53 protein-coding genes and 2 tRNA genes (2 of these 55 running past the window's edge) are annotated in these 57,114 nt (G+C 50.2%); 28 read left to right on the top strand and 27 right to left on the bottom strand.

The window, feature by feature from the left end; translation table 11 throughout:
• Positions 1-1,221: the 3' portion of a tRNA (N6-isopentenyl adenosine(37)-C2)-methylthiotransferase MiaB gene (gene miaB, locus ACHZA1_RS11220; protein WP_321426964.1), read on the top strand. The gene continues 177 nt to the left of window position 1, outside the view; the window shows 1,221 of its 1,398 coding nt (coding positions 178-1,398); its start codon lies off the left edge, out of view; its stop codon occupies positions 1,219-1,221.
• A gap of 30 nt (positions 1,222-1,251) precedes the next feature.
• Here miaB and ACHZA1_RS11215 read toward each other — a convergent pair whose 3' ends face one another.
• The 3 genes from ACHZA1_RS11215 to ACHZA1_RS11205 all read right to left on the bottom strand — a co-directional run bounded on the left by ACHZA1_RS11215 (position 1,252) and on the right by ACHZA1_RS11205 (position 3,811).
• Entirely contained in the window at positions 1,252-1,635 is a 384-nt protein-coding gene (locus ACHZA1_RS11215) for a hypothetical protein (protein WP_320051975.1), read from the bottom strand.
• 235 nt (positions 1,636-1,870) lie between these two features.
• Positions 1,871-2,755, bottom strand: a complete 885-nt coding sequence (locus tag ACHZA1_RS11210) for an ROK family protein (RefSeq protein ID WP_320051974.1) — start codon at positions 2,753-2,755, stop codon at positions 1,871-1,873.
• 33 nt (positions 2,756-2,788) lie between these two features.
• Positions 2,789-3,811 (bottom strand): LacI family DNA-binding transcriptional regulator, encoded by a 1,023-nt coding sequence (locus ACHZA1_RS11205; RefSeq protein WP_320051973.1) that lies wholly within the window; start codon positions 3,809-3,811, stop codon positions 2,789-2,791.
• A gap of 195 nt (positions 3,812-4,006) precedes the next feature.
• Between ACHZA1_RS11205 and ACHZA1_RS11200 the strand changes: the two genes are divergently transcribed.
• From ACHZA1_RS11200 to ACHZA1_RS11185, 4 genes are all read left to right on the top strand, one after another.
• Complete coding sequence (locus tag ACHZA1_RS11200; protein ID WP_320051972.1) at positions 4,007-4,495, top strand: hypothetical protein; 489 nt, start codon at positions 4,007-4,009, stop codon at positions 4,493-4,495.
• A 110-nt stretch (positions 4,496-4,605) separates the two neighbouring features.
• On the top strand, positions 4,606-5,082 hold the full coding sequence (locus ACHZA1_RS11195; protein WP_320051970.1) for an SPOR domain-containing protein: 477 nt from the start codon (positions 4,606-4,608) through the stop codon (positions 5,080-5,082).
• A gap of 60 nt (positions 5,083-5,142) precedes the next feature.
• Positions 5,143-7,035 (top strand): amidophosphoribosyltransferase, encoded by a 1,893-nt coding sequence (locus ACHZA1_RS11190; RefSeq protein WP_320051969.1) that lies wholly within the window; start codon positions 5,143-5,145, stop codon positions 7,033-7,035.
• 176 nt (positions 7,036-7,211) lie between these two features.
• Positions 7,212-7,607 carry a hypothetical protein gene (locus ACHZA1_RS11185; RefSeq protein ID WP_320051968.1) on the top strand — a complete coding sequence of 132 codons (396 nt, stop codon included), beginning with the start codon at positions 7,212-7,214 and terminating at the stop codon, positions 7,605-7,607.
• A gap of 63 nt (positions 7,608-7,670) precedes the next feature.
• Here the strand turns inward: ACHZA1_RS11185 and ACHZA1_RS11180 are convergent, their stop codons facing one another.
• The 6 genes from ACHZA1_RS11180 to ACHZA1_RS11155 all read right to left on the bottom strand — a co-directional run bounded on the left by ACHZA1_RS11180 (position 7,671) and on the right by ACHZA1_RS11155 (position 12,403).
• The gene (locus ACHZA1_RS11180) at positions 7,671-9,308 is read right to left on the bottom strand and encodes an ABC-F family ATP-binding cassette domain-containing protein (protein ID WP_320051967.1); all 1,638 of its coding nucleotides are present in this window, start codon (positions 9,306-9,308) and stop codon (positions 7,671-7,673) included.
• A 276-nt stretch (positions 9,309-9,584) separates the two neighbouring features.
• A complete protein-coding gene (locus ACHZA1_RS11175; RefSeq protein WP_320051966.1) occupies positions 9,585-9,965 on the bottom strand; it encodes a DUF5329 family protein in 381 nt (126 codons plus the stop codon).
• 24 nt (positions 9,966-9,989) lie between these two features.
• Positions 9,990-11,147 (bottom strand): glutathionylspermidine synthase family protein, encoded by a 1,158-nt coding sequence (locus tag ACHZA1_RS11170; RefSeq protein WP_320051965.1) that lies wholly within the window; start codon positions 11,145-11,147, stop codon positions 9,990-9,992.
• Between the two features lie 2 nt (positions 11,148-11,149).
• Positions 11,150-11,506, bottom strand: coding sequence for a hypothetical protein (locus tag ACHZA1_RS11165; protein WP_320051964.1), 357 nt, complete (start codon positions 11,504-11,506; stop codon positions 11,150-11,152).
• 6 nt (positions 11,507-11,512) lie between these two features.
• Positions 11,513-11,854, bottom strand: coding sequence for a hypothetical protein (locus tag ACHZA1_RS11160; RefSeq protein ID WP_320051963.1), 342 nt, complete (start codon positions 11,852-11,854; stop codon positions 11,513-11,515).
• 321 nt (positions 11,855-12,175) lie between these two features.
• Positions 12,176-12,403, bottom strand: a complete 228-nt coding sequence (locus ACHZA1_RS11155) for a hypothetical protein (RefSeq protein ID WP_320051962.1) — start codon at positions 12,401-12,403, stop codon at positions 12,176-12,178.
• A 543-nt stretch (positions 12,404-12,946) separates the two neighbouring features.
• On the opposite strand from ACHZA1_RS11155, the gene ACHZA1_RS11150 reads away from it, so the two are divergent.
• From ACHZA1_RS11150 to ACHZA1_RS11135, 4 genes are all read left to right on the top strand, one after another.
• Positions 12,947-13,300 (top strand): helix-turn-helix domain-containing protein, encoded by a 354-nt coding sequence (locus tag ACHZA1_RS11150; RefSeq protein ID WP_320051961.1) that lies wholly within the window; start codon positions 12,947-12,949, stop codon positions 13,298-13,300.
• Between the two features lie 102 nt (positions 13,301-13,402).
• The gene (locus ACHZA1_RS11145) at positions 13,403-13,810 is read left to right on the top strand and encodes a HEPN domain-containing protein (RefSeq protein WP_320051960.1); all 408 of its coding nucleotides are present in this window, start codon (positions 13,403-13,405) and stop codon (positions 13,808-13,810) included.
• Entirely contained in the window at positions 13,810-14,193 is a 384-nt protein-coding gene (locus ACHZA1_RS11140) for a hypothetical protein (protein ID WP_320051959.1), read from the top strand. The genes ACHZA1_RS11145 and ACHZA1_RS11140 overlap by 1 nt, the downstream gene beginning before the upstream one ends.
• An 11-nt stretch (positions 14,194-14,204) precedes the next feature.
• Positions 14,205-14,627: a protein-export chaperone SecB gene (locus ACHZA1_RS11135; RefSeq protein WP_320051958.1), complete on the top strand. Its 423-nt coding sequence runs from the start codon at positions 14,205-14,207 to the stop codon at positions 14,625-14,627.
• 112 nt (positions 14,628-14,739) lie between these two features.
• On the opposite strand, the gene ACHZA1_RS11130 is transcribed toward ACHZA1_RS11135, so the two are convergent.
• Together ACHZA1_RS11130 and ACHZA1_RS11125 are read right to left on the bottom strand one after the other, a co-directional pair.
• On the bottom strand, positions 14,740-15,243 hold the full coding sequence (locus ACHZA1_RS11130; protein ID WP_320051957.1) for a GNAT family N-acetyltransferase: 504 nt from the start codon (positions 15,241-15,243) through the stop codon (positions 14,740-14,742).
• 27 nt (positions 15,244-15,270) lie between these two features.
• The gene (locus ACHZA1_RS11125) at positions 15,271-17,361 is read right to left on the bottom strand and encodes a hypothetical protein (RefSeq protein WP_320051956.1); all 2,091 of its coding nucleotides are present in this window, start codon (positions 17,359-17,361) and stop codon (positions 15,271-15,273) included.
• A 195-nt stretch (positions 17,362-17,556) separates the two neighbouring features.
• Between ACHZA1_RS11125 and ACHZA1_RS11120 the strand changes: the two genes are divergently transcribed.
• On the top strand, positions 17,557-18,456 hold the full coding sequence (locus tag ACHZA1_RS11120; RefSeq protein WP_320051955.1) for a class I SAM-dependent methyltransferase: 900 nt from the start codon (positions 17,557-17,559) through the stop codon (positions 18,454-18,456).
• A 99-nt stretch (positions 18,457-18,555) separates the two neighbouring features.
• Here the strand turns inward: ACHZA1_RS11120 and ACHZA1_RS11115 are convergent, their stop codons facing one another.
• Positions 18,556-19,680: an RsmB/NOP family class I SAM-dependent RNA methyltransferase gene (locus ACHZA1_RS11115; RefSeq protein WP_320051954.1), complete on the bottom strand. Its 1,125-nt coding sequence runs from the start codon at positions 19,678-19,680 to the stop codon at positions 18,556-18,558.
• A 275-nt stretch (positions 19,681-19,955) separates the two neighbouring features.
• On the opposite strand from ACHZA1_RS11115, the gene ACHZA1_RS11110 reads away from it, so the two are divergent.
• Positions 19,956-21,230, top strand: coding sequence for a magnesium transporter MgtE N-terminal domain-containing protein (locus ACHZA1_RS11110; protein ID WP_320051953.1), 1,275 nt, complete (start codon positions 19,956-19,958; stop codon positions 21,228-21,230).
• Between the two features lie 21 nt (positions 21,231-21,251).
• Entirely contained in the window at positions 21,252-22,499 is a 1,248-nt protein-coding gene (locus ACHZA1_RS11105) for an Nramp family divalent metal transporter (protein ID WP_320051952.1), read from the top strand.
• 490 nt (positions 22,500-22,989) lie between these two features.
• On the opposite strand, the gene ACHZA1_RS11100 is transcribed toward ACHZA1_RS11105, so the two are convergent.
• On the bottom strand, positions 22,990-23,970 hold the full coding sequence (locus ACHZA1_RS11100) for a Gfo/Idh/MocA family oxidoreductase (protein ID WP_320051951.1): 981 nt from the start codon (positions 23,968-23,970) through the stop codon (positions 22,990-22,992).
• Positions 23,971-24,102: 132 nt separating this feature from the next.
• On the opposite strand from ACHZA1_RS11100, the gene ACHZA1_RS11095 reads away from it, so the two are divergent.
• The 4 genes from ACHZA1_RS11095 (at position 24,103) to ACHZA1_RS11080 (ending at position 31,801) form a co-directional block, all read left to right on the top strand.
• A complete protein-coding gene (locus tag ACHZA1_RS11095; protein WP_320051950.1) occupies positions 24,103-24,558 on the top strand; it encodes a hypothetical protein in 456 nt (151 codons plus the stop codon).
• Between the two features lie 129 nt (positions 24,559-24,687).
• Positions 24,688-25,032: a carboxymuconolactone decarboxylase family protein gene (locus ACHZA1_RS11090; RefSeq protein WP_320051949.1), complete on the top strand. Its 345-nt coding sequence runs from the start codon at positions 24,688-24,690 to the stop codon at positions 25,030-25,032.
• 141 nt (positions 25,033-25,173) lie between these two features.
• The gene (locus ACHZA1_RS11085) at positions 25,174-28,422 is read left to right on the top strand and encodes a S41 family peptidase (RefSeq protein ID WP_320051948.1); all 3,249 of its coding nucleotides are present in this window, start codon (positions 25,174-25,176) and stop codon (positions 28,420-28,422) included.
• Between the two features lie 70 nt (positions 28,423-28,492).
• Positions 28,493-31,801, top strand: a complete 3,309-nt coding sequence (locus ACHZA1_RS11080) for a S41 family peptidase (protein WP_320051947.1) — start codon at positions 28,493-28,495, stop codon at positions 31,799-31,801.
• Positions 31,802-32,249: 448 nt separating this feature from the next.
• On the opposite strand, the gene ACHZA1_RS11075 is transcribed toward ACHZA1_RS11080, so the two are convergent.
• From ACHZA1_RS11075 to ACHZA1_RS11045, 7 genes are all read right to left on the bottom strand, one after another.
• A tRNA-Ser gene (locus tag ACHZA1_RS11075) sits at positions 32,250-32,337 on the bottom strand.
• Between the two features lie 43 nt (positions 32,338-32,380).
• Positions 32,381-33,412 carry an asparaginase gene (locus ACHZA1_RS11070; protein WP_320051946.1) on the bottom strand — a complete coding sequence of 344 codons (1,032 nt, stop codon included), beginning with the start codon at positions 33,410-33,412 and terminating at the stop codon, positions 32,381-32,383.
• A 3-nt stretch (positions 33,413-33,415) separates the two neighbouring features.
• Entirely contained in the window at positions 33,416-34,183 is a 768-nt protein-coding gene (locus ACHZA1_RS11065; RefSeq protein WP_320051945.1) for a TatD family hydrolase, read from the bottom strand.
• 696 nt (positions 34,184-34,879) lie between these two features.
• Positions 34,880-36,007 carry a DNA-processing protein DprA gene (dprA, locus tag ACHZA1_RS11060; protein WP_320051944.1) on the bottom strand — a complete coding sequence of 376 codons (1,128 nt, stop codon included), beginning with the start codon at positions 36,005-36,007 and terminating at the stop codon, positions 34,880-34,882.
• 12 nt (positions 36,008-36,019) lie between these two features.
• On the bottom strand, positions 36,020-36,505 hold the full coding sequence (locus ACHZA1_RS11055) for a hypothetical protein (RefSeq protein WP_320051943.1): 486 nt from the start codon (positions 36,503-36,505) through the stop codon (positions 36,020-36,022).
• A complete protein-coding gene (locus ACHZA1_RS11050) occupies positions 36,499-37,674 on the bottom strand; it encodes a proline dehydrogenase family protein (protein ID WP_320051942.1) in 1,176 nt (391 codons plus the stop codon). The genes ACHZA1_RS11055 and ACHZA1_RS11050 overlap by 7 nt, the downstream gene beginning before the upstream one ends.
• 184 nt (positions 37,675-37,858) lie before the next feature.
• Positions 37,859-37,932: transfer RNA gene (locus tag ACHZA1_RS11045), tRNA-Arg, on the bottom strand.
• Positions 37,933-38,100: 168 nt separating this feature from the next.
• Between ACHZA1_RS11045 and ACHZA1_RS11040 the strand changes: the two genes are divergently transcribed.
• The 6 genes from ACHZA1_RS11040 to leuB all read left to right on the top strand — a co-directional run bounded on the left by ACHZA1_RS11040 (position 38,101) and on the right by leuB (position 43,707).
• A complete protein-coding gene (locus tag ACHZA1_RS11040; protein ID WP_320051941.1) occupies positions 38,101-38,529 on the top strand; it encodes a hypothetical protein in 429 nt (142 codons plus the stop codon).
• Positions 38,530-38,771: 242 nt separating this feature from the next.
• A complete protein-coding gene (locus tag ACHZA1_RS11035; RefSeq protein WP_320051940.1) occupies positions 38,772-38,900 on the top strand; it encodes a hypothetical protein in 129 nt (42 codons plus the stop codon).
• Between the two features lie 76 nt (positions 38,901-38,976).
• Positions 38,977-40,473, top strand: a complete 1,497-nt coding sequence (locus ACHZA1_RS11030) for a 2-isopropylmalate synthase (RefSeq protein WP_320051939.1) — start codon at positions 38,977-38,979, stop codon at positions 40,471-40,473.
• A gap of 17 nt (positions 40,474-40,490) precedes the next feature.
• The gene (gene leuC, locus ACHZA1_RS11025; protein ID WP_320051938.1) at positions 40,491-41,903 is read left to right on the top strand and encodes a 3-isopropylmalate dehydratase large subunit; all 1,413 of its coding nucleotides are present in this window, start codon (positions 40,491-40,493) and stop codon (positions 41,901-41,903) included.
• Between the two features lie 158 nt (positions 41,904-42,061).
• Entirely contained in the window at positions 42,062-42,649 is a 588-nt protein-coding gene (gene leuD, locus ACHZA1_RS11020; RefSeq protein WP_320051937.1) for a 3-isopropylmalate dehydratase small subunit, read from the top strand.
• Complete coding sequence (leuB, locus tag ACHZA1_RS11015) at positions 42,649-43,707, top strand: 3-isopropylmalate dehydrogenase (protein WP_320051936.1); 1,059 nt, start codon at positions 42,649-42,651, stop codon at positions 43,705-43,707. The genes leuD and leuB overlap by 1 nt, the downstream gene beginning before the upstream one ends.
• A gap of 212 nt (positions 43,708-43,919) precedes the next feature.
• Here leuB and ACHZA1_RS11010 read toward each other — a convergent pair whose 3' ends face one another.
• Positions 43,920-44,564 carry a hypothetical protein gene (locus ACHZA1_RS11010; protein ID WP_320051935.1) on the bottom strand — a complete coding sequence of 215 codons (645 nt, stop codon included), beginning with the start codon at positions 44,562-44,564 and terminating at the stop codon, positions 43,920-43,922.
• Between the two features lie 486 nt (positions 44,565-45,050).
• Here ACHZA1_RS11010 and tnpA (ACHZA1_RS11005) point away from each other — a divergent pair, with 486 nt between their 5' ends.
• Together tnpA (ACHZA1_RS11005) and tnpA (ACHZA1_RS11000) are read left to right on the top strand one after the other, a co-directional pair.
• On the top strand, positions 45,051-45,497 hold the full coding sequence (gene tnpA, locus ACHZA1_RS11005; RefSeq protein ID WP_320051934.1) for an IS200/IS605 family transposase: 447 nt from the start codon (positions 45,051-45,053) through the stop codon (positions 45,495-45,497).
• Positions 45,498-45,844: 347 nt separating this feature from the next.
• Positions 45,845-46,300 carry an IS200/IS605 family transposase gene (gene tnpA, locus ACHZA1_RS11000; protein ID WP_320051933.1) on the top strand — a complete coding sequence of 152 codons (456 nt, stop codon included), beginning with the start codon at positions 45,845-45,847 and terminating at the stop codon, positions 46,298-46,300.
• A gap of 432 nt (positions 46,301-46,732) precedes the next feature.
• On the opposite strand, the gene ACHZA1_RS10995 is transcribed toward tnpA (ACHZA1_RS11000), so the two are convergent.
• The 4 genes from ACHZA1_RS10995 to ACHZA1_RS10980 all read right to left on the bottom strand — a co-directional run bounded on the left by ACHZA1_RS10995 (position 46,733) and on the right by ACHZA1_RS10980 (position 49,657).
• Entirely contained in the window at positions 46,733-47,434 is a 702-nt protein-coding gene (locus ACHZA1_RS10995) for a DUF4919 domain-containing protein (RefSeq protein ID WP_320051932.1), read from the bottom strand.
• Between the two features lie 105 nt (positions 47,435-47,539).
• On the bottom strand, positions 47,540-48,226 hold the full coding sequence (locus ACHZA1_RS10990; RefSeq protein WP_320051931.1) for a DUF1349 domain-containing protein: 687 nt from the start codon (positions 48,224-48,226) through the stop codon (positions 47,540-47,542).
• Between the two features lie 437 nt (positions 48,227-48,663).
• Complete coding sequence (locus ACHZA1_RS10985) at positions 48,664-48,918, bottom strand: hypothetical protein (protein ID WP_320051930.1); 255 nt, start codon at positions 48,916-48,918, stop codon at positions 48,664-48,666.
• A gap of 7 nt (positions 48,919-48,925) precedes the next feature.
• Positions 48,926-49,657 (bottom strand): hypothetical protein, encoded by a 732-nt coding sequence (locus ACHZA1_RS10980; RefSeq protein WP_320051929.1) that lies wholly within the window; start codon positions 49,655-49,657, stop codon positions 48,926-48,928.
• A gap of 410 nt (positions 49,658-50,067) precedes the next feature.
• On the opposite strand from ACHZA1_RS10980, the gene ACHZA1_RS10975 reads away from it, so the two are divergent.
• Together ACHZA1_RS10975 and ACHZA1_RS10970 are read left to right on the top strand one after the other, a co-directional pair.
• On the top strand, positions 50,068-50,838 hold the full coding sequence (locus ACHZA1_RS10975) for a hypothetical protein (RefSeq protein ID WP_320051928.1): 771 nt from the start codon (positions 50,068-50,070) through the stop codon (positions 50,836-50,838).
• A gap of 998 nt (positions 50,839-51,836) precedes the next feature.
• A complete protein-coding gene (locus tag ACHZA1_RS10970) occupies positions 51,837-53,630 on the top strand; it encodes a hypothetical protein (protein ID WP_320051927.1) in 1,794 nt (597 codons plus the stop codon).
• Between the two features lie 342 nt (positions 53,631-53,972).
• Here ACHZA1_RS10970 and ACHZA1_RS10965 read toward each other — a convergent pair whose 3' ends face one another.
• Positions 53,973-55,124 carry a carbohydrate porin gene (locus tag ACHZA1_RS10965; protein ID WP_320051926.1) on the bottom strand — a complete coding sequence of 384 codons (1,152 nt, stop codon included), beginning with the start codon at positions 55,122-55,124 and terminating at the stop codon, positions 53,973-53,975.
• A gap of 84 nt (positions 55,125-55,208) precedes the next feature.
• The gene (locus ACHZA1_RS10960) at positions 55,209-56,150 is read right to left on the bottom strand and encodes a hydrogen peroxide-inducible genes activator (protein ID WP_320051925.1); all 942 of its coding nucleotides are present in this window, start codon (positions 56,148-56,150) and stop codon (positions 55,209-55,211) included.
• Between the two features lie 237 nt (positions 56,151-56,387).
• Here ACHZA1_RS10960 and ACHZA1_RS10955 point away from each other — a divergent pair, with 237 nt between their 5' ends.
• On the top strand, positions 56,388-56,867 hold the full coding sequence (locus ACHZA1_RS10955; RefSeq protein WP_320051924.1) for a Dps family protein: 480 nt from the start codon (positions 56,388-56,390) through the stop codon (positions 56,865-56,867).
• Between the two features lie 52 nt (positions 56,868-56,919).
• On the top strand, positions 56,920-57,114 hold the 5' portion of the coding sequence (locus tag ACHZA1_RS10950; protein WP_394701080.1) for a peroxiredoxin. 348 nt of this gene lie beyond the right edge of the window; 195 of the gene's 543 nt are visible here — the first part of the coding sequence; its start codon is at positions 56,920-56,922; its stop codon lies beyond the right edge, outside the window.

The following is a 57,114-nucleotide window of genomic DNA, read 5'->3' as shown; positions in this document are numbered from 1 at the left end:
GCGAAGGCCGACCTCATCCTGATCAACACCTGCTCGATTCGCGACAACGCCGAGCAGCGCGTTTGGGGACGCCTAGATGTATTCAAGCAGCAGAAGAAGAAGCGCCCCGTACTGGTAGGGGTAATCGGCTGCATGGCCGAGCGCCTAAAGACGAAGCTCCTCGAAGAGGATAAAGTCGTTGATATTGTTGTGGGGCCCGATGCCTACCGCGACCTTCCCAATCTAGTAGTTGGTGCCGATGGTGGCCAAAAGGGAATCAACGTGCTGCTATCGCGCGAGGAGACCTACGCCGATCTTAGCCCCGTTCGCCTCGACCAGAATGGCGTTACCGCCTTTGTTTCCATCATGCGCGGATGCAACAACATGTGCACCTACTGCGTGGTGCCCTACACCCGTGGGGCCGAGCGCAGCCGCAACCCCTACACTATCCTGCGCGAGGTGCAGGAGCTGGCCGACAACGGCTACAAGGAGGTTACCCTGCTCGGGCAGAACGTCAACTCCTACCGATGGACAACCACCGAGGGGGATGCCGAGGAGGTAAGCTTCGCCAACCTGCTCGACATGGTGGCCAGGCAGAATCCCCGCATGCGCATCCGCTACTCCACCTCGCATCCCCGCGATATGAAGGACGAGGTGCTGGAGGTAATGGCCGCCCACGACAACATCTGCAAGTACATCCACCTGCCAGCCCAATCGGGCAACACCCGCATGCTACAGGTGATGAACCGCTGCTACACCCGCGAGTGGTACCTCGACCGCATTGCGGCCATCCGCCGGTACATGCCCGACTGCGCAATTTCTACCGACATCATTGCCGGATTTTGCACCGAAACCGAGGAGGAGCATCAGGATACGCTCTCGCTCATGGACGAGGTGGGGTACGAGTTCGCCTACATGTTTAAGTACAGCGAGCGCCCCAACACCAAGGCGCAGCGCACCCTCACCGACGATGTGCCCGACGAGGTAAAGACCCGCCGCCTCAACGAAATTATCGACTTGCAAAACAAGCTATCGCTTAGGAGCAACCAGAAGGATATCGGTAAGGAGTTTGAGGTGCTCGTGGAGGGAACGTCGAAGCGCTCACAGGAGGAGCTCTTTGGCCGCAACTCGCAAAATAAGGTGATCGTATTCGCCCGAAAGGACTATAAGGTTGGCGATTTTGTGAAGGTAAGGGTAACCCAAGCCTCATCGGCCACGCTTAAGGGCGAGCCTGTAGAGTAGCGCCCAACGACCCAACATCATAAAAGCCCATCAGCCCTGCTGGTGGGCTCTTTTTTTCGCTACTGCCGATAGCCGATCAAGGGTAACCGCTGGTGCTGCGTGGATAGCTGTTCCGGTCGTGAGGATAACTCTTATCCTTGCATGGATAACTGTTTCCGACGCGAGGATAACTCTTATCCTTCCGTGGATAACTGTTTCCGACGCGAGGATAACTCTTATCCTTCCGTGGATAACTGTTTCCGACACGTGGATAACTCTTATCCTTCCGTAGATAACTGTTTCCGACACGAAGATAACTCTTATCCTTCCGTGGATAACTGTTTCCGACACGAAGATAACTCTTATCCTTCCGTGGATAACTGTTTCCGACGCGTGGATAACTCTTATCCTTGCATGGATAACTGTTCCGGTCATGAGAATAAAAAACTGCTTATGGAGCGGTGCCTACCCTAACCGCTGATAATCTCCTCGAAGGGGGCCTGCATGGCAGAGGAGCGCGATCAAAGAAGGAAAATAAGAAAGGGCTGACACCCAGCCCGCGTCGTAGGAGCGAAACCTCTACCAAGCGGCCGATACTGCTCCACCCCTACGGCGCTGGGATGCGGCAGCATTCGCTACTTGGTAGAGCCTTCGCCCCTAGCGGAGAGGCTTACTTAAAGAGCAGACGGTTTTTTGCGTCTAGGCAAAGCGCAGCAGCGCCAAGAACGGCGATATCCGGCGTATCGGTTTGCACCACCTTAAGCCTATCGGCAGCCTCGCGGTAGAAGAACGTGCGAATCTGCTTCCACATCGTATTCTCGAAGAAGGGGAATGCCCTCGAAAGCGCCCCCCCGATAACAATCAGGTCAGGGTCCACCGAGTACATGATGGTTTTAATCAGGTTGCCCACATCGTACCCAAACTGCTCGAAGATGGCCAGCGCAATCTTGTCTTCGTCGGCGGCACGATCGAGGAAGGTTTCGGCCTTAATGCCGTACTTCTCCTCGAAGTAGCCCTCCGAGCAGTAGTACTCGTAGTCGTGCTCCTTGTAGGGGATAAGCCCAAACTCGCCGGCCACGCAGTTGTTGCCCGAGTAGAGATGCCCGTTGAACACGGTACCAGCGCCAACCCCAGTGCCGATGGTGAGGCCCACCATGTTGTCGTATGGCAGCCCCTTGCCGAAGTACTTTTCGCCTACAGCAAAGCAGTTGGCGTTGTTGTTCACGTACACGGGCTTCCCGAAGTGCTGCTCGAGAATGGCCTTGAGGTGCACCTTCCGCCACGACGGAATGTTGATCACCTTGTACACAATCCCCTGCTTTACGTCCACCACGCTGGGCACGCCAACGCCGATGCTGCTAACCTCGGGGGTCATCACCACCTCGATGGTGGAGATCAGGTCGCGCAGGATCACATCCTCCACCTCGCGGTTGTTTATCTTGCGGGTCTCCTGCTGCTCGATGAGCTCCCCCTTCACGCGACCAACCTGAATGTAGCGGCCGCTCATGTTTACACCTACAAAGGTGCTATCTGCATTATCGCCTGTGAATATCATAGTTCAACTGTGTTCGTTGTTATAATCGACAATTTACCGAAAGCTGGTTCCGCGAACAAAGAGTTCGGTTGGAACAATAACCGTATTTCCCGAAAGCGGCTCGCCATCGCTGATGAGCACCTCCTCTACCTTAGCCACCAGCTCGTCGGCCATACGGTTGGCGTCAACCTCGATGGTGGAGATGGCCGGGGTGATGTACTTGTTGTACTCGAACGAGCCAAAGGCCACCACCGGAATGTCGTTGGGTACCGAGATGTTGAGCTCCCTCAGCTTGTATATCAGGTGAAGCGCGTTCTGCGGACGGGCAACGATCATGGCGTCGGGAGGCTCAGGCAGCGAGAGGAAGTAGTCGATGGCATGCTCCACCGAGCTGTCGTCGAGGTTGCAGTTCACCAGGTACTCCGGGCGCCAGGCGCGCCCAACCTTGTACACCGCCTGCTTCACCCCCTTAACGATCTCCTCGTAGATGGGGCAACGCCGATGCCCCATTAGAATCCCAATTCTACTGGCGCCACCCGCAATAAACTTGCTGGCAGCCGAGAATGCGCCCTGGTAGTTGTCGGCAATTATCTTCGGAACGGGGAAGTCGAAGTTCACGCGGTTAAAGCAAATAAGAGGAATCCCCGCATCAAGCAGGCTAGAGAAGTGGCTGTAGTCGTTCGTGTCCACCGCAGTGCATATAACCACCGCGGCAGGCTTTATCTCAACCAGCCTCGCCACAATTTGCCGCTCCACCTCCGATCGGTTTTCGGAGAAAAACGCCGATACAATAATCCCCTTTGCCAACAATGCCGGCTGCAGCTTCTCCAGCGCGGTCCTGTACATTCGGCTGTTCAGGTGAGGGCAAACCAGCGCAACAATTTGCCCGGACGATGCCAGCCTCTTCCCATAATCCGACATGCCTGGCTTATAGCCCAACTCCTTCGCCTTTTTTAGCACCTTTTGCTTTGTAGCATCGCTAATACGAGGATGGTTGTTGAGCGCACGCGAAACGGTTGAGACAGAGATGCCCAACTCAATTGCAATGTCATCAATGGTAATGTCCATTCGTTTCATGCATCACTACATTTGGTTGCACAATTTTACAACAAAAAACCAGATCAGCTGCAAACCATTGCCCAAATATCATTTTTAAACGATCAAATATCCCCCAAGCCCTCCTCGCTCAAAAGCTCTCGCTAGCTCCAACAAAATTATTGCCCGCTGCATATTCCATTATTTTACTATTTTAGCGCCCCAAAATACTTTGTCATGCGCTACACCAAACTCCTTTTAGCATTTCTGTTCGCTCTATCGCTTGCCTCCTGTAGCAGCTACAAGGAGATTCGCGTCGAGAAGGTAACCAACGTTAACCTTCGAGAGTTTAGCGGCTCTACGGCCTACGTCGACCTAACGGTGCTGGTAAATAACCCAACAGGCAGCAAGGTAAACCTGAACAAGCTCGACATCGACATCAACCGCTTCGACAACAAGTTTGCGCACATCGAATCGCTTGAGAAGGTAGTAGTACCCGCCAAAAGCCATATCGAGACGACAATCCAGCTAAAGGTTCGCATTGTCAACATCCTTTCCTCTGGTTTCATCCTACTCACCCGCAAGTTCAACCCCGAGGACTACACGGCAAACGGCTACCTTAAGGTAAGCGCGTTCCCCTTCTCGAAGAAGATCAAGTTCGAAAACCAGAAGCTAACCAGCGCCATAAAGGGGCTCGACAGCGTCTTAAAGTCGTCAACGAAGTAGCAATTGTAGCAATACTTAACAGTGCCTTTCAACTCTATTACTGATTTGAATTTACTACATTTGCAGCCGTTAAGACGTTCACCCTATTAAACTAACGGGTTTATCCTACCATGAAACAACTCATTGCCGTAATTGCGATTCTAATAGTAGGATGCAGCACAGGACGCGCACAAAACGCAACCACTGCCGACACCTTACGTGCAATACACTACAACATCTATACGAATCTTGCAGAGCCGGGTGCCAACGGAGCAACCGTTAAAATCGATCAGCCGCCATTCCTTAAGCAGGCGGTGACGCAGATGGCTGCAAAGAACGAGCGCACCTTTACCCAAAGCGGTTACCGGCTAAGAATATTCTCCGACAACAAGCAGAACTCGCGCCAGGAATCGGAATCGCTTGTGATGCAATTTGAGGTAAAGCATCCCGCCGTTAAGGCATACCGATCGTACTCCAGCCCCTACTTCCGCGTTTCGATCGGAGACTTTAGAACCTTAAACGAAGCAAAAGCCTTCTTAGAAGTCATTAAGTTCGAGTACCCAAAAGCATATCCTGTAAAGGAAAAAATTAACTTCCCACCCTTGTAGTGGGATTTTTTATTTGTTGAAGAAAGAACACACAATAACAAACAGCAAACTAGTTGAAAGATGAGCGATCAAATTAAGCACGAGTGCGGCATTGCCCTTATACGCCTTCGCAAACCGTTGGAGTACTACAAGGAAAAGTACGGCTCGTGGACTTATGGAATCCAAAAGTTGTACCTACTAATGGAAAAGCAGCACAACCGCGGTCAAGACGGCGCAGGCGTTGCCAGCGTTAAGATTGATCTTGCACCCGGCAAGCGCTACTTCGACCGCTATCGTTCCAACCAGTCGACCCCTATCAAGGATGTTTTCGACAATATCCGCCAAGGATTTTCCAGCGCCGACAAGTCGCTCGTAGCCGACCCCGCTTGGGCTAAGGAAAACGTAAACTTTGCCGGGGAGCTCTACCTCGGGCACCTTCGCTACGGCACCTTCGGCAACCACTCCATCGACTTTGTGCACCCCGTGATGCGCGCCAACAACTGGCGTAGCCGCAGTTTGGTGCTGGCTGGCAACTTCAACCTTACCAACGTCGATGAGCTGTTCAACCGCTTGGTTGACCTTGGACAACATCCAAAAGATTTTACCGATACCGTTACCATTCTCGAGATGATGGGCTTCTTCCTCGATGAGGAAAACCAGATGCTCTTCCGCAAGTATAAGAACGAGGGATTCAACAATAAGGATATCTCGAAGCTCATCGAATCGAACATCGACATCCGCAAGGTGCTCGAAATTGCCACCAAGGATTTTGATGGTGGCTACGCCCTTGCCGGGTTAGTAGGCCATGGCGACGCCTTTGTTGCCCGCGACCCTTGGGGTATTCGCCCAGCCAACTACTATGTCGACGACGAAATTGTGGTGGTAGCCTCGGAGCGTGCCGTTATTCAAACCGTAATGAATGTTCCCGCCACCGAAGTTCATCAGGTTAAGCCGGGTACTGCACTTATCATACGCAAGAATGGCGATGTTGCCATCGAACAGATTCGCGTTCCTCAGGAGCGTAAGTCGTGCTCGTTCGAGCGCATCTACTTCTCGCGCGGAACCGACAAGAATATCTACCTCGAGCGTAAGGGACTAGGCGCCGGCGTGGTTAACCAAGTGCTTAAGGCTGTTGACCACGACATAAAGAACACCGTCTTCTCCTTTATTCCGAATACTGCTGAAACCGCTTTCTACGGTCTTGTTGAAGGCGTAGAGAAGTATATGGCAGAGCAAAAGAAGCAGCAGATCATTGAGGCAAACGGCAACATCACCCAAGAACGTTTGATAGAGATCATCTCCGAACGCCCACGTATCGAGAAGATCGCCGTGAAGGACGTTAAGTTGCGCACCTTCATTACCCAAGATCAGGATCGCGACGACATGGTTGCCCACGTGTACGACATCACCTACGGTACCGTTAATCCCGACATCGACAACTTGGTTATAATCGACGACTCCATCGTTCGCGGAACTACGCTCCGCCAGAGCATCCTGCGCATGCTCGACCGCCTCGACCCCAAAAAGATTGTGGTGGTAAGCTCGGCACCTCAAATTCGCTACCCCGACTGCTACGGCATAGATATGACCAAGATGGGCGACTTTATCGCCTTCACCGCAGCCATCGAATTGCTAAAGGATACAGGGAAAGCCAACGTTATCGAAGATGTTTACCAGCGTTGTAAGGCTCAGCAGTACCTGCCAAAGGAGGAAATCATCAACCACGTAAAGGATATCTACCGTCCGTTTACCGACGAGCAAATCTCCAATAAAATTGCCGAGATTCTTCGTCCTGCCGAAATGAAGGCAGACCTAGAAATCGTCTACCAAACCATTGAAGGACTTCACGAGGCTTGTCCAAACGACCTTGGCGATTGGTACTTTACCGGCAACTACCCCACCGATGGCGGCAACCGCGTTGTAAATACCGCGTTTATCAACTTTATCGAGGGTGTAAACAAAAGGGCTTACTAGGATTAGGTTCGTAGGGGCAGAAATTTTTCTGTTCCTATAGCTAGATGAATATTTTATGGGGGCAGATAATCATCTGCCCCTACTTTTATTTGGGGACATAATCGGCTGAATTGAATATTTGCAATGCCAACGTAAACGCATTACTTTTGCCTCCCACAATTCAAAAAAGAATAATCATGTTTCAACAATACACTGCTCCCATCGGGCAATTTGGAAGCGCCTATGCGCTCTTAGAGGCTACCGAAAAGGATAAAAAGGTTTCCATAGAGTACTACCTTATCTTTAAAGATGGCGAAACACCCTACATTAAGGGTGGCGTACTCGAGGTGGAGACTGTGCTCGATCAAACAATGCAAACCTACGTAGAGGAACATGTTGCCGAATCGTTACCCTATATGGTTCTCCGCTACCTGGTAGACAACCGAGAACCTTCAGAACTAGAGAATCTGCCTGAAGTTGTTTTTACCGAAACTGCCGATGCCGCTACCACCATCAAGGCTAGCTTCCCTGATTACGCGAAGCTGATTGCCGAGAAAACCCAATCGGAACAAATTAGGCAAGCGCTAAAATAAAAAAGAAGAAGGATGCAAGCTATCGCATCCCTCTTCTTATATAATATTCAAATCCTAGCAGCGCTAGTTCTTCCGCTCAATCTCCCTCAAATTCTCCATCTTCTTTACCTCTAGGAAGTACTTGATATCGCCCAAGTGCTCCTTCACACGCTTGTTGCCAAACTCGTACACCTTGCTCACGAGGCCGTCGAGGAAGTCGCGGTCGTGCGAAACGACAATGAGCGTACCGTCGTAGTCTTTGAGAGCTTCCTTTAGGATATCCTTCGTTTTTAGGTCGAGGTGATTGGTGGGCTCATCGAGGATGAGAAGGTTGACGGGCTCCAGCAGCAACTTAATCATGGCTAAGCGGGTGCGCTCGCCGCCCGATAGCACCTTCACCTTCTTGGCAGAGTTGTCGCCACCAAACATGAAGGCACCGAGGATATCCTTTATCTTATTGCGGATGTCGCCCCTGGCCACATCGTCGATGGTTTGGAAAACGGTAAGATCCTCGTCGAGCAGTGATGCCTGATTCTGGGCAAAGTAGCCGATCATTACATTATGTCCGAGCGTTAGCGTGCCCTCATGGTCTATCTCCTTCATGATGGACTTCACCATGGTCGATTTTCCCTCGCCGTTCTTGCCCACGAAGGCCACGCGCTCGCCGCGCTCGATGGTGAACGAGGCGTTCTGGTACACCAGGTGATCACCGTAGTTCTTGCTCACGCCCTCGGCAATAACGGGGTAACTGCCCGCACGGGGCGATGGCGGAAACTTGAGGCGAAGCGCCGAAGTATCCTCCTCGTCGATCTCCACAATCTCGAGCTTCTCCAGCATCTTTACGCGCGACTGCACCTGTAAGGTTTTAGAATAAGTTCCCTTAAAGCGATCGATGAACACCTGCGTATCGGCTATCATCTTCTGCTGATCGTCGTACTGCTTCTGCTGCTGCTCGCGGCGCTCCTTGCGCAGCACCAGGTACTCGGAGTAGTTTACCTTGTAGTCGTAAATGCGGCCCATGGTTACCTCGATGGTACGGGTGGTGATGTTATCAACAAAAGCCCTATCGTGGCTGATAACGATTACCGCCTTGGCGCTGTTGATGAGAAACTCCTCGAGCCACTGAATCGACTCGATGTCCATGTGGTTGGTGGGCTCGTCGAGCAGGATGAGGTCGGGCTTTTGCAGCAGAATCTTGGCCAGCTCGATGCGCATGCGCCATCCGCCGCTAAAGTCGCCGGTTGGACGGGTGAAGTCCTCGCGAACGAAGCCTAAGCCGAGCAGAATCTTCTCCACCTCGGCATCATAGTTGATATCCTCGATGGTGTAGAACTTCTCGCTGAGGGTCGACACCTCCTCGATGAGGCGCGAGTACTCGTCGCTCTCGTAGTCGGTGCGGGCGCCCAGTTCGTCGTTGATCTCCTGGATGCGGCGCTCCATCTCGTGAATCTGCGAAAAGGCCATCGAGGCCTCCTCGAACACGGTGCGCGTGTTCTCGGTCATCAGGTGCTGGGGCAGGTAGGCGATTACGGCATCCTTGGGGGCCGATACGCGCCCCGATGAGGGCTGACGAACGCCTGCCAGTATCTTTAGCAGGGTAGACTTGCCGGCACCGTTCTTGCCCATCAGGGCGATACGGTCCTTCTCGTTCACCACAAACGTCACATCCTTAAACAGGGTGGTTCCCCCAAACTCTACGCCAAGCCCATCTGCTGCAATCATCTCTGCTATTTAAATTTGAGGCGCAAAGATAGAAAAACGGATCACGGATTAAGCGGATTAGGCAGATTTACACAGATTTTAAGTGAACCACGAAGAGCACAAAAACAATTTCAAGGGAAATAATACGATTAACCAACAAGGCTAACTCAGGGCTCGTGATCCTCCCGCTCAGGCGGGAGGGTAGGGGTGGGTTAGGTTGCTATCCGAAGCCGAAGTGAATCTACGTAAATACTCTACAAAAAAAGGCAACGCCTTCCAGCGCTGCCTTTATACTATCTACTTTTTAGGAGCCGTTATTTCCTTAAGCCTTTGGGTAAAGAACGCCTTGGTGGCAACCTTTCGCCCATCGGAAAGCTTAATGTGGTACTCCTCGCCGCTTAGGTACGATTTAGAGCCTACCACCTCTATAAAGTCTTGAGCCGTTTTTACCCGGCTACCGGCTTTCCCCCACTTCATGCGGAGGTGATCAGCCGCTTTTGCAGCATCGTAGTACGAGCCATTTCGGTAGAATTGCGCTCCCTTTAGCTGCTGAACCGACTGGATCAGCGCCTCTATCTTCTGTTTTTCGGAAAGTTTAGCCTGAGCGCTAACGCGTGTGCCAATGGTCATCAATGTAACAAGGGCAATCGACGCAATGAGTAAAGCTTTGAACTTCATAAGTCTCCTCTATGTATTGTTTGGTTAAATTATAACATGCGGCACAAAGTTGCTGGTATTGGCGGTGATCATCGACACATCCTCTCGAATGCCGATGCCCACGGGCTCGTGGTTAACCAGCCAAGCGCCAACTATAGGGTAAACGTTCCCCCTATCCGAAGGGAAGGCGGCAAGATTGGCCAGCTTCTGATAAATGTAGCCCTCCTCGCCATAGTCGCCTCCAGAGGAGGCAAGCACCTCGTTGAAGGCTCCGACCAGCTCAACATTAGCCCCCTCGCGCGCGAGCAGCGGCTTACGCGCATATCCGCAGGTAGGCTCGCTGCGCCTAAACTCCTCGATTGAACCGAAAGCGGGCAGCAGGTACTCGTTGCCGGGAAACATTTCCCAAAGCACCGTCAGGATCATCTTATTGGATAGAATCATCTTCCAAGGAGGTTCAATAATATGGGTGATGGAGCTCATTATAGAGCGCCCAAACTCCTCGTGTACCATCCACTCCCAAGGGTAAAGCTTAAAGAGGTGAAGGATGGGCTCATCCTCCATTCCAACAAACTGGCCGGCATCGGTAACGCCAATCTCGCGAATATCAAGCAGGCGCGTGGCGATACCCGCCTGCGTGGCGCAGTCGCGAAGGTACTCGGTGGTAACCAGATCTTCGGGCATGCTGGTGATGCAGGCAAAGTGGAGCAGGTTCTTGTCGAGGCAGTACCGGTCGATCTCCCTAAAGTGGTCGATCAGGCTCTCGTGGATGGAGTTGTACTGGTCGAGCCGGGGGAATACCTCCTCCTTCCACATCCACTGGAATACGGAGGCCTCGAAGAGCGAGGTGGGCGTGTCGGCGTTATACTCCAGCAGCTTGATGTTGCTGCCGTCGTAGGCCAAATCCATCCTTCCGTAGATGGAGGCGTGCTCCTGCTCCCAGCTCACCTCTATGGCCGGGCGGATGTACTCGGGGATATGGAATCGGTCGTAATCCTTTTGGGAGATGACCTGCTCCACCGCCTGTAGGCACATCTCGCTGATGGCCTTGGTGGCGGCGTAGAGGCGCTCCACCTCGTACGGCGAGAAGGAGTAGTAGGCCGCCTCGTTCCAGTAGCCGTTGCCAACCGAGTGGAAGGTGAAGCCTACCTCCTGCGCCTTCTGCTGCCAGTCGGGGCGTGGGGTGATGCTGTTTCGGAACATCGCTAGGTGGCTGATGAGTGAAACCCGCTGCTGCCAAATCCGCCACGCGACATCACCACAGGAGCCGAGTGCGCCGAGGCATGGAACGATCCGCTGCGAACGTTCATCGCCTTCCCCCTATCGGTACCGCTAAAGTACGAGCGGGCGGTTGGCGAGTCGTAGCCGCCATGGAAGTAGTGCCCCGCCGCCATAAAGAATAGCGGATAAAAGACGTGCGTATTGTGGTTTCCGTAGGGCTTGTAGGTAGAATCGGCGCTGGTGCGGATGTAGGTGTTGCTGTTGGCCATCGGCTTATCGTCCTTACATCCGTGAAGGCCAACGGCAATAAAGGGAACGAGCAATAACTTCTTGTTCTTCATGGCCGCTTACTTGCTGGTGATAAATAGGCGGTAGCCGTTGAGCGTGGTATCCTTCTTTATCGACTCGATGTTGTCATCCGAATCGAAGGTGGTGTCGGGTGCCACATTAAGCCCAAGGTTGGGCAGCGTATCCACCTTGGAGAAGGTCTTCACCAGCTTCCCCTTTACGTACACCTTGTAGGTGAGGGTGAGCAGGGTTTGCTTCTCGTTTTGGGTGGTGGCCACCGTTACATCGATGTCGTCGCCGGTGCCTGGTTTGGGGGTCTCGTCATCGGAGCTGCCGCCGCAGCTGGTCAGCATCATTGCTGGAACGGCCATGTAGGCCACGATCCTTAGAAGTGATCTCATAGTGTACTTGTAATAGCGTTTCGAATTCGTTCGTCGAGGCGCAAATGTAACCATATTGTATTGTGATCAAAAATTTAGCCGCGGTGCTTGCGCCGATCATGAATGTGGCAGATAACCCCAACGACTGAGGCAGTACCAAGGCAGATAGGCTCTACGAGTGCCCCATCTTCGCTCTTAACGACCGCCAACACCGCTAGCGCCGCCCAGCAGACACTACCAATAAGATACCCATTCCTTACACACCACCGCCAATACGGGTCGGTAGCCTTCAAAAAAGACGCATAAATTTTCCAGAACATGATTTCGTGCTATAATTACTGGTTATTCTTTCCTAATCTGTTGAATAAGGTATCGGATAAAGCAGAGCAGGCAAAGCGCTGACATTACTCCCGCAGCAACGAGGCTTTTCCAGCTGTGAAAATCGGTGCTAAGGATATACCTCACGGCAAGCACTCCCGAAAGAACAGCGATTATCAGGTTCCCCCACCGGTTGAAGAACCTCGGAAGGAACGGTTGCCCTGGCAGGTCAGAAGATTTAGGTTTTTCCATAATGAATGTGTTATTAGATACTCCCCAATATTAGCAAATTGCAGAGGCTTAACCAAAAAAAGGGATGATCTTCTCGCAGCCAAGCCCCCAATCGCCGGTTGAACCCCCTCGCGAATTGCTAGCAGCCGCAACGCCGAAGGTTGAAACAATAAAGCCACAGGTTGAAGCGGCAAAGCCGAAGGTTCATTCCTCAAGCGCATCGGTCAAACCCTCGACGTTGCACCTTCCAAGTAGAAAAAAGTACCTGCCGATGTATTGAAATACCTCTTCAAGTAATTCTACTACACTTTGAATGTAGATTTCTACACTCTTGATGTATTTTTAGTACTTCAGACTGTATGTTTATTACTTTTCGATGCATAATTATTACTTGAAAGCGTATTTTTATTACCTAGAAGCGTATCAAAATACCCTGCCATGTTCAAAAAAGTCGCTTTTACCCCCGCTAAAGTACCCTCAAGGAAGTTTCGCATCGGCTATTAGGGGAGTTTAAAATCAGGAAATAATACGCTACATTGGGAGACCTAACAATAACTAACCGATATGATAAAGCTTAATATCGAACGGATGATTCGAATGCGGGGCCACACCAATCCGCTCCAATACCTGCAGAAGCAGGGATACCCCTACCGGACCTGCCACTCCATGCTCAAGGGCTCGTTTACGCAGATTCAGTTCAGCAAGCTCGAGTACCTCTGCCGGCTGCTGCGCTGCACCCCCAACGATTTGCTGGAGTGGGTTCCAAGGGATGAGACTCCCGAGGAGCTGTCGCAGCCATTGGCCAAGCTCCTTCGAAGGGGCAGCTACGGCCCCCTAGTCGGCGCCATTCAGGGGATTCCACCCGAGAAGCTCGACCAGGCGCTGGAGCTGCTCAAGAAGCTTGGCAAAGAGGAGTAGAAAAGCTCATCCCAAAGAAATTTCGTACGACTTTTCAGGGGAAAGCACTTATCTTCAATTTCATGGTTATATTTGTACATCTTTATTGCGTTTGATTATAAGATGAGCTTTCTCTTACAAAAATCTGAGGAAAACATAAAATCAGCAGAACATTTAATTGCTCAAGGGTGTTACACATCGAGCATTCATTGTTCGTACTACGCTTGCATACAACGAATGCTCAATATTTTTTATACAGTAAAAGGCTACGATCATAAAACATTAAAGGGTATCACAGATAAAATAGGAGGGAAAGGTTTACATGAGAAATACATAAACTTACTCCTATGTGAGTTTTCAACAAAAAAATTAAATAAAGAAAAAGCGGATTTTTTAATCCGAATTGAAACACTTCGACAAAAAAGAAATAATGCAGATTACTTTAATAAAGCATTATTGACACGGCAAGAAAGCGAAGAAGTTTTAAGAAAAACAAAAGAAGTTGTTACCTTAATAAAAACATTAGAGTGATGAGCACAAAAGAATATATCATTTCAAAGTTGAAAGAGTTTGTTCAAACTCATAAATCAATACTCTTTAAGTACGACTTTGTCCCAGAAGATGCCTACCACATTATTGAAGTTAAAGGATACGAACTCTTCGAAACATTTGATGACTATCCAGAATTTGTCTTTGACATTAAAGACTACCTAGATAGAATTGGAGAAGAAGAATCATTCTACTTTATTGAATACGACAGTCCATTAGGCTGTCCTTCTCAGGGTGAAATCATTTCGTATTCCCATGAAATAGAACCAATCCCCTATTCTTCAGAACAACCCCGATGCTTTTCTCCAGCATCGGAGGATTCTAATTATGGGTATAGTGAGGAATGTTTCGCACTTGCTGCTTAAAACGGAATGAAATGGAAAATGTAAAAAAATCAGCGTTTCGCTTTGACGATTTCTTCATTAATGAGGTTCAAACAAAGATTGAAAATAGACATTTCGATGGGGAAATTGAGTTGGGTATGAACCTATCGGGGAGTAGTGTCCTACGAAATAGCAAGTCTCAACTTGAACTTACCATTATTCTAAGAGTAGAAGCCGAGGACTATTTTAATATTTCAATATCTACTGTAGGTTTATTCACTACTTCATTTGTAGAAGGTGACGAAAAATTTGAATCGTACCTCTACACAAATGCACCTGCCATACTATTCCCATACATTAGAGCCGCAATAGCGAGCATTACTGCTCAATGTGGAATTCCCCCCGTACGATTACCTTTAATGAATTTAACTGAGTTTGGGCAAAAACTTAAGGAGTCCAGAACTATAGAAGAATAAAGAGGCATAACGCCTCTTTTTTTAGCCATCATACCTACAAAAAACACCCGTCGATGCTGCTCGACGGGTGTTCTCGTATTCTTTTCTTGCTAAGCAGATATTTCAGCGCTTGCTAGGGGTTGCTGCTGATCGCTTTTTCGAAGCAGTAGAAAACGCCCTTCCGAAAGGTTACGGTTCCAGCCTTCGCGTACCCCAGCCTTTCGTAGAGCGCTACCGATGCGGGATTTTGGGTGAAGCAATCGAGGCGGATTGACGAGTACCCGTTCCTCTGGGCATAATCCTCGGCAAACGCCATCAGCCGCTTGCCAACGCCCACCCCCTGATAGTCGGGGTGAACGCATAGCCGATGAACCACCAGCTGCCTGCCTTCGGTAAGCGCCCAGCAAACATCGGCATACTCCTTATCCTGAAACTCGTTGAGCACCACCATTCCCTTAATGGCTCCATTCTCCTCGAGCACGAAGAGTTCGCCCTTGCCAATGTCATCTTTTAAAACATCAGAATTGGGATAAATCTCGTCCCACTGGTCGATGCCCTTGGCCAGCATCGCGGAGGAGGCCGCCTTGACAACAGCCATCAGCTTAGCAGCGTCTCGCTTTTTCGATTGACGTATCATTCCTATTTCATCTGAAGATAGAACCCGCTAGCGTTTAAGAATGCCCTCGGCGTAGGTTTCCTCCTTCACCACCTTGCCGTCGCGATCGAAGTACTTCGACTTGCCGTCGCGTAGGCCGGAGTATACCTTAAAGTCGCATCTCATTTGGCCGTTGTCGTAGGTGTCGATAAAGTGGCCGGAGAACACCTTGCCCGTGGGCAGGTCGAGGTAGCTCTCCACGGGTGTTCCCTTCTTGCTATAGTCCACCACCACCATCAGGTCGGCCTGGTAGTAGTACCACTTCCACTTGCCCACCTTGCTGTTGCGGGTGTACTTACCCTCGAAGAGCGGGTTGCTATCCTTGCCCAGCGTTTTCACCTCGCCATCGGCTCCGCCCTTGGTGGTGTCGCTGCTGTTAACGGCGTTGGCCAGGAAGATCTTCTCGAAGCTTTCGGGGGTGATGGCGCCGCAGCCGCCCTTGTTCAGCCAGTAGCCACAGGTGGTGATCCCCTTCTCGGTTCGGGTCTCCATCCTACAGCGCATCTCCTGGCTGGTGTTGCCTACAATGTCGATGATGCGGGTGATGGCCTTGCCCAGCGAGTCGTACAGGCTTAGCTTCACCAGCTGATCGCTTTCGATCTGCAGCTCGCGCAGCGGCCTACCGCTCCAGCTGTACTCCACGATGCGCCCCTCCACTTTCCCATTCTTGTGGTTGTACCGCTTTATGATGATGTTGTCGACGGTGCTAACCGTCCACTCGCCCACCTCTATATTTCTTAGGAAGGCCCCCTTGCGGAATACCGTCGAGGGCTTACCCTGCTCGTCGATCTCAGAGCCCACAAGCGTCCACTCGCCATCGCGATTTCCGTTCACCATGTTACCCTTGGCCACCACCATGCCGCTGGCATCGCGGCGCTCGTAGAGGCCGTTCTGCATGCCGTTGCTGTAGGAGTAGGTTACGGTTTGCTTGGCCTTGGCTATATCGGGAGCACCTGCAGCCATGTCGGCCGAGTCGAAGGAGTAGACATCCAAGCGTCCCTCCAGCCTTCCCGCCTTGTACGAGCCTACCATCAGGCTATCGCCCTGCTGCTCGCGGAACTTCCCGTCCTTGACGCCAAGCAGGTAGCTGCAGTAGCCGAATACCACCTTCTCGCCGTTGGCGATGGATGCCGTTTCCCAGTATCCGTTGCGCAAGCCGTTATCGTAATCGCCGGTGATGGTGTACTTGATGGCACCTCCATCGTAAATATTCTTGATGTAGCGTCCGTGCAGCGAGTCGCTCCTCATGGTGTACTTTGCCAGGATTCCACCCTCGGGGGTGTAGTCTACAAAAGCGCCATCCTTCTTTCCGTTGGCGTAGGTGCCAACGCTGCTAAGCTTGCCCTTAGCATAGAGCTTAACCTCACCGTTGATGATACCGCTCTGGTAGCTGCGCTCGGTCTTTAGGGCTCCGTCGCTTTCGTACTCGGTTTCGGGACCATTCTTAACCCCGGCAAGGTAGGTGGTGGTGATGCTGAGCTTACCGTTGGGGTAGTACTGCTTCATCACCCCTTCGGGCTTACCGTTCTTGAGGGTGCATTCGCTCTTGATGCTTCCGCTGGGGTAGCTCTCGCGCTTAACGCCGTTAACCATGTCGTAGGCGCCAAACAGCTGAAAGATATCCACCGAGTAAAAGGTTGATGGGGTCTTGGAAAGGCGCTGCGATTGCTTCCCGGTAAAGGTGCTGAGCACAATGCAGCTGCTCGGATTCTTATAGGTTGTTGAGGCACCATCGGATCGGCTTTCGGAGCCAGCCTCCTTAAGCTTAAGCACCTTCGTAGCCTTTTTCATGCCTGCGAGCGTTGTCGGATTCCCGAATTCGTAGGTTAGCTTGGCGGGTTTGCCGTCGAGTAGCGTTAGCATTAGCCATGCCGTGGCCTTGTTGGCGTCCTTCTCCTTCTGGAGCGACCACGTAACCACCTTTCCCTGATCGGCACTGCTGGTTTCGGAGTAGGTCCACTTCTTCTTCTTCAGAAAACCGTCAACCTCCTCCCAGGTGGCCTTCTTGCTTAGCCCTATCAGATCGCCAAGGGTAAGGTTCTGGGCAAATAGCGGGCTCCCAATCAGTAGAATTGCTAGAGTGGCAAAATATTTTCTCATTCCTAGAATTATATAAGGTTATATGGGCAACCTTGGCATTACGGAAAAAGCCAAAGCGCAAGTGCTTACTAATAACGATTCGAAGGTGCGAAAAAATGGCTATAATTCAAAGCCCCAGCATGCAGAGCGCCACCAGTTTTCGTACAATGGTAATATCCTCCCAAAATAGTACCTTTGCGGCTTAACGATATACCCATGACAATGCTACTTCTCGAACCCCAAAGCTGGAAAGACTACGAGCTCATCGACTCGGGCAACTTCGAAAAGCTCGAGCGCTTCGGCAGCTACGTGGTGGCCCGCCCCGAACCCCAGGCGGTGTGGAATAAATCGCTATCCGATGCAGAATGGGAGCGCATGGCCAACGCCTACTTCAAGAAAGATAAGGGGCAGAAGAGCGGTCAGGACGAACGGGGAACTTGGATCAAGAAGAAGGGGATGCCCGAGCAGTGGGTGGTTGAGTACCACTACCAAAGCATGGCGCTAAAGATGCGCCTTGGGCTTACCTCGTTTAAGCACGTTGGGCTTTTCCCCGAGCAGGGCGAAAACTGGAACTACATCAACCGAGCTGTCAAGAAGATGACGACGCCACAGCCTAAGGTGCTCAACCTTTTTGCCTACACTGGCGGCGCATCCATTGCTGCAAAGGCATCAGGAGCCGATGTAACCCATGTTGATTCGGTAAAGCAGGTGGTAACCTGGAGCCGAGAGAACATGGAGCTGAGCGGCCTCAACAACATCCGCTGGATTGTTGATGATGCGCTAAAGTTCGTTCGCCGCGAGGTGAAGCGTGGCAACAAGTACAACGGCATCATCCTCGACCCGCCCGCCTACGGCCGTGGTCCCGATGGCGAACGCTGGATTTTGGAGGATAACATCCTTGAGCTGATCCAATGCTGCCGCGAGATGCTCGACCCCAAAGAGGGATTCTTGGTGCTCAACCTCTACTCGATGGGCTTCTCGTCCATCATCGCCGAAACGCTCATCCACCAGACCTTTGGTAAGGATATCAACCTCGAAATGGGCGAACTCTACCTCAACGACCGCTATGAGAAGAAACTTCCTTTGGGCGTTTTCTGCCGCTTTACCAACTACTAATCAAGGATAATAAAAGGATTCCGCGGACTACACGGATTCTTCCTAATAAAATACAAAAAGGGGCGCATGTTATGCGCCCCTACATATAATCAATACCGTTTATTTCTTTCTCAAACGGGCCATGTAGAATCCGTCGCCACCACTTGATGGCATAATTGAACTATCTTCCTCAAGGGTAAACTCGGGTCGTGCTGCTAAGAATGCATCCACCTGTCCCCTATTCTCGGAGTGCAAAATGCTGCAGGTTGCATACACCAGCACACCTCCTGGCTTTACCATTTTTGAGTAGCGGCTGAGGATATCGGCCTGTTGCTGCTTTACGCTCTCTATGCTTTCGGGCGTCATTCGTAGCTTCGACTCTGGATTTCGACGGAAGACTCCCGTTCCCGAGCAGGGAACATCGAGCAAAAGGAAGTCGACCTTGTCGTACATACGCTTTACCACCTTGGTGGTGTCAATAAGCCTCGTCTCAACATTGGAAATACCAGCCTTTAAGGCGCGACGCTTTAGCTCCTCGAGCTTTTGTGGGTATAGATCCATTGAGATGATGCGCCCTTTATTGCCCATCAGCGTACCAATGTGCAGCGACTTGCCGCCGTTACCAGCACAGGCGTCAACCACCAAGCCTGATCCTTTATAATCCTTCAAAAGAAACGGCGCAACCTGCTGCGACGAGATATCCTGCACCTCCAGCAGTCCTGCCTTAAAGGGAACTGTTCCGAAAATTTCCTTTCCCCCGGCAACCTCCAACACATCGGGGAATTCTGGCACATTGCGTACAACCACCATCTGCTGGCGCAGCTCATCAACCAAGCCGCGGGTGGATATCTGTAGAGTGTTGGTGCGGATATACCGCTTGGGTCGCTGTGAAAATGCTATTAGCTCCTGCTCCCAGCTGTCACCAACCTCATCTTTGGCTAAATCTACAAACCATTGGGGGAAGTCTGGCGCCTCTGGGGTTACATTACCTCCATCAATACGCTCGGCGGGTATTTCCAGCGCCTTGTTTACGATGTTAATGATGCTCTCGCCGCTGCCCCCGCCCAAGGCGTACCAGCTGCGAAATACAAATGGTGCATACAGGCTCAACGCCCGACGAATATTGGGATCGACCACCTTCTTGTCCTTAAAGATATCGCGCAAGGCTCTGTCGAGGTAGACATCCTCGGTTGCCACCCGCCTAACCACTACGGCCAATAGGTTTGTCAGCTGCTTTTCCTTCATGGTATCATTTGATAATATGGAGGGCCAAAAGTACAACAAAAACAAAGGCAAACTCCGATATTAGAATAAGATTAAAATCAAGATTATTAACATTAACCGCAACGCCCCCTAAATTATTAATTTGTTCCTTTGCACCGATAATCAAAATCATTTTCCAATATGGACGATGGCCCTGCGATACAGAATTTAATTATTAATCCTGCTAGCCTAGCGAGGTAGCCTTCTCCACGTCGAGACGTTGCCTCTCTTTGTTAGCCCAAACAGGAGGAGGTAACGTGACCACAATCACCACCTTTTACTTTAGCCGTGTTGTCGGATGCAAGGTATTCGACGTACATAAGAATTGCCTTGGCAAGGTTGTAGACTTTGTTATGGACCTAAGCCAGGCTGCAACGATTGACGGCGAGCCCTTTCGTCCCCAGCTGAATGCCCTTTTGCTTAAGCATAAGGGGAAAAAGTTCTACATTTCTTTCACTGAAATCTCGGTTGCAAAAGCCGAAGGGCGATACCTGATCTTTATCGATGGTGCTTCTCAAATTGACCCCAGCTTTGCAAGTGAAACCCTGCTGCTTGGTCAAGGTTTCCTCGATCAGCAGATCGTTGACCTCAACGGGCGCAAGGTGGTTCGCGTAAACGATATCCGAATGGTGAGCTTGTCGAATGCCATCTTTGCCATTGCGGTTGACGTTGGCATCGAAGGTCTTCTTCGCCGCTTGGGAGTGGTCAAGCAGGTTGCCGCAATTCTAAAGATTTTCAATATTGGGACCTCCTCCCACTTCATCCTAATGGACGACGTGGCGGCGGTGGATAACTCCAGTTTCAACATTAAGCTATCGAAGACGGCCTCAAAGCTCGACAAGCTGCACCCCTCCGATCTTGCCGATATCATCGAAGATTTAGGGAAGGACTCCCAAACATCGATCTTCTCCTCACTTGACGAAGAGATTGCGGCAGACGTGCTCGAAGAACTGGAGATGCACGAGCAGATCCACATCATCGAAAGCTTATCGGTTGAAAAGGCGGCCGACGTACTCGAAAAGATGCCGGCCAACGAAGCTGCCGATATCCTCGACGAGCTGGAGGCCGACAAGGCCGAGCTGCTGCTGAAGGAGATGGAAACGGAATCGTCGGAGGAGGTTCGCGAGCTGCTGGAGTACCCCGACAACTCGGTTGGCAGCTTTATGACCACCGAGGTGCTTTCGTTTACCCCAGATGTTAGCATCAACACCGTGCTCGATCAGATCCGCGAAACAAAACCCGAGATGGACATGCTCTACAATATTTTTGTTGTTGATGCCAAAGAGCGCCTAGTTGCAACCGTATCGCTTCGCGATTTAATTGTATCGCAGCCAGACATGCTGCTTAAGGATGTTATGAAGTGCGACCCCATCAGCGTGTACGACACCGAGAAGATAGACTCGCTTGCCGAGATCGTATCCAAGTACAACCTACTCTCGATTCCGGTAACCAACGAAGACGACCAGCTGGAGGGAATGGTGGTTATCGACGACGTTGTTGAGGACCTTGTAGGAAAGAGAAGAACGCTTTAAAATCGAAAAACCGCGGAGATAATGATTAATTGGAAAGATAGAAAGAGCATCTTGGGAAAGATTGCGCTATTCCTTGCCATTCTGGGGCCAGGCATTATTACCGGCAGCGTAGACAACGATGCGGGTGGCATCACCACCTACTCGGTGGCCGGCGCCTTATACGGGTACAACATGCTGTGGACGCTCATTCCGGCATTTATCGTTCTTATTGTGATACAGGAGATGAATGCCCGCATGGGAATTGTAACGGGCAAGGGGCTTGCCGACCTTATCCGCGAAAACGCAGGCGTAAAGATTACCTTCTTCATCTTTGTTGGGCTGCTAATAGCCGATATCGGCAACACCACTACCGAGTTTGCGGGGGTTGCTGGGAGCTTGGAAATATTTGGGGTCAGCAAGTACATATCCGTTCCCATTGTGGGCGTTTTGGTATGGCTGCTCGTTGTTAAGGGCAACTACAAGTTTGCCGAAAGAATTTTCCTCCTCTTTAGCGTATCGCTTTTGGTTTACATCGTTTCGGCACTTATGGGCCATCCACATTGGGGCGAGATTGGAACGGCCATTGTTCATCCCAACCTTCCCATTAACGAGCAAAGCATTGCCCTAACCATCGGAATTATAGGCACCACCATTGCCCCCTGGATGCAGTTCTACATGCAGTCATCGGTTATTGAGAAGGGGCTGAAGATGAAAAACTACAAGTACTCCATTATTGATATTGTGGTGGGCTGCATTGCAACCGTTGTGGTAGCCTTCTTCATTATTGTTGCCTGCGGATCGACGCTTCACCCCAAGGGTATTGCCATCAACGAGGCAAAAGATGCCGCCATGGCGCTAAAGCCGCTGGCAGGGGAGTTTGCAGGACAGGTATTCGCATTCGGACTATTCATCGCCTCGATATTCTCGGCAACCATTCTTCCGTTGGCTACCGCCTTCTACGTATGCGAGGCGTTTGGCTTCGAGGCCGGCATCGATAAGAAGTGGGACGAGGCCCGAGAGTTCTACATCCTGTACACCGGGATACTGGTTATTTCGGCAGGGATTATTCTTTTGCCCAATGCACCGCTTATCCTCATATCCCTATGGTCGCAGGTGGCCAATGGCCTTCTTTTGCCGGTAGTTTTAATCTGCATGATGCTAATCGTAAACAACAAGCGCATTATGGGACGCTACGTGAACAAGCCAACGGCCAACATTATCGGCTGGGGGTCGGTTACCCTGCTAGTTGGCCTATCGGTTACCCTGCTGCTGCTGCCTCTTTTCAGGTAAACGGCTACGCTACAAAAATCTAACGGAAAGCCCACGGCAGCAATGCCCGTGGGCTTTTACGATTTAAGGCTTACCCGCCTACCCTAGTTCCTCTCCCTTCGGGAAACACATCTCTTTACGCCAAACGCCCCTATTTCTAGTTCAAACAAGGTTGTTTCTGCGGTAGAAAAAGTTCTTTTTAGCCTAGCAAAGGCCTTTGCCAGCCAAGAAAAGGCTTTTGACTGCAAAGAAAAGGCCTTTGCCAGCGAAGAAAAGGATGTTTCTTGCGTAGAAAAAACTCTTTCTGAACCAGAAAAGGAACTTTCTACAACAAAAAAGATGTAGAAAGTTTAAGGAATAGATGCTTCAGCCCTCACCGCTGCTATATTGGAAGCATTGTCCAAGTGGTGATGGCGTTAATAGGCTACGCTTCCTTGGCCAGCCCTACCGAAATAGGCAAATAAGCACAAGTCAGCCTGATTAGGGTAAAAAGTCATGCAGAAGCCTCTACCTATATCCGCCCAAAGATCTTGTCGAAAAACCAGCTAGGCCTTGCTGCCACTTCGCCTTTAGATGGGCATTCTCCTTTACCTAAAAGTTCATCAACAATGGTTTGTATTAGGGGCTGCTGTATGTGCTGCGGCTTCTCGAAGTCGAAGGTTTGCAATCCATCGCCATTTTGCAGCACGATTGGCGTAAACTCGAAGGTGGAAAAGGTAATCTTTCCCCTAGTTCCAACAATCTCTATGCTGTCAACCGCCGCTTGGGGTGCAGCCACAAAGCTCCACGAGGCCGTTCCAAGCACGCCGCTCTCGAAAAGGAAGGAGGCAGCCACGGTATCCTCGGCAGAATAGAGTTTGCCAAGGTTCACCGCAAAGCCATGTACATCAGCAATCCGACCAAGAATAAAGTCTAGGATATCTATGGTGTGAGGAGCTAAATCATAAAGGTATCCACCGCCTGCCACCTCGGGATTTATTCGCCAAGTATGTTTTTGGAGTCTGATATCGCTTTCCGAAGCCACCCTTAGCTGCTCAACCCTAACGGTAAGTGGTTTTCCTACGGCACCGCATTCCACCAGCTCCTTAACCTTTACAAAGTAGGGCAGCGCTCGACGGTAGTGGGCCACAAACAACGGCTTTCCGACCTCCTTGGCAGCGTTAACCATCTCCATGCATTCGCTATAGGTAAGCGCCATGGGCTTTTCTACGTACACAGCCTTATCCGCCTTAAGGGCCATCAAGGTGTACGCGCAGTGCATGCTTGGAGGCGTAGCAATGTAAACAGCATCTATTTGGCTATTGGCTAGCAGCTCCTCCGCGCTGGTGTACCATTGTGCAACATGATGCCTTTGGGCAAAATCTTTGGCCTTTGCCGCATCGCGTCGCATAACCGCCACCAGCTCCGAATGTTCGCTCTTGTAAAAAGCGGGTCCACTTTTCACCTCGCACACATCTCCGCATCCAATTATTCCCCATCGTACGATGTCCATAAGGTATTATAAGTTAGAGTTGAAATTTATTATTTCCGAAAAAACTGATACCAATATAGAATAAAAATGCCCAACCCTTTATATATTTGCACAAATTCTACCTATAGGATATAGCTATTAAACAAAACATTTATGCAAACTTTTTCCTTTAAAGGATTGGAGCTAATGCTCCTAAACCGAACCATTGTTGAGGGAACCAAGGTAAACCTAATCCATCGAGTATTTCTTGCACTATTCACCCTTTTTGTAGTGTACTTTTCTGTTCAAATATATCTCTACCTACCCCAAAACCTTGAGGTGCTAGTGCTCTATCTGCTGCTTTTCGGAGCTGCCATACTAGCAATCCAGAAGATTATAAAGGATAGGCATAGCCCTAGCATGGCGTCAATCTCCTCCGACACAATTCGCGTTGTCCGATTCAAGAACCATTTCACCAGAATACCCTGCTTGTTCTCTTCTTCCCCAGATGCCGAGTTCGAAACGCACGATGGCAATACCGTAAAGCTCCGCGTACGCCTCGAAAAGGCCGTACTGCTGCAGTTCAAGCACGAGTTGGTAAAAAGAGATATTCGTGTCGAAGAGCATTAATGCCAAATAAAAGCGCAATCTTTAACACGATAAAACGGTTTTGCACCACATCGGGAACAATTATCCACCCGTCGATGTGTCTAACCTTGTGCTTTGTATTGCCTTTTCAACATTATAATGCTTTAGAAGATGAACCCAAAGGTTAAAGAATTCAGGGAGTACCGCGAAAAGATGAATGAGAAGATTCTATCGAAGAATAATCTTGTTATTAAACGAATCTACAACATCGACACCAACACCTACCAGGAAGGTGCCCTGTCTACCCGCGAGAAGGAGTTGATGGGGCTAGTGGCTTCTATGGTTCTTCGCTGCGACGACTGCGTGAAGTATCACCTAGAAACCTGCTACGAATTAGGTTTGAATACCGACCAGATAATGGAGGCATTCTCGGTGGCCAACCTCGTTGGTGGAACCATTGTAATCCCCCACACCCGCCGAGCCCTCGAATACTGGGAGGCTCTACAGGAGGAATAGTATCCAAAATAAATATTCCCTGTAACCTTAGCCAATAGGCTACGTCTATACTTTGCAATACCTGTATTAAAGTACTACAAGCTGGCGATATGCCCATGCCTTGCGGGCAACAGCTCATCGTTGGCCATAAACCATTACCAAATGAAAAAGCTTCTTTCGGCCTTGCTGCTTCTTATGTCGTTTGCGGCAGCGGCAAACGATAGCGCTCCGCTTTGGATGCGCTATCCTTCAATTTCTCCAGATGGGAGAACCATCGCCTTTACCTACAAGGGCGACATCTACACCGTACCAACATCGGGAGGTCGTGCTTTGCAGCTAACCACCAATCCTGCCTACGACTACATGCCAATCTGGAGCCCCGATGGAAAGACCATCGCCTTTGCCAGCGACCGCTATGGCAACTTCGATATCTTTACCATGCCCGCCGAAGGTGGTACACCAAAGCGTATTACCACCAATTCGGTTGCCGAACAGCCAAGAACGTTTACCCCCGATGGTAAAGAGATCCTTTTCCTTGCCCAAATCATGGATAAGGCAAACAGCCGCCAATTCCCCTACGGTACCTTGCGCGAGGTATACGCCGTTTCGGTAGATGGCGGTCGTCCCCATCAGGTGCTAACCATTCCAGCCGAAGATCCTTCATTCGACAAGAGCGGTAAGCTAATGGCCTACCACGACTATAAGGGCTACGAGGATCCTATGCGTAAGCACCACGTATCACCAGTCACCCGCGACATCTGGGTGTACGATACCCAAGCAAAAAAGCACACCAAGATTTCCACCTTCGGAGGCGAAGATCGTACGCCAATCTTTGGCGACGACTCCAAAACGCTATACTACCTCAGCGAGCAGTTTGGCGACTTCAACGTGGTTAAAACCAGCATCGACAACCCAACAAAGGTAGAGCAGCTAACCTTCTTCAAGAAGAATCCAGTTCGTTTCCTCACCAAATCAAATAGCAACATCTTCGCTTTTGGCTATGGTGGCGAAATCTACACCTATAAAGAAGGTGGCAAACCCGAAAAGGTCGCCATCTCCATCGTTAACGATCAGGTAGAAAACACCCTCATAAACAACGACCTTACCAACGGTGCCAGCGAAATGTCCGTTTCCCCCAATGGTAAAGAGGCCGCCTTTATTCTACGTGGCGATGTGTACGTTGCCTCTGTAGAGTACGGCACCACCAAACGAATTACCAACACCCCAGAACAGGAGCGCAACGTAAGCTTTAGCCCCGATGGACGCAGCCTTGTTTACGCCGGCGAACGCAACGGCAAGTGGCAGGTATTTACCGCTACCATGGTAAAAAAGGACGAGCCATTCTTTGCCACCTCAACAGCCGTAAAGGAAGAGAGCCTAGTTACCATTCCAGAAGACGCCTTCCAACCCTCCTACTCGCCTGACGGCAAAGAGGTAGCCTTCCTAAAGGACAGAACTACCCTAAGCGTCATCAACCTAAAGAGCAAGAAGATCCGCGATGTGCTCGATGCCAAGTACAACTACTCGTACCAGGATGGCGACCAAGACTACTGCTGGTCGCCCGACAGCAAATGGTTCCTTGTTAAGTACTTCGAAGCAGGAGGATGGAATAAAGAAGATATCGGCCTCGTAAAAGCCGATGGCACAGGTACTGTCACCAACCTCACCAACAGCGGCTACAGCGATAGCAACCCAAAATGGATGATGAAAGGCCAATCGATGATCTGGATTACCGATAGGGACGGCTACCGCAGCCACGGCAGCTGGGGATCGGAAGGCGACGTGTACGGCATGTTCTTCACCAAGAAGGCTTGGGATACCTTTAAGATGACCAAGGAGGAGCTGGATATTCAAAAAGAAGCCGAGAAACTTACCAAAAAGGATAAAAAAGACGAAACAAAGAAGGATGACGCGAAAAAGGACGAGGCCAAGAAGGACTCTACCGATAAGATAGCCCCTCTTGAGATTGACCTCAACGACCTAGAGAGCCGCACCACCCGCCTTACCATCAACTCGTCGAACATATCCGATGCCGTGCTTACCCCCGATGGCGATAAGCTATACTACCTGTGCAGCTTCGAGAAAGGATTCGACCTCTGGGTTAACGACCTGAAGGAAAACAGCACCAAACTGGTAATGAAGCTCGATGGCTACAACGGCAACCTGGTAATAGACAAGGACGGGAAGAACCTCTTCTTCACCTCTGGCAACACCCTTAACAAGCTCGAGATCTCGTCGAATAAGAGGACGACCATCAGCTACAAGGCACCAAAAACTCTCGACTATCCAGCCGAAAGAAAGTACCTGCTCGACCATGCCTACCACCTTGTCGAGAAGAAGTTCTACGATCCTAAGCTCCATAACGTAGACTGGAACTACTACCACCAGGAGTATGCCAAGTTCCTCCCCTACATCAACAATAACTACGACTTTGCCGAACTCCTAAGCGAAATGCTTGGCGAGCTTAACGGTTCGCACACCGGAGGAAGGTACACTCCTGCTCCATCATCAGGTGCCGACCAAACCGCAACGCTTGGACTTATCTACAACGATAGCTACAGCGGCGATGGTCTTATGGTAGCCGAAGTTATCAAGAAAGGCCCCTTTGAAAACGGCAAAACCAAGGTTGCACCAGGCATCGTAATCACCGCTATTGATGCCGATACCATTAAGGCTGGTGCCGATTACTACCCAATGCTTAACCGCAAGGCCGGAAAAGCCACTGTTGTTGGCCTCCTCAACCCAAAGACAGGCCAACGCTGGGAAGAGATCGTTAAACCTATCAGCAAGGGTACTGAAAACAACCTCCTTTACGATCGCTACGTTGAACGCCAGGAAGCCTACGTCGATTCCATCTCCAACGGTAGAATTGGTTACGTACACGTAAGAGGCATGAATAGCGAAAGCTTCCGCGAAACCTACTCCAAAACCCTTGGAAAGTTCCGCAACAAGGAAGCCCTAATCGTAGACACCCGCTTCAACGGTGGCGGATGGCTGCACAACGACCTAGCCATTCTACTTAGCGGTAAAAAGTACGCCGAGTTTGCCCCTAAGGGCCAATACATCGCTGCCGAACCGCTATCCCAATGGGCAAAGCCATCGGTAGTGCTAGCTTCAGAGGGTAACTACTCCGACGCTCACGGCTTCCCCTTTACCTACAAGACGCTTAAGATTGGCAAGCTAATAGGTAAGCCTGTTGCCGGCACCATGACAGCCGTATGGTGGGAGAACCTACAGGACAGAACCCTTACCATTGGCGTTCCCCAAGTAGGAGTTCGCGACATGAACGGGAACTTCCTCGAAAACCACACCCTACAGCCCGACATCGAGGTAGACTTCACCCCCGAAGATGTAGCCAACGGCATCGATCCACAGCTCGAAAGAGCCGTAAAGGAGCTGCTGAAGAAGTAAGAAGTAGTATAAGTAGTACTTAAAAACCTAACAGGCTTCGAAAACCTGTTAGGTTTAATTCACCCCATAGATGAAAAAGTTTTTAATTGCAATTGCAGCATTTCTAGGATTCAGCGCGGCACAGGCCCAAGAATCCCCACTGTGGCTGCGCTACCCCTCCATCTCACCCGATGGCAAGACTATCGCCTTTACCTATAAGGGCGATATCTACACCGTTCCAGCGGCAGGAGGAAGGGCGCAAGCCGTAACCACCAACCCTGCCTACGACTACATGCCCGCTTGGAGCCCCGATGGCAAAACCATCGCCTTTAGCTCCGACCGTAACGGTAACTTCGACGTTTACACCGTACCTGCCGAAGGCGGTACCCCTACCCGACTCACCACCAACTCGGCCAACGAGTACGTGCAAACCTTTACCCCCGATGGCAAGCATGTCGTATTTACGGCATCCATCCAAAAGCCAGCAACCAACCAGCAGTTTCCTGCAGGATACCTAACGGAAACCTACTCGGTATCGGTTAGCGGTGGACGACCAGCGCTGCTCACCAGCGCCGCTGGCGAGAACCACTTCTACACCAAGGATGCCAAGACCGTTTTCTACAACGACATCAAGGGGCAGGAGAACGCTTTCCGCAAGCACCACACCTCGTCGGTTGCCCGCGACATCTGGAAGTGGAACATCCCTACCAACACCTTCACCCAGCTAACCGTCGAAGGGGCCGAAGATCGTAACCCGGTGCTTACCGCCGACGAGAAGACGCTCTACTACCTATCGGAGAACGCTGGCTCGTTCAACGTTTGGAAGATGGACGTAGCCAACCCAAAAGGCATCTCGCAGGTAACCTCGTTTACCAAAGATCCCGTTCGCTTTCTATCCATATCTAAGAACAACACGCTTGCCTTTAGCCAAAACGGCGAGCTTTACACCCTTGCCCAAGGCGGCAAGCCCGAAAAGGTGAAGGTGACCATTGTTAACGATGGCGACAATCAGGTGGAGAAGCAGACCGCCCGTAGCGGCCTCTCGGGTGCAGCCCTATCGCCCAACGGCAAGGAGCTCGCCATTGTGGTACGTGGCGACATCTACGTTACATCAGTAGAGTACGGTACCACCCGTCGCATCACCAACACCCCCAGCCAGGAGCGTAGCCCATCGTTTAGCCCCGATGGCCGCACGCTAGTGTACGCCGGATTCCGCAACGGCAGCTGGAACCTCTACACAGCCTCCATCGCAAAGGCCGAGGAGCCCTACTTCTTTGCAGCCTCATCCATCAAGGAGGAAACCCTACTGGATAGCCCCGATGAGACCTTCCAGCCCGTATTCGCGCCAAAGGGCAACGAGGTGGCCTTCCTAAGCGATAGAACCAAAATCAAGGTTATCGATACAAAGACAAAGGCCATCCGCCAGATTACCGATGGCAGCAAGAACTTCTCCTACTCCGATGGCGACATCGACTTTGGCTGGTCGCCCGACGGCAAGTGGATTACCCTGGCCTACATCGATAAGCTGCGCCAAGGCTACAACGATATCGGCATTGTGAGCAGCAAGGGCGGCGAGATTAAGAACATCACCCTATCGGGCTACATGCAGGATGGCCCCAAGTGGATGATGGGTGGCGATATCATCCTCTTCACCTCCGACCGCTTTGGCATGAGGGCGCACGGCTCGTGGGGCTCGCAGCGCGACATAATGGGCATCTTCACCAACAAGGCCGCCTTCGACAAGTCGAAGCTCTCGCAGGAAGATCTCGACCTGATTAAGGAGCAGGAGAAGATGAAGAAGGATGCCGAGAAGAAGGTGGCAGATGCCAAGAAGGAGAAAAAGGACGATAAGAAGAAGCCTGCCAAGAAGGACGAAAAGGCTGCTGCCGACTCCACCAAGAAGGAGGCCAAGCCCGAAGGTAAGGACATCAAGCTGGAACTTAACGGTATCGAAGACCGCATCGAGCGTCTTACCATCAACTCGTCCGACCTTTCGGACTACGTGATTACCCCCGATGGCGAAAAGCTGTACTACCTTGCCGCATTCGAGGGTGGGTACGACCTCTGGGTCAACGAGCTCCGCAAGAACGAAACCAAGCTGGTGCAGAAGCTCAACGGTAAAGGCGGCTCGCTGGCGCTCGACAAGGAGGCCAAGAACCTTTTCGTGATCGCATCGAGCGGCATCACCAAAATAGAGATTGCCAGCGGCAGCAAGAAGTCGGTTTCCTTTGCTGCTGACGAGGAGATCGATCACGCCGCCGAGCGTGCCTACATGTTCGAGCACGTGTACAAAACCGTGAAGAGCAAGTTCTACCGTACCGACCTCCATGGCTGCGACTGGGAGTACTACAAGGCCAACTACGAGCGATTCCTCCCCTACATCGACAACAACTACGACTTTGCCCAGCTGCTCAGCGAGCTGCTCGGCGAGCTGAACGCCTCGCACACCGGCGGAAGCTACCGCCCATCGCTCGAGAATGCCGACGCCACCGCCCGCCTTGGCCTGCTGATGGATGTGGCCTACACCGGCGAGGGCGCCAAGGTAGCGGAGGTGATCAAGGACGGCCCATTCGACCGCGAATCGTCGAAGGTTAAGGCCGGATCGCTGCTGGTTGCCATCGACGGCAGCCCCGTTAAGGCCGGAGAAGACTACTATCCGCTTCTAAACAAGAAGGCCGGCAAGCGCACCATGCTTACCTTTAAGGATGATAAGGGCAGTAGCTGGGACGAGGTGGTTAAGCCCATCAGCGCCAGCGCCGAAAACGAGCTGATGTACAACCGCTGGGTGGAAAACCGCCGCGCCGAAGTCGAAAAGCTGTCGGGTGGCCGCCTAGGCTACGTGCACATCCGCTCGATGGCCGACGAAAGCTTCCGCACCACCTTCTCCGACGTCTTCGGCCGCTACAACAACAAGGAAGGCATCGTAATCGACACCCGCTTCAACGGCGGTGGCCGCATGCACGAGGACATCGAGGCGCTGTTCAGCGGCACCAAGTACCTCGAGCAGGTTCCCCGCGGGCAGTACGTGGGCCTTCAGCCAACCAAGCGCTGGACCAAGGCATCCATCATGCTCATCGGCGAGGCCAACTACTCCAACGCGCACGGAACCCCTTGGGTGTACAAGCACATGAACATCGGCAAGCTGGTAGGCATGCCCGTTCCCGGAACCATGACCAGCGTTTGGTGGGAGAACATGCAGGATCGTACCATCACCTACGGCATTCCAATCATCGGGTACCGCACCAAGGAGGGCAACTTCCTGGAGAATACCCAGCTCGAGCCCGACTACAAGGTGGCCAACCAGTCCACCATCCTCGATGCCGGCCGCGACCAGCAGATCGAGGAAGCCGTAAAGGAACTGCTTAAGGATATTGATGCCAACAAGTCGAAGACTTGGTAGGTAGCAGGTCTATTAAATTGACAAAGGGCTGGTAGCAATACCGGCCCTTCTTGTTTACTCTGTTAGACGAAGACATCTTTGGGTGCGATAGATGCATCTATAGGTTGCTAGTGGGGCTATTGTTATTATCAGCGAGGTATGGTATGTTGTCAGCGAGATACGGTAGATTGTTAACGAAGCGGCTAAATTGTCAGCGAGGCATGGTAGATTGCTAACAAGACGGGTAAATTGTCAGCGAGGTATGGTGCGTTGTCAGCGAAGCGGGGTACTATACCGACGTTTTCTATCTGCGTGTAATTCTTTGTTCCCCGCTAGCCGTAGAATAAGCCCACGAGGCTGGCGCATCTTGTAAATGCGTCGAGCATAGGCGGAGGGCTCATACCGCCAGCATGCACAGGGCACAAAAGAAGAAGCGGCTGCCATTGGGTTGGTAGCCGCTTCTTGGGGGCGGAGAGAAAGGGATTCGAACCCTTGAACCACTTTTGGCGGTTACACACTTTCCAGGCGTGCGCCTTCGACCACTCGGCCATCTCTCCTTGATTTCTGCGGTGCAAAATAGTGAAAAAAATTTCAAATATCCTAGCTAACCTCCATCTCTCCGGCCAGCGAGCACTCAAATTGTCGCTTTACCTCATCCACCGTATAGCTTTGCCCGAACAGGAACATCAACTTAACCACCGCCGCCTCGAAGGTTATGTCGTACCCGGTAATCACGCCCATCTTCTTCAGCAGCACGCCGGTTTCGTAGCTCTCCATGTTTACCGACCCGCCACGGCACTGGCTTACGTTAACCACCACCAGCCCGCGCTTTATGGCAGCATCGAGTTCGTCTAGGAACCAGGGGTAGGTAGGCGCATTCCCCGAGCCAAATGTCTCGAGCACCACCCCCTTCACGCCCTTGATGTTGAGCACCGCATGCACCACGCTCTGGCTGATGCCGGGGAATAGCGCTAGCGATGCCACGTTGGCATCCAGCTTGGTGTTAAACCGTACGGGCTGGCTAAAATCGACCTGCCGCACGTAGGGAAGATGGTACTGAACGTCGATGCCGGCCACCGCCAGCGCCGGATAGTTCTCGCTCCGAAATGCGTTAAAGGTATGCGCGTTGTACTTAAAGGTGCGGTTGCCCCGGTAGAGGTGGTTGTTAAACAGCACGCACACCTCGGGGATGAGCGGCTTGCCCTCCATGTAGGCCGCCGCCACCTCAACGGCCGAGAGCAGGTTCTCCCTACCATCGGTTCGGATCTCGCCGATGGGCAGTTGGCTTCCGGTGAGGATAATGGGCTTGGTGAGGTTCTGGATCATGAAGCTGAGCGCCGATGCCGTGTACGACATGGTGTCGGTTCCGTGCAGGATCACAAAGCCATCGTACTTCTTGTAGTTTGCCTTGATGATTTCGGCGATGCTCTGCCAGAACTCGGGCTGAATATTCGAGGAATCGACCGGGGGATCGTACGATATGGTGTTAATCGTAAAGTGGAACTTGCTCAGCTCAGGAACCTCTTCCTGTATCTGCTTAAAGTTAAATGGGACGAGCGATCCGGTTTCAAGATCGCGCTTCATACCAATCGTTCCACCTGTATAAATTACAAGTATGGCTGTGCCTTTCATCGCTTAAATGTTGAAGATACTTTTAGCTGTTGTAGTAGTTGCTCCCGCTACATCGCTAACCGTTACGTTCTTGATTTGAGCCACCTTTGCAGCAATTAGTGGAATGAACGCCGGCACGTTGCGCTTCCCCCTATGGGGAGTTGGCGCAAGATATGGAGAATCGGTTTCTAAAACAATACGCTCCAGCGGAATTTCCGCCACCACATCGGCCAGGCCCGAATTCTTAAAGGTGACGATTCCCCCTATTCCAACCGCAAAATCGCCCAACGCGCTGATGGCCCTGTAGGTCTCCACATCGCCCGTAAAGGCGTGGAAGATGCCAAAGAGCGGCTGCCCCTTGTATGCCTTTAGGATATCGAAGATCTCGGAAAACGCCTCGCGCGAGTGGATCACCAGCGGAAGGCTATGCTTAAGCGCCAGCTGTATCTGGTAGTCGAACACCTCCTGCTGCTGATGCCTGAACTCCTTCGACCAGTACAGGTCGATGCCCACCTCGCCGATGCCGTACACCTTTCGGCTTGCCAGGTACTGCTCCACCAGCTGCAGCTCCTCGTTATACGATTCGCCTACCGACGTTGGATGGAGCCCGATAAGCGGATAGCAGCAAGGCGCCTCGTCGGCCAGCGCAAATAGCGACTGATGGCTTTCGCTATCTATTGCCGGAAGAATAAGCGCCTCGACATGGGCATCGTTTGCCCGCTTAAGCTCAGGCAGGTAGTCGTCCTTAAACTCCTCGGCGTAGAGGTGGCAGTGCGTATCAATAAAATTCATGGGTATTGTTTCGGTTGATATATCCGGCGAAGATGCCGCGCCAAAGGTACAAAAACGCTACTGATGGGGGTACGATTTGGATAGCGCGGAGGAATTTCATGTGAAAGTAGCTGTTTCGTAACGGTCACATGCCGCTCGCATGGCAGACGCACATCTACTTTGGTGAATTCCTCACCCATGCTCGTTTCGCTTTTAGTATTACTGCTTAGGGGTTGCTGGAGAGCTAGGCCGTGTCTACCTCAACACCCTCCAAAGGGGGCTACGGCGCAGCCCGTAGCTTAACAGCATGTCGGATATCCTCAAAGCGAATCTAAGGGGTGATGCATCGATGCATTAGGGCTTTCCGGAAATCCGGCAGGGGTCACACACCAATGCATTAGGCTTTCCGGAAATCCGGTAGGGGTCATACACCGATGCATTAGGCCTTCCGAAAACCCGGTAGGGGTCATACATCGATGCATCAGGCTTACCGGAAATCCGGCAGGGGTCATACACCGATGCATTAGGCTTTCCGAAAACCCGGCAGTGGTCATGCATCGATGCATTAGGTCTTCCGAAAAATCTGAAGGGGTCATGTATCGTTACATTAGGCTTCCGGAAAATTCTGAAGGGGTGATGTATCGTTACATTAGGCTTTCTGAAAATACTGTAAGGGGTAATGAATCAAGGAAACAGGCAATCAACGCTGGACAAATTCTAAAAGCGAAATCCCTGGGATAGCGCGTATGATTTACCCGGCAGGCTTTTTACAATGCCATCGAACTCCATGGTAAGAAGGATTGCCGAGGTAGATGGCATCGACAGCCCGCTGCTAAACGCAATGGTATCGATGCTCTCCTTTTCGACCCCCTTAAGGATGGCTACAATCTTCTGCTCCTCCTCGCTCAGCTCCCTAAAGAGGCTCAGCTGCTGCGGAGGAGCGGCGCTCGTTTGAGCGGTCTGCCAGTTGAGCGCATTCTCGATGTCCTCAGCGCTCTCAACCAGCGCCGCCTTATTCGATTTAATGAGGGCATTACATCCCTGCGAGTATTTGTCGCCTGCACGACCAGGACAGGTCAGCACATCGCGGTTGTACGAGCTGGCGATATCGGCGGTAACCAACGCGCCACCCTTTATGGCCGACTCCACCACAATTGTGGCATCAGCCAATCCTGCAATTATTCGATTACGCCGAAGGAAGTTGTTGCGCTCGGGCTGAGTACCCGTGATAAAGTCGGTGACCAAGGCGCCATTGCCCAGCATCTCCTTGGCCAATCCCCTATTGGCCGAAGGGTAAATCATATCGAGCCCATGCGCCAGCACGCCTACCGTTGGAAAACCATTCTTTGTTGCATTTCGATGCGCGGCGGTGTCTATTCCATGAGCCAAACCGCTTACAATAAGTACCGAATGTCCCTGTTGGGCCAAGCCACGAACCAGCTCCTCGCAAAGCCACCTGCCGTAATCGCTTGCGCTCCGGGTTCCGACCATAGCCAGCACCTTCGGATGCGATAGCGGCACGCTACCCTTATAGTAGAGAAGGATTGGCGAATCGTCGCACTGCTTAAGCCGCTCGGGATAGCTCGGGTCGGTATAGTAAAGAGGGGTTATCTCGTACTTGGAAAGAAACTCTATCTCTTTTTCGGCACGCTCCAGCACCTTTTGGTGGTACACCTCATGCGCAATGAACTCTCCTACCCCAGGTACCTTTTGCAGCGACTTCTTCGACTGAATAAATACCTCGTCTACTCCACCACAGTAGGCTATAAGCTTTTTGGCGGTGATGCTGCCAATGTGGGGGATAATCTCAAGGGCAATCTTGTACTTAAGTAGAGGATCGTTCATGCCACAAAAGGTTTAGGTTAGCTCCGCCGCATTCAGCTTTAGGCACTCAATTGTTTGGCGCTGCTTTTCCTTTAAAAAGCTCCCGATAGGAATTGGGGGATACTGAAATACCTTTCCGTCCTTCTCTTGGTAGATGATTAGCGTTTTCTTTAAGAAACGCTTCTGAATCTTAAACGCATAAAAGTCCTCAACGGTCACCCTTATCAGCCGCTTGGCGCCAAAAGGAGCTGTTAGCAGAAAGTAGCGAAATTCATAGGCGTCATCCTTAAAGATGAACTCCATGAACCACATCCCGCCCCGCAAGGCTAAAAGAAGTGTCGCCAGCAGGTATGCCGCAGCATAAACGTGCCCCACCAGCTGTATGGTCTTGCTATCCGACCACGAGAAGTATTCGGGGAAAATCCAAATAGAAAGGAGGTAGGCAATAAATATAACTGCGAAAAAGATTCTCATTACATGGTAGGCTGCGACCTCATTCTCATTACTAACTTTTACCATTGCTTATAACTTTTACGACGCTTAATTTCTTGGTTTATCAGATCCAGCTCGCGCGATGCTTGTTCTGCCACCGACGTGTTCTCTCGTGCCCGTCGGATTAGGTAGGGAAAAACTTCCTTTACCGATCCGTAAGGGAGATACTTTGCCACGTTGAATCCTTCGGCTGCAAGGTTAAACGTAAGGTTATCGCTCATTCCGTAAAGCTGCGAGAACCAAATCCGACGATCATTTTCCTGCAAGGAATACTTGTAGATCAGCTCAACAAGAAACCATGTGCTATCCTGATTGTGAGTTCCTGCAAAGATGCTGATTTTATCAATATTCTCAAGAGAGTACACCAGCGCATCATCGAACATTGTATCGGTGATTTCTTTGGTTGGGTTTATTGGCGAAGGATACCCTAGCTGTGCTGCACGTTCGCGCTCCCTTTCCATGTACGCACCACGTACAAGCTTTGCTCCAGCTATAAAGTTTTTTTCAACAGCGCGCTTATGCAGCATCTTCAGATATTCTAGCCTATCCGTTCGGTACATTTGAAGCGTATGGTAAACAACCGCCTTCTCCGTATTGTAGCGCTCCATCATCTGCTCGGCAACCTCGTCAATTACCTGCAGGTAGCAGTAATCCTCAGCATCTATCAGAATCGAAATGCCAACCTCGGCAGCTTTAGCACAGAGCGCATCCACTCTTTTTACAAATAGATGGAATCGCTCTTCTTCGCCTTCATCCAGCGCCACTCCACTCGAAACTTTCTCTAGCACTTCAGGCTGAATAATGCCGGTAGGCTTAAAGACGGCAAATGCAACATACGGATGCTTTCCACCAAATTCGATGCTGCGCATTACCTCCTTAAAACAAGCCTTTGTCGAAGCGTCATCACTCTTTCCCTCTACGGAGTAGTCGAGAATTGAGCCCACCTTATACTTCCAGAGCTTTCTAGCCTTATTGGCACTCTTGGCTAAAGATACCCCACCCACAAATTGAGCATAAAGCGTTGGCTTTACCAACCATCCAATTGGGATGTGGTTCTTTACCGCAAAGGTTGCCAACGCGCTTAACCACCCCACTAGTTTCGGGTTATTAATCGTTTTAAAAAGGAAGCGAGCCTTACGAAGCTCAGCATTCGACTTTATTTTAAAGGCAATCTCAGTATTGGTAAAGTCTATCATAACCGCTGCATTAACGATGGGTTAATATACCAAAGATAGCGACCTTTTTCAATTCACCGATATTACTGTACAAGATAAGATGTTACGGCTACCTTTCCCCAATTGGTCCTATTGATCATGCTTGGATAATCAACAAAAAAGCCCTGACCGCGATAACGATCAAGGCTTTACAATAACTGTTATGTGACCCCGGCGGGATTCAAACCCACGACCTTCAGAACCGGAATCTGACGTTCTATTCAGCTGAACTACGGGGTCGAGAAACGAAGTGCAAATCTAGTAATAATAATTACTCTTTAAAATGCGGCCGAACTAATTTCATCTCAAAACACCAGAAATTTTAAAGACTAATAATTTGCTTTGCTATGTGAATTATCACTAAATAATATACATTTACCCCATCTATATTTTATAAACAACACTGCCATGTTACGATTATTAAAACTCACCCTTGTTATAGCAATAGCCTCACTCATCGTGAGCTGCGACAAGGAAAAACAGGAAAACTCACAATTACTCGAAGGTAGCACATGGAAGCTAAAAGCGTACATTAACACAACGAATGGCGATGTACAGTTTGTCTCAAACGCTCATCCCGTCGAAATGTCCTTCCTAAAAGGGGGAAAGTACACCTTCTCGTCAGATTCGAAATGCATTCAGTCAACCTTCAGATTTAGGTCAGAAACTGGTTGCGCTTCGTTTTCGAAACCATCAAAGTCAATTACGTTTAGCAGGGAGACTAACACCTTCCTAACAGCTACATTCAAATCCGACAGCTACGAATTAGTTGGAGACAACCTGAAAATCGCCTCCAAATCGACAAATAAGTTTCTGATATTTGAGCGAATAAGGTAACAAAAGCGTGAGCAATCACGCTTTTTGCTTTTTTAACATAATACTACTTTAAAGAATAAAAGATTACTTTCAGAAACAACTATAACCATAGTCACTGGATTCTTTTTCAAAAAGGAAATCATTTTAGCAATTACCTCAAAAGCTGTAGCTACGCCTTCAAATCCCCCCTTGCATCATATTTGAAAATAATAATTAAGCTTGCAGAAGTTCAAATTTCGATAGAACAACTAGCAAGTTACTAGATGCAGAACCATCAGGTTTACATACACTACTTCATCAACTCAATCCTAGCACTACGGGTTGATGCTGCTGCGCATTTAATTCTTGCTCTCCTCCTACTCCTCCTATCGAACCTGCTGCTCCTCCGCTAATAACGCAGCAAACATCTCACCTAACGGTGAACCTCGTTTTTCCCATAATTGTTTATCATTTAAAATCAAGAATACCATGAGTAAAGAAAAGGTGTACATCTTCGACACGACGCTTCGCGATGGCGAGCAGGTGCCCGGCTGTCAGCTGAATACAATCGAAAAGATTGAAGTTGCCCTCGCCCTCGAAAAGCTCGGCGTTGATATCATCGAAGCCGGATTCCCCATATCATCGCCGGGAGACTTTAACTCGGTGGTAGAAATTTCGAAGGCAGTGTCGGAGCCAACCATTTGTGCGCTTACCCGTGCTGTTGAAAAGGACATTGAGGTAGCTGCAGAGGCGCTACGCTACGCCAAGCATCCGCGTATCCATACAGGGATTGGGGTATCGCCATACCACATCAAGTATAAGTTTAATGCAACCCCCGAGGAGGTAATTCAACGGGCAATTGCTGCGGTAAAGTACGCCAAACGGTTTGTGGAGGATATTGAATTCTACGCCGAAGATGCCGGACGTGCTGAAAATCGTTTCCTTGCCAAAATAGTAGAGGCTGTTATAAGTGCAGGAGCAACGGTGGTTAACATTCCCGACACTACCGGCTATTGTTTGCCTTCGGAATACGGTTCGAAGATCCTATTCCTAAAGGAGAACGTCTCGAATATCGATAAGGCGATTATCTCGACCCACTGCCACAACGACCTTGGACTTGCAACAGCCAACTCTATTGCTGGTGTAATGAACGGTGCCCGTCAGATAGAGTGCACCATCAACGGAATTGGCGAGCGTGCCGGCAATACTTCGCTCGAAGAGGTTGTGATGGTGATGAAGAGCCATAAGGGACTTAATCTGGAAACATCTATCAACACCAAAAAGATATTTCCAACAAGCAGGTTGGTTTCTACGCTTATGCGCATGCCTGTGCAGGCTAACAAGGCTATTGTGGGACGTAATGCATTTGCTCACTCGTCGGGCATCCACCAAGATGGCGTGCTGAAGAACCGTGAAACCTACGAGATCATCAACCCCAAACAGGTTGGCGTAAGCGAATCGTCTATTGTGCTTACCGCACGCAGCGGAAGAGCTGCGCTGAAGCATCGCCTTGCTACCTTGGGCTATAAGCTCGACCAAAAGCAATTGGACGAGGTTTATGCAGATTTTCTAAACCTTGCCGATAAGAAGCGAGATATTCATAACGACGATCTAGAGGCTTTAATGGGCAAGGCAGCCCGTTTCGACAGGAAGATTCAGCTAGAATCTCTTCAGGTTATATGCGGGAAAAGCACCATACCTACTGCAACCATCCGTATAAAGTACGAAGGACAGATTTGGGAGGGCACCGAAACGGGCAACGGTCCTATTGATGCCGCCATAAACGCCGTGAAAACCATCATCACCGCAAAAACCACGCTCGAGGAGCTGCTGATCCACACCATCACACGTGGTAGCGACGACATGGGCAAGGTGCACGTGCAGGTTGAAAGCAAGGGCAAGGTTTTCTACGGCTTTAGCGCCAACACCGACGTTATTACGGCAACTGTAGAGGCATATCTGGATGCCCTTTCACAAATTGTATAACTCGATCTTTCTAGAATATGGGAAAAACACTTTTCGACAAAATATGGGATGCACACGTAGTGCATAGCACAGGCGATGGTGCCGATATCCTTTATATCGACCGCCACTACATCCACGAGGTAACCTCGCCACAGGCTTTCGATGGGCTTCGTAGCCGTGGCTTAGGCGTTTTTCGTCCTTTAAAAACGGTGGCAACGGCCGACCACAATGTCCCAACCATCAACCAACATCTTCCGATTAAGGAGGAACAATCGCGCAAGCAGGTAGCACAGCTGGTGCAGAACTGCAAAGAGTTTGGCTTGGATCTTTACGGGCTTGGACACCAATACCAGGGCATCGTACACATCATAGGACCAGAACTGGGCGTTACCCAACCCGGTGGAACCTACGTGTGCGGCGATAGCCACACTGCGACGCATGGCGCATTCGGCTCGATAGCCTTCGGCATTGGCACATCGGAGGTGGAGATGGTTTTGGCATCGCAATCGCTACCTCAGGTAAAGCCCAAGCAGATGAGCATCACCGTAAACGGGCAGCTGAAGAAGGGCATCACCGCCAAAGACCTTATCCTATATATAATAAGTAAGTTGACGGCAAAAGGTGGCACTGGCTACTTTGTTGAATATGCCGGAGAAGCCTTTCGAGCCCTCAGCATGGAGGGCAGAATGACGGTTTGCAACATGAGCATCGAGATGGGTGCCCGTGGCGGACTTATTGCCCCCGACGAAACTACCATCGCCTACGTAAAAGGTCGCGCATTTGCCCCCAAAGGTGACGATTGGGATAAAGCCGAGGCCTACTGGCGTACGCTGTACAGCGATGCCGATGCAACGTTCGATGCCAAGTTCTCCTTCGACGCTGCCGACATCGAGCCGATGCTTACCTACGGAACGAATCCCGGCATGGGCATTGGTATCACGGAAAGCATCCCTACAGAAAAAGATTTTACCGACGAGAGCGATAAGGCGACCCTCAAAAAGGCGCTTGCCTACATGCAGCTCTCCGAAGGTGAAAAGCTGCTGGGCAAGCCCGTATCCTACGTATTCATCGGAAGCTGTACGAATGGTCGCATCGAGGACTTTAGGATGGCCGCCGAAATTGTAAAGGGCAGGAAGGTTGCCAATGGCATCACCGCATGGTTTGTTCCTGGATCGAAGCAGGTAGAGAAGCAGTGCGAGACCGAAGGATTAACCCAAATCTTTGCCGAAGCAGGCATTGCCCTTCGCCAACCCGGATGTTCGGCTTGCTTGGCCATGAACGAGGATAAGGTCCCCGAAGGTGCGCTTTGCATATCGACATCGAACCGTAACTTCGAAGGAAGACAAGGTCCTGGAGCACGTACCATCCTTGCCGGACCGTATGCTGCCGCTGCCGCAGCGGTTACGGGGGTTATTACCGATCCAAGAAAGATGTTAGATTTTAGATGTTAGACTTTAGATATTAGACGCTAGATGTTAGAAGGCTTGAAAATGATGTTGGTTGGGTAAAACAAGGTACAATTACAACATCCGATTATCAGAAAGGAAAGCAATCGGCGTAAGCAATTCTAATATCTAAATACTAAAATCTAAATACTTAAAAACGAACCATGCCAAATAAAAAAGTAACCATCATAAAGTCATCTGCAGTGCCGCTGAGAGTGGACAACGTAGATACCGACCAGATAATCCCCGCTCGATTCCTTAAGGCAACCACGCGCGAGGGCTTTGGAGAGAACCTCTTTAGGGATTGGCGCTACGACAAGCAAAATAGTATCGTAGAGGCTTTCCCGCTGAACAGTTCGAAGTACTCGGGCAAGATTCTGGTAGCCGGGAAGAACTTCGGCTGCGGATCGAGCCGCGAGCATGCCGCTTGGGCCGTTAAGGATTACGGCTTCGAAGCCGTGGTATCGAGCATGTTTGCCGATATCTTTAAGAGTAACGCCCTCAACAACGGCTTGCTGCCCGTGCAGGTAAGCGAGGCATTCCTCGAGAGGCTCTTTACTGCCATAGAGAGCGATCCATCGACCCAAATAGCCATCGATTTGCCCAACCAAACCATTAGCATGGGCGATGAGAAGGAATCGTTTGCCATTGGAGCCTATAAGAAGGAGTGCCTGGTGAACGGGTACGACGATGTGGACTACCTGGTGAGCATGAAAGATAAGATTGAAGCATACGAACAAAGCAAAAAGTAATGAATGCATATAAGATAGCCGTCCTAAAGGGCGATGGAATTGGCCCCGAGATTGTAGACGAGGCCATAAGAGTTTTAGAGGCTGCTGGCCGCAAGTTTAACATCGAGTTCGACTACAGCGAAGGCCTAATTGGCGGCGTGGCCATCGACACCATCGGCTCGCCATTCCCTGCCGAAACCCAACGGATATGCGAGCAGGCTGATGCCATCCTCTTCGGTGCTATTGGCGATCCAAAGTTCGATAACGACCCAACAGCAAAGGTTCGTCCTGAGCAGGGGCTGCTTGCCATGCGAAAAGCGCTCGGATTATACGCCAATATCCGCCCTGTTGCGGCCTACGACAGCCTTTTAAACCTATCGCCGCTTAAGGAAAGCATCACCAAGGGGGCCGACTTTGTGGTGATCCGCGAGCTAACCGGTGGTATCTACTTTGGCGAGCCTCGCGGCCGCAGCGAGAACGGGGCAACCGCCTTCGACACCTGCGTGTACACCAAGGAGGAGATTACCCGCGTGGCCAAAATGGCCTTCGAGTACGCCATGACCCGTCGAAAGAAGCTAACCGTTGTGGATAAGGCCAACGTGCTGGCCACCTCGCGCCTGTGGAGGGAAACCGTTCAGACAATGGAGAAGGATTACCCTCATGTAACGGTCGACTATATGTTTGTGGACAACGCCGCCATGAAGCTGATCCTGCAGCCCACCTACTTCGACGTGGTGCTCACCGAGAATATGTTTGGCGACATCCTAACCGACGAGGCCAGCGTTATTACCGGCTCGCTGGGCATGCTGCCATCGGCATCGAAGGGCTCGAAGGTATCGCTCTACGAGCCAATACACGGCAGCTTCCCCCAGGCAAAGGGTAAGGGCATTGCCAACCCTATTGCCACCATCCTTTCGGCCGCCATGATGCTCGAGGATTTGGGCGAAACCATTGCGGGAAAGGCTATCCGCGCTGCGGTGGACAAGGTGGTTGCCGAGGGATTCCTCACCGTTGACCTAAACTCCATCAACCCCAAATCGACCACCGAGGTGGGACGCAGAATTGCAGAGGGGATTTAGTAGTAGCAAGATTTTGTGCTGCAAAAAATAGGGTATGCTGTTAGATAGATAAAAGGAAAGCCGTTGCGGGTGCAGCGGCTTTCCTTTTTTTATGGGAACTATGCCTTTTCTATCATCTGAAGTTTTTCAGTCTTCGGAAACCTATTTAACCAGATAAAAATCAACCTCATCAATTGTTGATTCATACTTGAAGTTCAACTAAACAGAGAAAATTACTTGTTATAGGTTACTAACGACTTACTGAATTTCAACGAATTCTTACTCTTTGATTTTAAATAGGTGGTAACCTCTTCAAATTTATCTTTTACTTCAAATTTAAGAATTTCATCTTCACTTATTACTTTGGGATTTGACAGATAGTATCCTTGCTTTAAAACATTATCCCATGTTTCATAATTATATCCACCTTCTTCATACCATTTATGATAATTACTTTCTTTTCCACATAGTTCTTCACTTCGTAATATGACATCTTTTGTATCACTTGAATAGTTCAACTCAGACAACCACACTTTTTTTCTTTTAGGAGAAATAACAACCTCAAGATCGCCAATATAGTTTACACAATTTTTCTTCAAAGACTTCACATTCCAATACGCTTCTATCCCATATCGTGAGATTTTGGTTATCACACACGTATCAGCAGAACTCTTAAAATAAAAGCAGGAAAATTTATCAGGAAAAATATCTTTACCTCCATTAATTCCAATTGTATTAAATTGTTTACTTGTAGTTACATCCTTAATATGCAATCGCCCAACCAAAATGTAACAATCTCCATTATTTGTTGAATCCAAAACACTAGAAGGAGCGCATGAAACAAAAGAAAGGAAACTGCAGAGAAATAAGTATCGCATAGAAAATTCTATTTTAGATGATGAATCCTAACTCTCAACCGCATTCCACCATCCCAAACAGAATATACCCCCGAAAGGTAAAATTCCAAGTATGCTTAATAGTAGGTATACGATTTAAAGATGGCATTAAAGGTAGCTAAATTTACTTTGGGCAAGTTTTACGGCTCAATTATTTTTCTCTCTCTCCCAATTAACGCCTAAAAGTACCTGATCGGCATTACAGCGATAATCCAAAGTTGCTCTCTTGTAATAACCGTATAAAGGAAAATATAAAGAAAGAAGATAATTACCACCAATTTCGTAACTTAGGACTATCCTACTACTAATTAACCACTCCCAAGGCCTCGCTTAAGGGATAGGAATTAGAGATAACAAAGGATCGCAGCTCTACGAAGTAGCGCCACCTTAATAACCGTGGGTGTAAGCCCACGGAAGAGAAACAAAACCAACTCTAGCCCCGAAGGGGCGACCCTAAATACAAAAACTATGTCCAGCTACCGTCAGATCTACTACCACATCGTCTTCCGAACCCATAATGGGGAGAAGGTTCTTGAGCAGGAGAACATCCGATCACTCTTTGCCTATATCATGGGCATCATCCCAAAGAGGAACTGCCACCTTTACCGCATCAACGCCATGGAGGACCATGTCCACATTCTCTGCGACCTGCATCCATCGGTTGCGCTGGCCGACTTGGTTCGCGATGTAAAGGCTTCCTCCTCCATGTGGATAAAGGAGCATCCATCTTTCCCAAAGTTCAAGGGCTGGGCGGAGGGCTACGGAGCCTTTACCTGCTCGTTTGCCGAAAAAGACAGGATAGCAGCCTACATCAAGGGGCAGCAGGAGCATCATAAGAAGTTTTCCTTCGAAGAGGAGTACCACAAGCTGCTCCAGGAGCATGGGGTTAAGGTAGATGAGCGCTACTTCCCTTAAGTCTCGGCTAGGGGCCGCCCCTGCGGGGCTGATGTGCGGTGGTATGCGGATTCCACGGGCTAAAGCCCGCGGTTACTAAGGTTAGGCTGCTGCGCAGCCCCTGCGGCTATCAAGCGTATCCATCTAGAACTAACGGTGCAATAGCTAAAAAGCCACCACCAAAATAAGCCTAAAATAGAACATGCTACAAAAGAGAACACAACCTTCTAGCCCACCATCCCAACCGCCTAACAGCAGCTCCTAGCGCTACGAAGTAGCGCAACCTCAATAACCGTGGGTGTAAGCCCACGGAAGAGAAACAAAAACTAACTCTAGCCCCGAAGGGGCGACCCCTAAATACGAAAACTATGTCCAGCTACCGCCAGATCTACTACCACATCGTCTTCCGAACCCATAATGGGGAGAAGGTTCTTGAGCAGGAGAACATCCGATCACTCTTTGCCTATATCATGGGCATCATCCAAAAGAGGAACTGCCACCTTTACCGCATCAACGCCATGGAGGACCATGTCCATATCCTCTGCGACCTGCATCCATCGGTTACGCTAGCCGACTTGGTTCGCGATGTAAAGGCTTCCTCCTCCATGTGGATAAAGGAACATCCATCTTTCCCAAAGTTCAAGGGCTGGGCGGAAGGCTACGGCGCCTTTACCTGCTCGTATGCCGAAAAGGATCGGGTAGCAGCCTATATAAAGGGGCAGCAGGAGCATCATAAGAAGTTTCCCTTCGAAGAGGAGTACCGCAAACTGCTCCAGGAGCATGGGGTTGAGGTCGATGAGCGCTACCCCTTAAGTAACAACTAGGGGCCGCCCCTACGGGGCTGATGGGCTGTGGTATGCGGATGCCACGGGCTAAAGCCCGCGGTTACTAAGGTTAGGCTGCTACGCAGCCCCTGCGGCTATTAGCCGTATTGCTATAGATATAACTGGGCATTAGATAAAAAGCCAGCCATCCAGTAAGCCAATAATAGGCCTTCCTCTGATCTAACATACAAACCGCATACTATAGATCAAAGTCATTAAAAGCACATGATCGCAAAAGAGATAAAGCAAAAGAGCCGCTGCATGAGCAGCGGCTCTTCCTTCTTAAATGCGTTGGAGAATGCCTCCCTAATGGCTACTTATGTTCGACAGAATTTCAATTTCTGTTGAGCCTAGGCCGCTGATTTAAACTTCGACTAGCAAGGGCTTTGATAAACCAGGCGTAGCAGGAGCAACCCTTAGCAAAGGCAATACCTATCTTTTTAGGATCTTACTTTTGTAAGCCATATCAAGCATGATGCTTATATCGAAATACAAGCCCGCAATGTTGCTTTTATTGGGCTGTAGCTCCATGTAGTCGCATTTATCCTTGGTAGAAGAATGCCGAAGTAACCTGAAGTCGAATTGCTTTAGCAGCTCATACTCGTGGTTGATCACAATTACTGATACTGAATTCTCACAACTAAGGCCGCGACCTGTGGACATTATGGTTGCTATCACTCTTGCAAACCTCCTGTACCAGATCTTTTCATTCTCCTTATCCCCCATTCTATGGTATGCATACCCTAGCATTTTCAGCTGCTGTATGTCGAAGGGAAAATCGGCAATAGACAGCTTGCAATACTTAATGATAGAATCACAATCGCTCTTTTCAAGCGTTGGTTTCCTGTAGTACTCTGCTAGAGTTTTAGCATATTTTGGCGTCCAGTATGGGTCGTACGAATCTTGAAAAACATACCCAAAGTAGAGCAACTTATACTGTTCATCAGTCAACAACGAATCATTGTTGCTTAAGCGCTCTAGTAGCTTAGGGTAGTAGTTCTCGGTTTCTTTGTTGCTAATTGTTTCCTTAATCTTTGCAAAGTCTGGTTTAGCAAACGTTGGAGGGACCTGGGCCGATCCTGGGCTAGAGCTTAAAATCAGAATGCTGCAAATTGCTAATAGATAGATTTTCATGTTTAAGTTGTTAATGCTGATATTCTTTCTATAGAGGTGAAGCTAAAAGCTCCACATGGTATCATAAAGCCTTCTTGCCACAACATGCGTTGGAGAATGCCCCCTCTAAATGCCCAACCTAAAATTCTTGATGCTGCTATACGTTAGCGAGAAATCTTCGAAGGTAGCGATAGTGCCGTTACCAATGGGGCTTTGGGTGCTTAGGCCCACCCATATCTTTTTGGGGTAGTTATTCTTGTAAACCTTCACCAAGTTCCAGGTAACCTTATCGAGCGAGTAGTAGAGCCCTACCGTCTTGGAGTCGGAGGTTATTCGTAGGTACACGCTCTTATCGGTAAGGATATCGTGGTTGTTGTCGTCCGATGTGCCAATGGTGCGAACGCTTACCACGCGGGTTCGCTTGTACTCGTCCTTCTCGAAGCAGAGCTTCTGCCACAGCTTACCCGTCGAGTAGATGTAAAGAACACCCGCATCGTAGGTCTCGTTAAAGGCGGGGGTAACCTTGGCCGTAAGGGTAAAGGGCCTGCTGTTGTCTACGGGAGTGAGCAGAATTGGCGAAGTGCCAACCACCGAGCCATTGCTGGGATCGTTAAAGTAGTCCTTCTTGGCATCGCTCTTTATGGTGAGCGTCCCGTTCTCGAACGTGTACAACTTTGCCGCGTTGTTTAGCGAACGGGTAAAGGTGATTCCTGGAAGCTTTACCTGGCAGGCCTCGCCAGGCTGTTGGTCGGCAGCCTTAAAGCTGCTCATGGTCATTGCGGCGCCTAAGAGCGCAAAAAGTACAAGTTTCATAATACTTAGTTTAGATTACGTTTAATTCTCATGTTCCCCACTGCCAACATGCGGCAAACCCGCATCGGCGTTGGCGCTGGGCAACGGCTAAAAGTATACAAATGCAAGGCATAGGCAGAGGACTACAAGGTCATTGTTGTATGGCTAGAATTGCAGCCACGCCCCCTACAGGCTAGCCAACCGCGGTTCGCTAGCGCGTAACGAGGCCGCAACTCCGCTAAACTTAGCGTCCTCGCTAAGTTTGCCCCTTCTAGGCCTCCGCCCATATCTAAGCCTGCCAACATAGCCCGACGGCGGCAAAGCCGACCGCCGAACGTGCGCTGATGATAGCCTTGGCTTAACTGAGAAAGCCGTTGCTGGTGCAACGGCTTTCTCAGTTAAGTACTTTTCTTCCCATTTTACAAGGCACAAGATTTCATTCAAATGGGGTGTATATCCTACTCTTTTAAAAATTTCCATAAAGAGACATCCATTCTCCCCCAATAATTAGATGAGGTTATTTCCATAATTAAAATGTTACTTTTTTCAAAATCAACAGATATCTTTTCATAAATATCTTTTGCTTTTAGATCTGATCTTAACAAAAAACTATTGTCAAAATACTTAATCCAATCACCAAGAGTTTTAATTCGATTCTCTATAGTCACAGAATCAGTTATGTTATGTTGAATGATATAAACACTCTTATTCATAATCTAATTAGTTTTGAATTTTACAACTATACATTTTTTCCATTTCAGTCAACCGAAACTTCCAAACTCCATTCCATTCAATTTCAACAACAAATCTAATGGGTTTATGATTCTGTGAATATAGCCCAAACATTGCTGTCCAAATCCCTTTCTCTTGATCTTTAATAGGTATTTTCCCGATAATCATCTTTGATGATTCTTTATCTTTAGGCGAATCAGGAGTTGAGACTATTGCTGGAGGCTGTATTTCAACTATGTTTATCAACTTTCTACTGCCCGAAGGAATTATAATTGTCTCTTTTAAATTTCCATTCCAATTCAAAGGAGTTCCAGTCGTTTCAATTGGATTTTTTATGTTAGAATTTTTTTCTTTAAATTCTAATTTTTCAAGATATATTTCAGCATTTATTGCAGGTACATTTCCTGTGTTCTGTACTTCAATTCTTGAAATGTACTTTTTTGCTTTAATATTATCAGAAGATACTTGATCTGACAATTCTTCAATTGTGATATTACTAGGTTCGCTAAATATTATCTTAGGACGATGCCACATTTCTCTCAAATCGTCTTTAAATAAAGCAATAACAACAGCAATAAATGTTATACCTGCAGAAACAATAGAAACAATTAATCGATGATAATCTGCTAATGAAATTGTTTTATTATCAGTAGAGATCATTTTCTCAACATTGAGAATCCAATTAACAACAACTAATAGCAAAACAACAATTGCTATCATTGCAATTATTGTGGTTAGTAATGAATTATTACTTAGACTAGTCTTTTTCATCATACTAGTTAAAACTAAAACTGTTCGACATATTTAATTTAAAGTTTACAAAAAGTCTTTTCAATCGCCCCCCACCACCACGAACAAGGCACAACCCGAAAGGAAAAATCTCCAAGCATGCTTAACGGTAGGTGTACGATTATAAAGATGCCGCTAAAGGTAACCAAAAGAGGGTAACGCGATACCATCCCCCACCCTACAAAGCTAAAATAAAGTCACAAAACCCTACCATCGCCCCAATTTAGACCATCAAAGCCAACTTACGCTAAAATAAGTTTCGTAGAGCTGTTGGAATTTTCGCGCAAAGCTTTTAGCTTAGGCCCGTTCACCTATAACAATTCTTTAAAAAATTTAAAACCATGAAAAAGCAATCAACGTCTGAAAGCGGACACGAAACCAACGTCGACAACCTAGACCTGCTCATCTCCACCATTACCAGCTACGGCGAAAAGTATAACCCCGCCAAGGCATCCATTTTCCTAGCGGCGCTTAAGGCCAAGGCCAAGGAGGCGCGCGCCGCCGTGGTGGTCCTCAACGACTGCAACACCGTCCTAAACCGCGCCACCATCGAGCGCAACAAGGTCTTCGCCCCACTGGGGCCGCTGGTTACCAGCTCGCTGAACGCCCTGCGCGCCTCCGACTCCGACGAGCAAACCGATAAGGCAGCCGCCGCCATCGTCCGCAAGCTTAGGGGCTCCCGCGCCGAGCCGGTCAAGAAGCAGCCCGCCAAGGCCGAACAAGACCTGCAGGCCAAGCCGGGCGAGGCCGCCGCGCCAGCCAAGGCGAAAACCACCTCCGTCTCGCAGAAGAGCATGGAGAGCATCGCCGACAACTTCGAGCGCTACGTGCAGTTCCTGGCCGGCACCCCCGAGTACGCCCCCAACGAGGAGGCCGTTAAGCTGGTCACCCTAAAGGCCCTTGCGGCCGACCTGCGCGCCAAGAATACCGCCTGCAACAACGCCAAGGTGGCCTCCGATAAAGCCCGCAACACCCGCAACCTGGCGCTCTACGAGCCCATCAAGGGGATGGTCGACGTTGCCCTCGACGCCAAAACCTACATCAAGTCGCTCTTCGGCCCCACCAGCCCCGAGTACAAGCAGGTGGCCAAGATCGAGTTCACCAAGGCATAGCCACACAACCGGGCGCCTCCAGGGGCACCCCGGCTGCTACCTGTAGCAAAAGGCGGGACCTCCCCTTCAGGCCGATTCCGCCTTACCGCTTCCCCCCTCCTCCCCCCAACCGACGGGCTCCTACCCAATGATCGCGGCCTCCCGGCACTATGCTTTGGTCTCCCGGCTCCAATCTTTCGCATTCTGGCAGTGATCTTTTGCTTCCTACCTCTGATATTTTTAATTCCGTCTGTAATCTTTCGCGTCCTGTCTCCTATCTTTTGAATTCTGGTTATGATCTTTCGCGTCCGGCCTCTTATCTTTTGAATTCCGGCTGTAATTTCTCGCTTCCTGTCTCTTATCTTTCCAACTCCTGTTGTGTACTTTTGCATCCCGCCTCTCATCTTTTGCATCCCGGCCATGTACTTTGCCATCACAACTACATACAAAAGCTAAATTCACCCCACCATCGGCCGCTCGCCGCCATCATCCAAAAAAAATGAGGTGAATTCAAAGCTTAGCATATCCAAAAACGAAATTCCTTGGAATGAATCTGCCCCTGTATTTCATTTTTATGATTTTCGCCATATTGTAGCCTCCCAGAACAAGACGTTTACAGAAGGACCGACCTACCAACGGCGAACAAGCTTAGCCGTATCGTATAGCTATTTTCCGTAAACACCATGGCGCAGCCATACCAGACTGGCAGGAATTCTGTCTGAGCGAGCGGAGCCACTACAACGCCAATCCGCGTAACGCCATCGAAAGGTCTACAGGTAACATTTGAAAAGGTAACATACCACCGCGACCGAGCGAGTTAATTCGTGCCAAGGCTTTTTGTTTCTTTTTGGCCTTACAAAAAGAATAGAAAAGAAGAGTTCTCGGCCTCTCCTAAGCGCAGTCAGCTATTTACAGGGTTCTTGAGTACGTTTAGAGACGAAATTCCTAAAATCTACCCCTCCGCCGTCGGCCGTGTTCGAATGTTCGCTAGCTTTGGGCCTTTAATGCTGATGCACCCCATGGAAAACCGTATCCCCGAGTACACCGCGCGCATAGCCGCGCTGCAGGCCACCCGCCATACCGCCGTAGCCCGCGGCAAGCGGCTGATGTGGCTCCGCCTGCTCTCCTTCGTAGCCGCCATAGCGGCGCTATTTGCGCTATTTCCCCATTCGGCAATAGCGGCAGCGGCAGCCAGCCTCGCGCTGCTGGCCCTGTTTGCCGTAGCCGCCCTGCGCGACCTGAGCAACCAGCGCCACATCGCCTACCTCGACAGCCTCATTACCATTAACCGGGACGAGCTGGCGGCCATCGATGGCTGCTACGCGGCGTTCGATGCGGGGCAGGAGTTCTTCGACACCAAGCACCCCTACTCCTACGACCTCGACATATTTGGATCTCAATCCATCTATCAGATGGTTTGTAGGGCCACCACCGCAAGCGGAAAGGCTGCGCTTGCCGCCCGGCTGCAGCAGCCGCTCCCCAAGAGCGAGATCGCAGCGCACCAGGAGGCCGTTGCCGAGCTGGCCGAAAAGGTGGAATGGCGGCAGGACCTCTTCGAGGCGGGCAAGCGCTACTCGGCCACCTCCTCCAGCATCAAAAGCGTGCTCGAGTGGGCCGCCTCCCCCGGCGAGCTCTTCGAAAGCCGCCTGCTACGCGCTACCTTATATATAATGCCGCCCATCACCATCACCCTCGCCGTGCTGTGGGCGCTCGGCATCCTACCCGGCGCCTTCTTCCTAGCCCTGATCGTGCACATGGTGGTCTACAACAGGTACGGCAAGCAGATAAACCTCGTCCAAGCGCAGGTGGCGAATGCCGAAAGCGAGATGCGCAGCTACTCGACGCTGCTGATGCACATCGAGCAGGGCCGCTTCACCAGCCCAAGGCTCATCCGCCTCCAAAAGGAGCTGGAGATGGAGGGCGAACCATCGTCGGCCATCGTAAAGCGGTTTGCCAGCCTGGTTGATAAGCTCGACTACCGCCTCAACATCATCTTCCTCCTTACCGTAAACGCGCTGCTCTTCTGGGATCTCCGAATGGCCATCCGCCTAACCGACTGGCGCAAGAGGTATGCGCCGCTAGCGCAGAAGTGGATTGATGTGGTTGGCGAGATGGAGGCGATAGCGTCGCTGGCCACGCTCCGCTACAACAACCCAAGCTGGGCATTCCCCCAAATAGCCGATGGCTACTTTACGGTAGATGCTACAGCAGTCGCCCATCCGCTGATCCCCCAGCAGCAGCGCATCGCCAACAGCTTTAGGGTTGATGAGCACGAGAAAGTCCTCCTGCTCACCGGCTCGAACATGGCCGGCAAGAGCACCTTCCTGCGCACGCTAGGCGTCAACATGGTGATGGCCTACGCCGGAAGCGCGGTGTGCGCCGAGAGGTTCGAGGTGTGCTACGTGCCGCTGCGCAGCAGCATGCGGATCACCGACTCGCTGGTCGAGAACACCTCGTCGTTCTACGCCGAGATAAGACGGCTGGGCGAGATCGTGCAGGCGGTGAAACTGGGCGAGCACCCCTTCCTCCTGCTCGACGAGATCCTCCGCGGCACCAACTCCAACGACCGCCACATCGGCTCGCGCGCCCTCATCGACCTGCTGGTGGAGTACGGCGTGTGCGGCATCATCGCCACGCACGACCTCACCCTCGCCCAGGCCAAGGACACCTACCCCGAGGCGCTCACCAACTACCACTTCGACGTGCAGGTGGACACCAACGACGAGCTCTTCTTCGACTATAAGGTGAAGTCCGGCATCTGCACCAGCCTCAACGCCTCCATCCTCATGCGCAAGATCGGGCTGAAGGTGTAGCAACGTATCACGACACACATATCAAGCAAAACCACCATCGCCACTATCAGTTTAACCTCTCCGAGGTAAACAGCAGGGTATGGATGATGGTATCTACAAATCGTAATGTCCTACGGACAAATTTCGAACGACGAGAATACCGCGTAGCGGTTATAGACTTGTAGCATCATTCCTACGCCACTCCATTTTTCTCCGTAGGAGATAAACAATAAGCAGCTATATCGTAGCGAGGCCCTTAAGTTAACGCTATTACGACGAAACGGGTAGGGCTGGGTTAAAAACGCAAAAACAAGCCCCCACTAGTTGTCGTGTGTCGTGATACTTGCGTCTTGATACTTGCGTCTATAAGGAAATCCCCACCCTCAATATCCCCACCAGCGCATTGGGTGTTGCCGCATCAAACCGCGAGGGGTTGATAACGTACTGAAGGTCGGGCTGGATGTAGATATTACGACAAACAGGGCACTTGTAGGTCAGCTCCACCACCGTTTCGCTCTGATAGATTGTCCCATGAAGATGGGCATACCCAACGGCAAGCCCCAGCTCGTCGGAACAACTCTTTGTTGCCAATCCTTTAAGAACCAACCCAGCCCCAGTATAGAATCTATTGGTATTGCCCTCTACAGGGCTATAGGAGAGCTGAAGGAAACCGTCCAAGCAACGATGCCCTGCAAATGACGACGTAAACCGTTGGTTCCCGACAAAGTAGAACCCGTAGTTTGACTCACTTACGCCATTCGCGCCAGTATCCATATGCTCGTTATGGCTATGGAAGTAAAAGCCGAACTTGTACGAGCCCGCTTCGTTAAGCACCATACCTTTATTATAGGCATACTCGCCAATCAACATAAAGCCATCGTTCCCCTCGAAGGGCGAGTCAAAGTTGGCGGGATGTATGGACATAAACCCAGGATTGCCATCGAACGCTCCAAGCCGCACGGTATGGGTTGAGTCGAAGCAGTACGCCAGCACTCCCCCTAAGCCCGTTATCGGGAAGACAGAAGCGGTAATATTATCGGAAAAGGTGGAGTGCAAGGCAAACGAAGAGTTGACAAAAGTGCTCCCAAACTCGTTCACGGAAAATTCGGCATTCATATCCTGGATACCAATAGTAGCAGATAGCTTCCCAAGCATCTGCCGATACCACAGCTCCTGAAAAAAAGTTCGGTTACCTGCCTGGATATTGCTTACCCCCTGAAAATCGCCAATAAAATCGTCGGAAGGAGTGCCGCCATGCGTGTTGGCAAAGTTCAGATGAAGTTCCCCTCCGCGCCACCATCCTGCCGCCTGCGTATTAAGTAGCAGCTGAGCATTTGCCAGCCCTAGATAGGTGCCTTGTAGGTTATGCCCCTTCCTTATACAGCCCACTCCATCGCCCACATACGAAAAAGATAGGCTAAGAGAAGAATTTGGCAGCGAATCGCAGTCCTGCGCAGAGGCTTCCCCCCACAAGAGGACACCCAGTAAAACCGCAGCTATTTTCTTTGTATTCATCGCATGTATTTAGTTCGATGCAAAGAAACACGCTCTGTAAATTCACAGAAATACCTAAATATAGGCATTTTCACCACGGAAGTTCTACCTGAATTCTATGATTGTCCCCCGCTCCTTCGATAGCATATGCGCTGGAACAGCCTCCTGAATATGCTTCTTGAGCGTATCGAGCAGGTTGCGCTTGGCGTAGCTGCGGGCATACGCCAGGCCAACCTCCCGAAGGGGTACCATATCGGTAAACGTACGCACCCGAGCCTTTCTTTTCTCCTCTAACTCCGAAATGGCCAGCTCGGGAAGCAGGGTAAACCCCCCATTACGGTCTATCATCTTTACCAGAGTTTCGAAAGAGCCGCTCTCGTACTCGAAAGGCAGCGAGTGTCGGTGCGTATCGTGGTACGAGCACAGGTTAAGCACCTGCGAACGGAAGCAATGGCCGCTGCTCAGCAGCCAGAGATCGGGAGCAGCCAGCTCCTTCACCGCAATAGCAGGCTTCTCCGTGAAGATATGCCCTTCGCTGGCGTACACCATAATCTCCTCGTAGAACAGCACCTCCTCCTGTATGGCCGAATTGTGCAGAGGCGTAACCAGAATGCCCACATCCAGCAAATCCTTCTTCAAAGCCTTCTCTATATCATCGGTAATCATCTCCCTAACCTTCAGGTGCAGGTTAGGATGGTCGCTCGCCAACGAGTTCATGAACAGCGGAAGCAGGTATGGTGCCAGCGAAGGTATTACGCCAATGCGCAGCTCCCCGGCAATCTCCTTCCGATGGTTGGCCACAATGGCCTCTATCCCCTTTGCCTCGCGGAGGATTGTCCGAGCCTGCTCAATTATCTCCCGACCAACATCGGTAGGGATAATTGGCTGCTTGGTCCTGTCGAAGATGGAGACGCCCAGCTCGTCCTCCATCTTTTTAATCTGCATGCTCAGCGTAGGCTGCGTAACAAAGCACTTATCAGCCGCCGTAGCAAAATGGCGGTAGGTATCCACCGCAACAACGTATTCGAACTGCACTAACGATACCATACTACTACATTATATATATGTAAGGTCGGCTCCAAGCCGCTACGTCTTCACCACCTAGCCAGACAGTAAAAAGAAAATCACGCCCAAATCTGCCCAATCCTCCTCCATAACTATCTGACGTTGCAAAGATATAAACTCACTCTATTGCATCATAATTATTATCGATTTGATTTATATCGTGCATCCAAATACATTTGCATCAACAAAAGAGAGAAAAACGACAAACACTTAACAGCAATGGAAAGAAACATAAGCGCAATAGGATTAGGCATCGAAGATTCGTCAGCTCTAGCAGCTAGTTTAAACGACCTTCTAGCCAACTACCAGATATTTTACCAGAACCTTCGAGGCTTTCACTGGAATATAAAAGGGGACAAGTTCTTCGAGCTGCACCTCAAATTCGAGGAACTCTACAACGATGTCATCCTAAAGATCGATGAGGTTGCCGAGCGCATCCTAACGCTAGGCTCAACACCTCTTCATGCCTACAGCGATTACCTCGCAAGCTCCGAGATAAAAGAAGCAAAGAACCTCAGCGACACCAGCTCAACCATCACTACCACTCTCGGAAATTTCACCGCACTAGTAGTTAAGGAAAGAGCGCTACTAAAGCAAGCACAGGAAATTGGCGACGAAGGTACTGCCACCCTAATGAGCGACTACATTTCGCAGCAGGAAAAAACGATTTGGATGCTCTCAGCATACCAAAATCGATAAAAGAAGAACACAATAAAACAACAATAAAAACACAATAAAAATGTCAAACAGAATTTTAAGCGTAGGCAGCACATTCCCTGAATTTAACAAAACCGCAGTAGTATCGTTGGAAAAAGGCAAAGAGTTCGCCAATATCACCTCCGAAGATCACAAGAAAGACGGAAAATGGATGGTTCAGTTCTGGTGGCCAATGGACTTTACATTTGTATGTCCAACCGAGATCGCCGAATTCAATAAGGCCTATGGC

Source organism: uncultured Acetobacteroides sp., assembly GCF_963667355.2.
In the GTDB taxonomy this organism is placed as follows: Bacteria; Bacteroidota; Bacteroidia; order Bacteroidales; family ZOR0009; genus Acetobacteroides.
This window is presented reverse-complemented; position numbering and strand designations above follow the sequence as displayed.

What these genes read in the sequence shown, in the direction of transcription:
- ACHZA1_RS11215 (WP_320051975.1), bottom strand. Translation starts at nt 1,635, where the DNA reads ATGACCGGAACAGTTATCCATGCAAGGATAAGAGTTATCCACGCGTCG.
- ACHZA1_RS11210 (WP_320051974.1), bottom strand. Translation starts at nt 2,755, where the DNA reads ATGATATTCACAGGCGATAATGCAGATAGCACCTTTGTAGGTGTAAAC.
- ACHZA1_RS11205 (WP_320051973.1), bottom strand. Translation starts at nt 3,811, where the DNA reads ATGAAACGAATGGACATTACCATTGATGACATTGCAATTGAGTTGGGC.
- ACHZA1_RS11200 (WP_320051972.1), top strand. Translation starts at nt 4,007, where the DNA reads ATGCGCTACACCAAACTCCTTTTAGCATTTCTGTTCGCTCTATCGCTT.
- ACHZA1_RS11195 (WP_320051970.1), top strand. Translation starts at nt 4,606, where the DNA reads ATGAAACAACTCATTGCCGTAATTGCGATTCTAATAGTAGGATGCAGC.
- ACHZA1_RS11190 (WP_320051969.1), top strand. Translation starts at nt 5,143, where the DNA reads ATGAGCGATCAAATTAAGCACGAGTGCGGCATTGCCCTTATACGCCTT.
- ACHZA1_RS11185 (WP_320051968.1), top strand. Translation starts at nt 7,212, where the DNA reads ATGTTTCAACAATACACTGCTCCCATCGGGCAATTTGGAAGCGCCTAT.
- ACHZA1_RS11180 (WP_320051967.1), bottom strand. Translation starts at nt 9,308, where the DNA reads ATGATTGCAGCAGATGGGCTTGGCGTAGAGTTTGGGGGAACCACCCTG.
- ACHZA1_RS11175 (WP_320051966.1), bottom strand. Translation starts at nt 9,965, where the DNA reads ATGAAGTTCAAAGCTTTACTCATTGCGTCGATTGCCCTTGTTACATTG.
- ACHZA1_RS11170 (WP_320051965.1), bottom strand. Translation starts at nt 11,147, where the DNA reads ATGTTCCGAAACAGCATCACCCCACGCCCCGACTGGCAGCAGAAGGCG.
- ACHZA1_RS11165 (WP_320051964.1), bottom strand. Translation starts at nt 11,506, where the DNA reads ATGAAGAACAAGAAGTTATTGCTCGTTCCCTTTATTGCCGTTGGCCTT.
- ACHZA1_RS11160 (WP_320051963.1), bottom strand. Translation starts at nt 11,854, where the DNA reads ATGAGATCACTTCTAAGGATCGTGGCCTACATGGCCGTTCCAGCAATG.
- ACHZA1_RS11155 (WP_320051962.1), bottom strand. Translation starts at nt 12,403, where the DNA reads ATGGAAAAACCTAAATCTTCTGACCTGCCAGGGCAACCGTTCCTTCCG.
- ACHZA1_RS11150 (WP_320051961.1), top strand. Translation starts at nt 12,947, where the DNA reads ATGATAAAGCTTAATATCGAACGGATGATTCGAATGCGGGGCCACACC.
- ACHZA1_RS11145 (WP_320051960.1), top strand. Translation starts at nt 13,403, where the DNA reads ATGAGCTTTCTCTTACAAAAATCTGAGGAAAACATAAAATCAGCAGAA.
- ACHZA1_RS11140 (WP_320051959.1), top strand. Translation starts at nt 13,810, where the DNA reads ATGAGCACAAAAGAATATATCATTTCAAAGTTGAAAGAGTTTGTTCAA.
- ACHZA1_RS11135 (WP_320051958.1), top strand. Translation starts at nt 14,205, where the DNA reads ATGGAAAATGTAAAAAAATCAGCGTTTCGCTTTGACGATTTCTTCATT.
- ACHZA1_RS11130 (WP_320051957.1), bottom strand. Translation starts at nt 15,243, where the DNA reads ATGATACGTCAATCGAAAAAGCGAGACGCTGCTAAGCTGATGGCTGTT.
- ACHZA1_RS11125 (WP_320051956.1), bottom strand. Translation starts at nt 17,361, where the DNA reads ATGAGAAAATATTTTGCCACTCTAGCAATTCTACTGATTGGGAGCCCG.
- ACHZA1_RS11120 (WP_320051955.1), top strand. Translation starts at nt 17,557, where the DNA reads ATGACAATGCTACTTCTCGAACCCCAAAGCTGGAAAGACTACGAGCTC.
- ACHZA1_RS11115 (WP_320051954.1), bottom strand. Translation starts at nt 19,680, where the DNA reads ATGAAGGAAAAGCAGCTGACAAACCTATTGGCCGTAGTGGTTAGGCGG.
- ACHZA1_RS11105 (WP_320051952.1), top strand. Translation starts at nt 21,252, where the DNA reads ATGATTAATTGGAAAGATAGAAAGAGCATCTTGGGAAAGATTGCGCTA.
- ACHZA1_RS11100 (WP_320051951.1), bottom strand. Translation starts at nt 23,970, where the DNA reads ATGGACATCGTACGATGGGGAATAATTGGATGCGGAGATGTGTGCGAG.
- ACHZA1_RS11095 (WP_320051950.1), top strand. Translation starts at nt 24,103, where the DNA reads ATGCAAACTTTTTCCTTTAAAGGATTGGAGCTAATGCTCCTAAACCGA.
- ACHZA1_RS11090 (WP_320051949.1), top strand. Translation starts at nt 24,688, where the DNA reads ATGAACCCAAAGGTTAAAGAATTCAGGGAGTACCGCGAAAAGATGAAT.
- ACHZA1_RS11085 (WP_320051948.1), top strand. Translation starts at nt 25,174, where the DNA reads ATGAAAAAGCTTCTTTCGGCCTTGCTGCTTCTTATGTCGTTTGCGGCA.
- ACHZA1_RS11080 (WP_320051947.1), top strand. Translation starts at nt 28,493, where the DNA reads ATGAAAAAGTTTTTAATTGCAATTGCAGCATTTCTAGGATTCAGCGCG.
- ACHZA1_RS11070 (WP_320051946.1), bottom strand. Translation starts at nt 33,412, where the DNA reads ATGAAAGGCACAGCCATACTTGTAATTTATACAGGTGGAACGATTGGT.
- ACHZA1_RS11065 (WP_320051945.1), bottom strand. Translation starts at nt 34,183, where the DNA reads ATGAATTTTATTGATACGCACTGCCACCTCTACGCCGAGGAGTTTAAG.
- dprA (WP_320051944.1), bottom strand. Translation starts at nt 36,007, where the DNA reads ATGAACGATCCTCTACTTAAGTACAAGATTGCCCTTGAGATTATCCCC.
- ACHZA1_RS11055 (WP_320051943.1), bottom strand. Translation starts at nt 36,505, where the DNA reads ATGGTAAAAGTTAGTAATGAGAATGAGGTCGCAGCCTACCATGTAATG.
- ACHZA1_RS11050 (WP_320051942.1), bottom strand. Translation starts at nt 37,674, where the DNA reads ATGATAGACTTTACCAATACTGAGATTGCCTTTAAAATAAAGTCGAAT.
- ACHZA1_RS11040 (WP_320051941.1), top strand. Translation starts at nt 38,101, where the DNA reads ATGTTACGATTATTAAAACTCACCCTTGTTATAGCAATAGCCTCACTC.
- ACHZA1_RS11035 (WP_320051940.1), top strand. Translation starts at nt 38,772, where the DNA reads ATGCAGAACCATCAGGTTTACATACACTACTTCATCAACTCAATCCTA.
- ACHZA1_RS11030 (WP_320051939.1), top strand. Translation starts at nt 38,977, where the DNA reads ATGAGTAAAGAAAAGGTGTACATCTTCGACACGACGCTTCGCGATGGC.
- leuC (WP_320051938.1), top strand. Translation starts at nt 40,491, where the DNA reads ATGGGAAAAACACTTTTCGACAAAATATGGGATGCACACGTAGTGCAT.
- leuD (WP_320051937.1), top strand. Translation starts at nt 42,062, where the DNA reads ATGCCAAATAAAAAAGTAACCATCATAAAGTCATCTGCAGTGCCGCTG.
- leuB (WP_320051936.1), top strand. Translation starts at nt 42,649, where the DNA reads ATGAATGCATATAAGATAGCCGTCCTAAAGGGCGATGGAATTGGCCCC.
- ACHZA1_RS11010 (WP_320051935.1), bottom strand. Translation starts at nt 44,564, where the DNA reads ATGCGATACTTATTTCTCTGCAGTTTCCTTTCTTTTGTTTCATGCGCT.
- tnpA (WP_320051934.1), top strand. Translation starts at nt 45,051, where the DNA reads ATGTCCAGCTACCGTCAGATCTACTACCACATCGTCTTCCGAACCCAT.
- tnpA (WP_320051933.1), top strand. Translation starts at nt 45,845, where the DNA reads ATGTCCAGCTACCGCCAGATCTACTACCACATCGTCTTCCGAACCCAT.
- ACHZA1_RS10995 (WP_320051932.1), bottom strand. Translation starts at nt 47,434, where the DNA reads ATGAAAATCTATCTATTAGCAATTTGCAGCATTCTGATTTTAAGCTCT.
- ACHZA1_RS10990 (WP_320051931.1), bottom strand. Translation starts at nt 48,226, where the DNA reads ATGAAACTTGTACTTTTTGCGCTCTTAGGCGCCGCAATGACCATGAGC.
- ACHZA1_RS10985 (WP_320051930.1), bottom strand. Translation starts at nt 48,918, where the DNA reads ATGAATAAGAGTGTTTATATCATTCAACATAACATAACTGATTCTGTG.
- ACHZA1_RS10980 (WP_320051929.1), bottom strand. Translation starts at nt 49,657, where the DNA reads ATGATAGCAATTGTTGTTTTGCTATTAGTTGTTGTTAATTGGATTCTC.
- ACHZA1_RS10975 (WP_320051928.1), top strand. Translation starts at nt 50,068, where the DNA reads ATGAAAAAGCAATCAACGTCTGAAAGCGGACACGAAACCAACGTCGAC.
- ACHZA1_RS10970 (WP_320051927.1), top strand. Translation starts at nt 51,837, where the DNA reads ATGGAAAACCGTATCCCCGAGTACACCGCGCGCATAGCCGCGCTGCAG.
- ACHZA1_RS10965 (WP_320051926.1), bottom strand. Translation starts at nt 55,124, where the DNA reads ATGAATACAAAGAAAATAGCTGCGGTTTTACTGGGTGTCCTCTTGTGG.
- ACHZA1_RS10960 (WP_320051925.1), bottom strand. Translation starts at nt 56,150, where the DNA reads ATGGTATCGTTAGTGCAGTTCGAATACGTTGTTGCGGTGGATACCTAC.
- ACHZA1_RS10955 (WP_320051924.1), top strand. Translation starts at nt 56,388, where the DNA reads ATGGAAAGAAACATAAGCGCAATAGGATTAGGCATCGAAGATTCGTCA.